Origin of the sequence: Streptomyces sp. NPDC057702 (assembly GCF_042799315.1) — a bacterium.
Lineage (GTDB): Bacteria > Actinomycetota > Actinomycetes > Streptomycetales > Streptomycetaceae > Streptomyces.
The window spans coordinates 228,276-285,946 of sequence record NZ_JBHVJC010000002.1 but is presented as its reverse complement, the minus strand read 5'-3'; the positions used below and the strand labels follow the sequence as shown (position 1 = coordinate 285,946).

Sequence of the window (57,671 nt, the reverse complement as noted above, 5' to 3'; positions counted from 1 at the left end):
GTACGGCATGTCCACCACCATGCGCCACTTCCTGGCCGGCCAGCTCGCCGCGCTGCGCGAACTGACCCTGCTGTACGCCCCGAACATCAACTCCTACAAGCGGTTCCGGCCCGGCTCCTTCGCGCCCACCGCCGTCGCCTGGGGCCCGGACAACCGCTCCTGCGCGCTGCGCGTCATCGGCCACGGCGCCGGCCACCGGCTGGAGAACCGGCTGCCCGGCGGCGACGTCAACCCCTACCTCGCCGTCGCCGGCATGATCGCCGCCGGCCTGCACGGCATCGACCAGCGGCTGGAGCTGCCCGACCCCGTCACGGGCAACGCGTACACGAGCGAGGCCGCCCGTGTGCCCACGACCCTGCGCGAGGCCGCCGACCTGTGGGAGAACAGCGCGCTCGCCCGGGCCGCCTTCGGCGACGAGGTGGTCGAGCACTACCTGCACATGGCGCACGTCGAACAGCGGGCGTACGACACCGCCGTCACGGACTGGGAGCGCTTCCGCTCCTTCGAACGGATGTGAGGAGGCCCCCGTTGGCCCAGGTGCGGTTCCCGACCGAACACCAGGTTCTCAACCCCGCCACCGAGGAGGTGGTGGCGACCGTTACCGCCACCACCCCGGAACAGGTCGCCGGCGCCGTCGCCTCGGCCGCCGAGGCCCAACGCGGCTGGGCCGCCCTGGCCCCCGGCGACCGGGCCAGGGCGTTGCGCGCCTTCGCCCAGACCGTCGACCAGCACATCGAGGAGCTGGCCCGGATCGAGGTGCGCGAGGCCGGCCACCCGATCGGCAACGCCCGCTGGGAGGCCGGCAACGTCCGCGACCTGCTCGACTACGCGGCCGGCGGGGTCGAGCGACTGACGGGACACCAGATCCCGGTGCCCGGCGGCCTGGACGTCACCTTCGCCGAACCGCTGGGCGTGGTGGCCGTCATCGTGCCGTGGAACTTCCCGTTGCCCATCGCCGCCTGGGGCCTGGCCCCGGCCTTGGCCGCCGGCAACGCCGTCCTCCTCAAGCCTGCCGAGGCCACCCCGCTCAGCGCGCTGCGGTTGGCCGAACTCGGCCGGGAGGCCGGCCTGCCGCCCGACCTGTTCCAGGTGCTGCCCGGCGCCGGACCCGTGGTGGGCACCGCGCTGGTGGACCACCCGGACGTCGCCAAGGTCGTCTTCACCGGCTCCTCCGCCGTCGGCCGGCAGATCATGGCCCGCTGCGCCCCCCAGGTCAAACGGCTCACCCTGGAACTGGGCGGCAAGAGCCCCAACATCGTCTTCGCCGACGCCGACCTCGAACGCGCCGCCCGCACCGCGCCCGCCTCCTTCCTCGACAACAGCGGCCAGGACTGCTGCGCCCGGGGCCGTGTCCTGGTCCAGCGCTCCGTCTACGACCGCTTCCTGGCCCTGCTCGAACCCGCCGTCCAGGACTTCGTGGTCGGCGACCCGGCCGACCCCGCCACCCAGATGGGCCCGCTGATCTCGGCGGCCCACCGCGAACGCGTACGGTCCTTCGTCGCCGAGGACGCCCCGGCCGTCATCCGGGGCAAGGCCCCCACGGGCCGGGGCTTCTGGTACCCGGCCACCGTCGTCGAGGCGGCTGCCGACAGCCGGATCGCCACCGAGGAGGTCTTCGGCCCGGTCGCGGTCGTCATCCCCTTCGAGGACGAGGCCGACGCCGTACGGCTGGCCAACGCCACCGACTACGGCCTGGCCGGCTCGGTGTGGACCCGCGACGTGGGCCGCGCCGTGCGGGTGGCCCGCGCCGTCACGGCCGGCAACCTCTCGGTCAACTCCCACAGCAGCGTCCGCTACTGGACCCCCTTCGGTGGCTTCAAGCACTCCGGGCTCGGCCGCGAGCTGGGCCCGGGCGCGCTGGCGGCCTTCACCGAGACCAAGAACGTCTTCATCAGTACCGAGGAGGACTGACGTGAGCGACACCCCGGCCGAGCGGCCCTCGCCCGGCACGAGCGCCCCCGTGTGCCGCCGCCTGGTGGGCCGTACGGCGGTGATCACCGGCGCGGGCAGCGGCATCGGCCTGGCCACCGCCCGCCGACTGGCCGGCGAGGGCGCGCGCGTGGTGTGCGCCGACATCGACGAGCGGGCGGGCAAGGCTGTGGCCCAGGAGGTCGGCGGCCTGTTCGTCGAGGTCGACGTCACCGACCAGGACCAGGTGGAGGCCGCCTTCCAGACCGCGTACGACACCTACGGCTCGGTGGACGTCGCCTTCAACAACGCGGGCATCTCACCGCCTGAGGACGACTCCATCCTCACCACCGACCTGGCCGCCTGGCAGCGGGTCCAGCAGGTCAACCTCACCTCGGTCTACCTGTGCTGCAAGGCCGCCCTGCCCTACATGCGGGCCCAGGGCCGGGGCTCGATCATCAACACCGCCTCCTTCGTGGCCGTCATGGGCGCGGCCACCTCGCAGATCAGCTACACCGCCTCCAAGGGCGGCGTGCTGGCGATGTCACGCGAGTTGGGCGTGCAGTTCGCGCGCGAGGGCATCCGGGTCAACGCGCTGTGCCCGGGGCCGGTGAACACCCCCCTGCTCAAGGAGCTGTTCGCCAAGGACCCCGAGCGCGCCGCCCGCCGCCTGGTGCACGTGCCCGTCGGCCGCTTCGCCGAGCCCGAGGAGATCGCCGCCGCCGTCGCCTTCCTCGCCAGCGACGACGCCTCCTTCGTCAACGCCGCCGAGTTCCTGGTGGACGGCGGCATCGCCGGCGCGTACGTCACCCCGCTCTAGACCGCGCCCCGCCCCGGTCGAACCGGCCGGGGCGGGGGCGCGACCCCGCGCCAGCGGCCCGGCCCGGCCGACAACCGCCCGCCACCGCACCGCTGTCCCGCACCGGGGCGTGGCCATAGGGTGACGGGGTGAGCATGACGACACCTCCGGGCTGGTACCCCGACCCCGACCACCAGGGCCCCGGGCCCGCCCCCGAGCGCTGGTGGGACGGGGCCAGGTGGACCGACGCGCGCCGCGCCGCGTCCTCGGTGCACGACGCGCAGACCATGCTGTCCGCGCCGATGACCTTCGCCCCCGGGCCCCCACCGCCGGGCACCGCCCCCTACAACCCGCCGCCGGGCACCGCCCCCTACGGCGCGCCCCCGGCGCAGCCACCCGGCTACCCGCCGGCCACCGGCGCCCCCTACGGCACCCCCGCCCCGGGCTACCCCGGCGGGCCCGGGCCTGGGCAGCCCGGCGGGCGGAGCCGCCGAGGCGTGATCATCGGCGTGATGGGCGCCGTCGTGGTCGCCGCGATCGTCGCCGGTGTGCTGGTCCTCCAGAACGGCGACGACGACGGGGACGGCGACCAGGCCCGACCGACACCCTCGGCCGGCGTGCCGACACCCGGCGCCGGTCAGGGCGGCACGGGGGGCGACGGCCCCTCGACCGCGCCGAGCGCGCCCAGCGCCGGCGGGCGGATGGCCACCGACCCGGCGAACGGCATCAGCGTGCCGGTCCTCGACCAGTGGACGGCCAACCCACCGCAGGCGGACGGCCTCGGCATCACCACCTCGCCCTACCCGTGCCCCAACGACGCGGCCACGCGCTGCGTGCGCGGCGGCGTGTTCAGCTTCGGTTCGACCGGCAAGGGCTACCGGGCCAGCACGGCCGAGGGCATCGCCCGGGAGGACATCGCGCGCAACGCCCAGGACTCCTACGGCAGCGGCCAGCGCGGCAAGCCGGCCGCATACGGCGGGCTCAACGGCCACCAGGAACTGAAGGCCGAGGCGGTGACCGTCGCGGGCCAACCCGGCTACCTGGTGCGGTGGAAGGCGGACACCAAGAAGGGCGACGACGGCTACGTGCAGTCCGTCGTCTTCCCCGAGCCCGGCCGGAGCGCGAGCGAGGCGCGGATGGTCGTCGTGCGCCTCGGCTTCGACGTCAGCTCCTCGGCTCCGCCGCTGTCGGCCATGGACGAGATCGTCGGCGGCATCCGACCGGCGACGGGCGACGGCGAAGGCGTGTGACCCGCCGGGCGCGGGCCCGGCCCCGGTCGCCGCGCCCGCCCCGGTGGCCGCGTGGCGGCCGGGCTCAGCACGCGGTGGCGCGGCCGGACCGGCCCCGGGGCTCGCCCGGCCGCCCTCCCACCGCACGTGCGGCAGCCGCTAGAGGAACGTTTTGCCCTCGCCCCGGTACGTCGGCACCACGTCCACCACCCGCTCACCGTCGACCAACTGCACCGCGTCGAAGCGCTCGCACAACTCCCCGGCCTTGGCGTGCCGGAACCACACCTTGTCCCCGATCAGCAGGTCGTCAGCCGCCGCGCCCACCAGCGGGGTCTGCACCTCACCGGGGCCTTCGAGCGGGTGGAAGCGCAGCCCGCGCGGCAGGTACGGGACCGGCAGCCGATCCGCCCCGGCCGCCCCGGAAGCCGGATAGCCACCGCCGAGGACCGTCACCACACCCACCCCGGGCCGACGCACCACCGGCAGCGCGAACAGCGCGGCCGGGTGGCCACGGAAGGACGAGTAGTGGTCGAAGAGCCGGGGCACATACAGGCCCGAGCCAGCGGCCAGTTCCGTCACCGCCTCCTCCGCCGCGGTGTGCTGGAGGCTGCCGGTGCCGCCACCGTTCACGAACTCCAGGTCGGCGATGCGCCGCACGGCCCGCACCGCCGCCGCCCGCCGCGCGGACAGCTCGCGCCGCGCGGTGGACTGCAACAGCCGGATCGCCCGCGACCGCACCGGATGCCCGGGCACCGCGTCCCCCACGCCCGCGATGTGCCCCTCGTACGCCATCAGCCCCACCAGCCGAAAACCCGGCCGGTCCACGACCAGGCGGGCCAGTGCGGCCAGTTGGTCCGGGGCGTGCAGGGGCGAGCGCAGCGCCCCCAACCGCAGCGCTCCGCCCATCAGCCGCAGCGAGGTGTCCAACTCCAGGCAGACTCGCACCTCTTCGGTACCCGTCCGTACGGCGTCGATCGCATCGAGCTGAGCCGGGTCGTCCAGGGTGACGGTCACGGCGGCGGCCAGTTCCGGATCGCCGGTCAGCGCGGCGTATCCGGCCCGGTCCGCGGACGGGTAGGCCAGCAGCACGTCGCGTACGCCGGACCGGGCCAGCCACAGCGACTCGGCCAGCGTGAAGCTGAGGACGCCCGCGAAGCCGTCCTGGCGCAGCACGCGCTCCAACAGCGCGCGACAGCGCACCGACTTGGTCGCGACGCGGATCGGCTTGCCCCGGGCGCGCTGCGCCATGTCGCGCGCGTTGGTGTCGAACGCCCGCAGGTCGACCACCGCGAGCGGCGCGTCCAGATGGGCGGTCGCCCGGTCGAGGCGGACCCGGTCGGAGCTCGGATACGACATGGGGGCAGCTTGCCAGAGGTCATTACCAGTGGGTAGTCGGGCACCCGGTGCGAACGGTGCCCGACGCACCGTAGAGTGTCGCGCACGCCATGACCGGCAGGTCAGCGGCGTGCTGTCCACATACGAACCGGCCTGTCCCGAAAGGCGATCGGGTGGCTCGGCCGGAGCGGGTGTCGAAGGGTGCGAGGGGGTGCAGGTGGGCGCCGACGCGGAGCACGCACGCGCCTCTCGCCCCCTCCCGTCCACCTCGCCCGCGGCCCGGCCCGGCCCGCCGCCGGTCACCGGTCCGCTCGTGGCCCCTCCGCGACCCCCGAGGCCCCCCGGGCGCCCTCCCGCAGCACGGCTCGCCAGCGGCCCGCCCGTGGCGCCACCACCCGCCACCCCGCCGGCCCCGCCCGCGCCGTCGGCCCGTCGCCCGCCGGCTCCGGCCGCCGCCAGCCCCGCACCGACCGTTCCCGTGCCGCCGCCCGCGCGAGCCGCCACCGTGCCGGCCGCCGCGCCGCCACCCGTCGCCGCGCCGTCCGCGCCCGTACCGCCCGCCGCGCCGCGCCCCCGTGCCCCGAGGCCGCCCGCCCCCCGTACCGCCCTGCCCAGGGAGCCGGGCGCACGCGGGGAGACCCGGTCGCGGGCCGGCCACACGGGCCCGCCCCGGCCGCCCGCCCCGCCCCGTCCCGGCGACCGCCTCGACGGGCCGACGGCGCCCGCCCCCGCGATCGAGCCCGAGGCGACACCCGTGCCCGCCCCCGAGCCAGCCCCCGCTACCCCGACCGCGCCCGAAGCGTCCCAGGCGACGTTCCCCACAGCCCGGTCCGAGCCGGGCCGCGCGGTCACGGAACCCGCCGCCCCGGTTCCGCCGCGCCCGACCCGCTGGCCCGACGCCGGCGTCCCGCCCCGGCCGACCACGCCCCCCCGACCGACCGGCGCGCCCACCCCGACGCCACAGTCGCCGGTCACCGAGCCCGCCCCGGCGCCGCCGACCGCCGGCGCGACCGCCGAGTCGACCGCCGGCTACGACCCCGTCGCCGGCCTCGCCGCCGACCTGCGCGCCCACGGCATGACCCTCATGGGCGCCGGCCCCCGCCCCGCCCGCCGCGAACGCGGGCTGACCCGCCTGGTGACCTCCGTGGTGTGCGCCGTGCTCGGTGTCGGCCTGCTGGTCGGCGCGGTGTTAGGGAGCCTGCTGCGCGAGGACGGCGGCCGGCCCCGCCCGGTCGACGCCTTCCCCCACGCCCGCACGCTGTGGCGCACCGTCCCCGTGGACACGCTCTTCCCCCGCACCCTGACCGGCCCCGGCGCGGGCCCCGGGGGCGCCGACCGGACCTGGACCCGGATCGCCGTCGCCCCCGACGGCCGCTGCGCGGACGCCTTCGACCCGCTGCTGGCCACCGCGCTGTCCCCGGTGGGCTGCGAGCGGCTGCTGCGCGCCACGTACACCGATGCCACCAGCACCAGCGTCACCACCGTCGGCCTGCTCATCACGCGTTCCGACGCGGCCGGCATGCGCGCCCTGCGGAACCGGTTCGCCGGTGAACGGCTCGGCGGGCGTGCTGACCTGCTACCCAAGCCGTACGCGGCCACGGGCACACCGGCCGCCGCCTTCGGCGACGCGCAACGGGCGAGCTGGCGCGTCAGCGTCTCGGCCGACCTCCCGGTGATCGTCTACGCGGTGAGCGGCTTCGCCGACGGACGCAGCATCGACCGGCCCGAACCCGCGGACCGGGCCACGGCCCGTGGGGCGACCACCGACCCGGCCCAGGCGGGCCTGGGCCACGACGCGAAGGGCGTCGCGGCCGGCGTCGAACGCGCCTTCCGCGCCGCCGCGGCCACCGCCAGGAAGGCCCCGTGATGCGCGCGCGACGCGGCGACCCCACCCCCCGGCCCGACGCGCCCGCGGGCCCGCGTCGACCTCGTACGGCCGGCGCCGTACGCCGCCCGCTGGCGCGCACCCTGGCCGTGTCCGGCGCGCTCGCCTGCCTCACGGTGCTCCCGCCCGCCCCCGCCGGAGCCGACGGCATCCGCTCCCAGGAGTGGGCGCTGGACGCCATCCACGCGCCGCTCGCCTGGCAGACGACCAAGGGCGCCGGCGTCACGGTCGCCGTGCTGGACACCGGGGTGGACGCCGAACACCCCGACCTCCAGGGCCAGGTGCTGCCGGGCAAGGACATGATCGGGTTCGGCGCGCGGCGCGGCGACGTCTCCTGGGCCCGTCACGGCACCGCGATGGCCGGCATCATCGCGGGGCGCGGCCACGGTGCGGGGGGCGGCGACGGCGTGGTCGGCGTCGCTCCCGGCGTGAGCATCCTTCCGGTGCGGGTCATCCTCGAAGAGGGCGACCCGGCGCGCAAACGGGCCCGCGCCGCGCGCGGCGCGGCGCTGGCCGACGGCATCCGCTGGGCCGCCGACCACGGCGCCGACGTCATCAACCTCTCACTCGGCGACGACAGCGAGTCCGCCCACCCCGAGCGGCGCGAGGACGCGGCGGTGCAGTACGCGCTGCGCAAGGGCGTCGTGGTCGTCGCCTCGGCCGGCAACGGCGGCGGCGAGGGCGACCGCGTCTCCTACCCCGCCGCGTACCCCGGCGTGATCGCCGTGACCGCCGTGGACCGCTACGGCAGCCGTGCCGCCTTCTCCACCCGCCGCTGGTACGCCACGATCTGCGCCCCCGGCGTGGACGTCGTCATCGCCGACCCCAACCGCCGCTACTACCAGGGCTGGGGCACCAGCGCGGCCTCCGCGTTCGTCTCCGGTGCCGCCGCGCTGGTCAGGTCCGCCCATCCGGACCTGAGCCCGGTGCAGGTCAAGCGGCTGCTGACGGAGACGGCCCAGGACCGGCCGGAGGGGGGCCGCAACGACGAACTCGGCGCGGGCATGGTCGACGTCGCCGCCGCGATCGAGGCCGGCGGCGCCCTGGAGGCCCGCGCGCAGCTTCCCTCGCCCGCCGCGTACCCCGACCGTTACTTCGGCCACGGGCCGCTGCCCGAGCGGGCGGCCGGCGGACAGGGCGGCGGCCCGAGCACACTCGCCCTGAGCGCCGGCCTGGCGGGGGCGGCACTGGTTCTCGCGGCGGTGGCCCTGTGGCGCGAGCGCCGGGTTCGCGCGCCGGGCCGGCGCCCACCGACGGGCTGACCCCGCCAGGGCGCCCGCCGGCCCGCCTCCCGCGCGGGGCGCGCCGGCAGGGCCGCCAGCGTCGGCGTGACCACCCGACACCTCGCCCTCCTGGCCAGCTCACCGCCCCGTACACCGCCCGGGTAGCCTCGACGCGTGGCCCTCAAGAACATCCCAGACCCCGGCTTCTCCGACGACGACGGCTCCGCCGACGAACGACTGAGCGCGGCGCTCGCCGCGTGGGCCAGCGACCCGGCCGCCGAGTCGCGGGTGCTGAGCGCCCTGGTCGGGGCGCGGCTGCTGGTGCCGGTGGTCGCGGTGCTCGGGGAGGTGGAGGAGGCGCCGACGGCGGACGGCGGCGTGCTGCGCCGCGAGAAGACCAGCGACATGGCCGTGCCCACGCTGCGGGCCCCCGACGGCCGGCGCGCGCTGCCGGCCTTCACCTCCACCGAGGCGCTGGCCCGCTGGCGCCCCGACGCCAGGCCGGTGGCCGTGCCCCTGCACCAGGCGCTCCAGGCCGCCGCGCACGAGCGGGCCGACACCCTGGTGCTCGACCTCGCCGGCCCGGTGACCTTCCCGCTGACCGGCCCGGCGCTGCTGGCCCTGGCGGAGGGCCGCACCAGCACCGATCCGCTGACCGACCCGGCCGTCGCCCAGGCCCTGCGCGCCGTGCTGGCCACCGAGGCCGGCGTGGTGCGGGCCCACCTGGCGCCGGCGCCCGACGCCGAGGCCGACGCCACCCTGGCCCTGACGCTGGCCGCCGACGCCCCCGCCCACGAGGTCGCCCAGCGCCTCGCCAAGGCCCTCGCCGCCGACGAGGTGCTCCGGGCCCGACTCGTACGGGGCCTGCGACTGGCCCTGCTGCCGGCCCACGCGAGCCTTCCGGGCGAACCCCTCTACGTCGCCGGGTAGCGCCCCCGCGCGGGCCGCCGGCCACCCCTCCCCGGCCCCCACGCGTCCGCCCGTGGCGCGCGGGCCGGATTCCGCCTGCTCGTCAGCGGGCGAAATGTCCCATAACGCCCCACAATGCAACAGGAGCAGTGCACGATCATCCACACAAGGAGAGCGTCATGGAGACGAGACTGGAGACGGTGGAGACGCGGACGGTCATCTCGGAGTTCACCGGAACCCTGCTGCTGGTGTTCTTCGCGGTCGGCTCCGCCGTCCTCGCCGCCGACTACATCGGCACCGTCGGCATCGCGCTCGCCTTCGGCTTCACCCTGCTCGCCCTGGCCTACGCGCTCGGCCCGATCTCCGGCTGTCACATCAACCCGGCCGTGACGCTGGGGATGCTGGTGGCCGGCCGCATCTCGCCGCGTACCGCGATCGAGTACTGGATCGCCCAGCTGCTGGGCGGCATCGCGGGCGCGGCCATCCTGTTCCTGCTGGCCAAGCAGGTGCCGGGGCTCAAGACCAGCGGCGCGTTCGGCAGCAACGGCTACGGCGACCGCTCGGCCGTGCACATCAACACCGGCGGCGCCTTCCTCGCCGAGGTGATGCTGACCTTCCTGCTGGTCTTCGTGGTGCTCGCGGTGACACACAAGGTGGCCGTCGTCGGCTTCGACGGACTGCCGATCGGCCTCTCGCTGGCCGTCATCCACCTGGTGGGCATCCCGCTCACGGGCACCTCGGTGAACCCGGCCCGCAGCTTCGGCCCCGCCATCTTCGCCGGCACCGACGCCCTGGAGCAGCTGTGGCTCTTCCTGGTGGCCCCGCTGATCGGCGGCGCGCTGGCCGCCGTCTGCCACCAGTTCACGCATCCGCGCGCGGGTGACCTGCTGAACCGGGAGAAGTCCGAGATCTGACCCCGGGCCCGGCCCCGTCGGCCCGCGCCCGGCCCGCCGCGTGTCGGCCCGGCGCGGGCCCGACGCGCGGCGGGCCGCTCCGGTCGCGAGCGCGACGACCGCCCGCGTACGGCCCTGGCCGCGACTCAGCCGCCGAACACCGGCCCCGTGAACTTCTCGCCCGGCCCCTGGCCCGGCTCGTCCGCGATCACCGACGCCTCGCGGAACGCGAGCTGGAGCGACTTGAGGCCGTCGCGCAGCGGGGCGGCGTGGTAGGAACCGACCTCGGTGGCGCTCGCGGTGACCAGGCCCGCCAGCGCGGTGATCAGCTTGCGCGCCTCGTCCAGGTCCTTGTGCTCGGGGGCGTCCTCGGCGAGCCCGAGGTTGACCGCGGCGGCGCTCATCAGGTGCACCGCGACCGTCGTGATCACCTCGACCGCGGGCACGTCCGCGATGTCGCGCGTCATCGTGTCGAAGTCCGGGCTCGCGCCCTGGTCCTGGTCGGGCTGCGGGGCGTCGGCGTCGCTCATGGCTCTCTCGTCTGTCGAAGTCGGTGGGGTGCCCGGCGCGGTGGGCGTGGGCCGGGCGTCGGGCGGGCTCCCCTGGTGGACCCACCGGCGCGCCCGCGTGCGAAGCGCCCGCGCGGCCCGACCCGCGCGCCACGGCGGGCGTGCGCGCCAGGGTCGGTCGGCGGTCCTCACGCATCGTACGAGAGGAGCCCCGGTGTGCCACGCGCCCGCCGCCCGGCACCGGCGCCGGAGCGGTGTGGCGGGGCGCGGGGCGCGCGGCGGCCCGCCGGTGCGACCCGGAGGCCGCAGGTCAGTGGCGGTACCGGTGGCGGTCGGGGGCGCCGTCGACGGGAGTGGTGTAGCCTGGGAAGCGACCGGCTGGGCATAGGTGTGCCCGGCCCACAAGTGGAGGCTCCGACTCTCCCACCTTGCTGGCCCCCGAGGCCGGCGGGTCCCGGTCCGGCAGGGCCCGTCGTTCCGTACGGACGACGTGGATCTGCCTGATGCGCCCCGCGGTGACTCCGCAGCGGTGCTCCCGGAAAGTGAGGAGCCCGCCTGTGTCCCGTTCGGGGCGTTTTATGCGTCTCGGCACGGTGGTCACACCGAAAACTGACGTTACACGGCTGTCCGCCAGGCGGCCGTGTGGTGCAACTGAGGAGGCCCCATCAGCGCCGAGCCCCGCATCAACGACCGGATTCGCGTCCCCGAGGTGCGACTCGTCGGTCCCAGCGGCGAGCAAGTTGGCATCGTCCCGCTTGCCAAGGCCCTGGAGCTTGCGCAGGAGTACGACCTGGACCTGGTCGAGGTCGCGGCGAACGCCCGTCCGCCGGTCTGCAAGCTCATGGACTACGGAAAGTTCAAGTACGAGTCGGCCATGAAGGCCCGTGAGGCGCGCAAGAACCAGGCGCACACGGTCATCAAGGAGATGAAGCTCCGGCCGAAGATCGACCCGCACGACTATGACACCAAGAAGGGTCACGTCGTCCGGTTCCTCAAGCAGGGCGACAAGGTCAAGATCACGATCATGTTCCGTGGTCGTGAGCAGTCCCGGCCGGAGCTCGGCTACCGACTGCTCCAGCGGCTCGCGGAGGACGTCCAGGACCTCGGCTTCGTCGAGTCGAACCCGAAGCAGGACGGCCGGAACATGATCATGGTTCTCGGTCCGCACAAGAAGAAGACCGAGGCCATGGCCGAAGCCCGCGAGGCGCAGGCCGCCCGCAAGGCGGAGCGGCAGGGCGTCACCGCGGACGCGCCCGAGCAGCAGTCCGCCGAGGAGCCGGCCGAGGCCTGATCGTGGCGGCCTGAACGTGAGGCCGCCGCACCGGGGCCCCGCCCCGGAACCCCAACTGAACGAGCTGACGCTTCCGCCTGCCCGCGAGGGCCGGCGAAGCGCCCGACGAGGAGAGAACGGCGACATGCCGAAGAACAAGACGCACAGTGGTGCCAGCAAGCGCTTCAAGATCACCGGCTCCGGCAAGGTGCTCCGTCAGCGCGCCGGTCGCCGCCACCTTCTCGAGCACAAGCCGTCCACGCTGACGCGCCGCCTCGCAGGAACCGTCGAGCTGGCCCCGGGCGACGCCAAGAAGGTCAAGAAGCTTCTCGGCAAGTGACGCCCGGCCCCGCCACGGCGGGGCGAGCGTCCAACGATCGGGACCCATTCGTTTCCGGGCCGCGTGAGGTATCCGCGGCCCCGTACAAGGAGTAAATCAAGTGGCACGCGTCAAGCGGGCAGTCAACGCCCACAAGAAGCGCCGGGCGATCCTGGAGCAGGCCAGCGGCTACCGGGGCCAGCGCTCGCGCCTGTACCGGAAGGCGAAGGAGCAGGTCACCCACTCCCTCGTCTACAACTACAACGACCGCAAGAAGCGCAAGGGCGACTTCCGGCAGCTGTGGATCCAGCGCATCAACGCCGCCGCCCGCGCCAACGGCATGACGTACAACCGCTTCATCCAGGGTCTGAAGGCCGCCAACGTCGAGGTGGACCGCAAGATCCTGGCGGAGCTCGCGGTCAACGACGCGAACGCGTTCGCGACGCTCGTCGAGGTGGCCCAGAAGGCGCTGCCCAGCGACGTCAACGCCCCGAAGGCCGCCTGAGCGGTTTTTCGCGGCCCCGGGTCCCAGGACCCGCCCCACATCGGACCCGCAGGCGGCGACCGCCTGCGGGTCCGATGTTTCCCGACCCGCGCCGGCCGCGCGCCGGCCCGTGCTGCACCCCCCGCACCGGAAGCGAGAACCCCTACATGGCGGCCCCCGAGCTGACCTCCCCGCGATCGCCCCGCGTCCTGGCCGCCCGCCGGCTGGCCCGCCGCAACGCGCGGGCCAAGGAGCGCAGGTTCCTCGCCGAGGGCCCGCAGGCGGTGCGCGAGGCGGTGCTGCGCCACCGCGGCGCGGCGGGCACGGGTGAGGAGGGCACGCTGGTCGAGGTGTTCGCCACCGCCGAGGCCGCCGAGCGGCACGCCGACATCGTCGAGGCCGCCCGCGCCGCCGCCGTCCCGGTGTACACCGCCAGCGACGCCGTCGTCGCCGAGATCTCGCAGACGGTCACCCCGCAGGGTCTGGTCGGCGTCTGCCGGTTCCTGGACTCGCCGCTGTCCGAGGTGCTGGCCGCCCGGCCCCGGCTGGTCGCCGTGCTCGCGCACGTCCGCGACCCCGGCAACGCCGGCACGGTGCTGCGCTGCGCGGACGCCGCCGGCGCCGACGCCGTCATCCTCACCGACGCCTCCGTCGACCTGTACAACCCCAAGTCCGTACGGGCGTCGGTCGGTTCGCTCTTCCACCTGCCCGTGACCGTCGGCGTGCCCATCGAGCGCGTGGTCAGCGGGCTGCACGAGGCGGGCGTACGCGTGCTGGCCGCGGACGGGGCGGGGGAGCGGGACCTGGACGCCGAGCTGGACGCCGGGCGCATGAGCGGCCCCACGGCGTGGGTCTTCGGCAACGAGGCGTGGGGGCTGCCCGAGCCGACGCGGGCCCTGGCCGACGAGGTCGTCCGGGTGCCCATCCACGGCAAGGCCGAGAGCCTGAACCTCGCGACCGCCGCCGCCGTGTGCCTGTACGCCTCCGCGCGCGCCCAGCGCGCCCGCCCGTAGCGACGGAGGGGCTCCGCTGCGTCACCTCGACCTAGTAGGGTTGCGCCCCTGGGGCCCGAGAGGGGGTGCGGGGATGAACGTCAGGGTTTCCGGCGCGGCGACCACCTCGTATGCGCCGGGGCAGTGCCTGCCCGGCGAGGTCGACGCCTGGACGAGCGAGGTGTCCGACCTCGGACTGCACCCCGACGATCTGCCCGACGGCCTCGTGGTCGCCGACGAGCGCGGCCAGGTGACCTGCTTCAACGCCGCGGCGGCCCGCATCACGGCCACCGTGGCCACCGAGGCGATCGGCCGCCCGCTGGACCAGGTGCTGCCCCTGGAGGACCTTGAGGGGCGCCGCTGGTGGGCGCTGACCGACCCCTACGGCGGCCTGGCCACCCGGGGCGGCCAGCCGGAGCGCAACCTGCTGCTGCCCGGCGGGCGCGAGGTCCTGGTGGCCGCCCGGTACGTGCGCGTGCGCCCCACCGGTCCGGTGCGCCGGCTGGTGGTCACCCTGCGCGGCACCGAGGCCAGGCGACGCACCGAGCGCAGCCACGCGGAGCTGATCGCCACCGTCGCCCACGAGCTGCGCTCGCCGCTCACCTCGGTCAAGGGGTTCACGGCCACGCTGCTGGCGAAGTGGGAGAGGTTCACCGACGACCAGAAGCGGCTGATGCTGGAGACGGTGGACGCCGACGCGAACCGGGTCACGCGGCTGATAGCCGAGCTGTTGGACATCTCCCGCATCGACTCCGGGCGGCTGGAGGTGCGCCGCCAGTGTGTGGACATCGCCGCCGCCGTCCGCCGTCACGTGCGGGCGCACACCACCGCGGGGCAGCGCCCCGACCTCTTCCTCATCAAGGTCGTGGAGCCGCTGCCCGATCTGTGGGCCGACCCCGACAAGGTCGACCAGGTGCTGGGCAATCTGCTGGAAAACGCGGTGCGGCACGGCGAGGGAACCGTCACTATCGAGGTCACCCCCACGCTCGTCGCCGCCCAGCCAGAAGGGTCCGCCGTGGACGCCGCCGCCCAGCCGAGTACCGCCGTCACCGTCAGCGACGAGGGCTGTGGCATTCCCGAGGAGTCGATGGGCCGCGTCTTCACCCGCTTCTGGCGTGGCAGCAAGCGCGGCGGCACCGGGCTCGGGCTCTACATCGTCAAGGGCATCGTCGAGGCGCACGGCGGGACGATCACCGTCGGTCGTTCCCGGGCCGGCGGCGCCGAGTTCCGATTTACCCTGCCCGTAGGGGCCCCGGCGCATCTGGCCTGACCACGGTCGGGTAGTGCGGCGGCGACCCTACGGGCTCTGTCGAGTACGGACGCCCCGTAGACTCGACCTTTGGCACCTTTGGCACCACCATCGTCGGCCAAGCCACGCGTGCCCGGCAGCCGGACGAGTTCGAGGCGCCGAGGCGGGGCGAAGCCAGCAGCCAATCGGAAGCACGGGAAGAGATGTCGGCACCCAACAAGTCCTATGACCCGGTAGAGGTCGAGGCACTGAAACCGGAAGAGATCGCCCGGATGCGGGACGAGGCACTGGCCGCGTTCGCCGCGGCCGGGGACCTCACGGCCCTGCACGAGGCGAAGGTCGCGCACACCGGCGACCGCTCGCCGCTGGCTCTGGCCAACCGCGAGATCGGCGCCCTGCCCCCGCACGCCAAGGCGGACGCGGGCAAGCGCGTGGGCGGGGCGCGGGGCGAGGTCTCGCGCGCGCTCAAGACGCGGCAGGCGGAGTTGGAGGCGGAGCGCGACGCGCGCGTGCTGGTCGAGGAGGCGGTGGACGTCACGCTGCCCACCGACCGCTTGACGCCCGGCGCCCGGCACCCGCTGACCACCCTCTCCGAGCGCATCGAGGACGTCTTCGTGGCCATGGGCTACGAGGTGGCCGAGGGGCCCGAGGTGGAGGCCGAGTGGTTCAACTTCGACGCGCTCAACTTCACCCCCGACCACCCGGCCCGCGCGATGCAGGACACCTTCTTCGTGCGCTCCGCCGAGGGCGCCGAGGCCGAGACGGAGTCCGGCATCGTGCTGCGTACGCACACCTCGCCGGTCCAGGTGCGCTCGATGCTCGACCGCGAGCCGCCCATCTACGTCGTCTGCCCCGGGCGGGTCTACCGCACCGACGAGCTCGACGCGACCCACACCCCCGTCTTCCACCAGGTGGAGCTGCTGGCCATCGACGAGGGGCTGACGATGGCCGACCTCAAGGGCACGCTGGACCACATGGTCAGCGCCCTTTTCGGGGAGGGTGTGCACACCCGGTTGCGGCCGAACTACTTCCCGTTCACCGAGCCGTCCGCCGAGATGGACATGCAGTGCTACGTGTGCCACGGCGAATCGGTCGGCAACCCGGACCGCCCCTGCCGTACCTGCTCCTCCGAGGGCTGGATCGAGCTGGGCGGCTGCGGCATGGTCAACCCGCGCGTGCTGGTCGCCTGCGGCATCGACCCGGAGCGCTACAGCGGCTTCGCCTTCGGGTTCGGCATCGAGCGGATGCTGATGTTCCGCCACAACGTCGAGGACATGCGAGACATGGTCGAGGGTGACGTGCGCTTCACTCGGCCGTTCGGGACGGAGATCTGATGCGAATCCCGCTTTCCTGGCTGCGGGAGTACGTGGACCTGCCAGCCGGCGAGACCGGCCGCGACGTGCAGGCCAAGCTCGTCGCCGCCGGCCTTGAGGTGGAGACCGTCGAGCAGCTCGGCACCGGCCTCACCGGCCCGCTGGTCGTCGGCAAGGTGCTGGCCTTCGAGGTGCTCGACGGCTTCAAGAAGCCCATCCGCTACTGCCAGGTCGACGTCGGCCAGGCCAACGGCACGGGCGAGCCGCAGAACATCATCTGCGGCGCGAGCAACTTCGCCGTCGGCGACAAGGTCGTCGTCGTGCTCCCCGGTGCCGAACTGCCCGGCGGCTTCAAGATCGCCGCGCGCAAGACCTACGGCCACGTCTCCGAGGGCATGATCTGCTCCGCCAGCGAACTGGGCGTCTCCGACGACCACGACGGCATCATCGTGCTCCCGCCCGAGCACGAGGTGGGCACCGACGCCGTCGCGCTGCTGGAGCTGGTGGACGAGGTACTGGACATCGCGGTCACCCCCGACCGCGGCTACTGTCTCTCGCTGCGCGGCGTCGCCCGCGAGACCGCCACCGCCTACGGGCTGCCGCTGCGCGACCCGGCCCTGCTGGACGTGCCCGCGCCCAACAGCTACGGCTACCAGGTCAGCGTGGCCGACCCGGCCGGCTGCGACCGCTTCACCGCCCGCACCGTCGTCGGCCTCTCGCCCGAGGCCCGCTCGCCGATCTGGCTCCAGCGCCGCCTCCAGAAGGCCGGCATGCGCCCCATCTCGCTGACCGTGGACGTCACCAACTACGTGATGCTCGAACTCGGCCAGCCGCTGCACGCCTACGACCGCTCCCGGGTCAACGGCACCATCGGCGTCCGCCGGGCCGTGCCGGGCGAGAAGCTCACCACGCTGGAGGGCGTGGCGCGCGTCCTGGACGCCGAGGACCTGGTGATCACCGACGACAGCGGGCCCATCGGCCTGGCCGGTGTCATGGGCGGCGCCAACACCGAGATCGCCGACGTCGCGCAGGAGACGGCGGACGGCGAGGCCGCCGGCACCACCGACGTGGTGATCGAGGCCGCGCACTTCGACGCCGTCTCCATCGCCCGTACGGCCCGCCGCCACAAGATCTCCTCCGAGGCGTCCCGGCGCTTCGAGCGGGGCGTGGACCCGGAGGCCGCCGCCGCCGCGGCGCAGCGCGCGGTGGACCTTCTCGTGCTCCTCGCGGGTGGCACGGCCGAGGCCGGTGTCACCGAGGTGACCACGCCGAGCGGACCGCGCACCATCACCCTGCGGGCCGACCACCCGGACCGGGTCGCCGGCGTCGACTACGGCCGCGAGGTGGTCGTCCGACGTCTCCAGCAGGTCGGCTGTGACGTCTACGGCCAGGACGAACTGGTGGTCACCGTCCCCAGCTGGCGGCCCGACCTGGCGGCCCCCAACGACCTGGCCGAAGAGGTCATCCGGCTGGAGGGATACGCCAACCTGCCCGCCACGCTGCCCCAGCCGCCGGCCGGGCGTGGCCTGACCGAGCGCCAGCGGCTGCACCGTCGGGTCGGTCGCGCGCTGGCCGGGGCCGGCTACACCGAGGCGCCGAACTACCCGTTCACCAGCGAGGAGGTCCTGGACCAGCTCGGGCTGGACGCGGACGACCCCCGACGCGCCACGGTCCGTCTGGCCAACCCGCTCTCCGACGCCGAGCCGGTGCTGCGCACCACGCTGCTGCCCGGCCTGTTGGGCGCGCTGCGCCGCAACGACGGCCGGGGCGAGCACGACCTCGCGCTCTTCGAGACCGGCCTGGTCTTCCGCGCGGCGGCCACTCCCGACGAGGTCGCTGTCGCCGGCGTGCGCCTGCCGGTGGACCGCCGGCCCACCGACGCCGAGATCGCCGCGCTCAACACGGCCCTGCCGCGCCAACCGCGTCGCGTCGCGGTCGTACTGGCCGGCGCACGTGAGCACGCGGGCTGGTGGGGCAAGGGCCGCGAGGCGAACTGGAGCGACGTCATCGAGGCCGGCCGCGTGGTCGCCCGACAGGCGGGCGTCGAGCTGATCGTCCGCCAGGACCAGCAGGCCCCCTGGCACCCCGGCCGCTGCGCCGCACTGCTGGCCGTCGTGGACGGGCAGGAGGTCCTGGTCGGCAACGCGGGCGAGCTGCACCCCCGGGTGATCAAGGCGCTCGGCCTGCCGGAGCGCACCAGCGCCATGGAGATCGAGCTCGACCGCCTGGAGAACGCGGCACCCGGGCCGGTGCGGGCGCCGCGCGTGTCCACCTTCCCGGTGGCCACGCGTGACGTCGCCCTGATCGTGGACGCCTCGGTGCCCGCCGCCGACGTGGAGGCGGCGCTCCGCGCGGGCGCCGGTGACCTCCTCGAATCGGTGCGCCTGTTCGACCAGTTCACCGGGGAGCAGCTGGAGGCGGGCAAGAAGTCGCTGGCGTACGCGCTGCGGCTGCGGGCCGGTGACCGGACGCTGACCGCCGACGAGGCGTCGGCGGCCCGGGACGCGGCGGTCGCCACGGCGCTGGAGCGCACCGGGGCGGTGCTGCGCGGCGCCTGATCCGCGGCGGAACCGGCGCCGAGCGCGCCCACGCACGCCAAGGGCGTGCCTCGCACACCACGTGTGGGGCACGCCCTTCGTGTGTCACCGGGCGCGCGCTGGGCACACCGCCGGCTTTGGGGCGTACGCGGGGGCGAGCGCGCCGGCCCGGTCGCTGTCTCGTACGACCGGCGTGGGTCGGGTGGTGCGGGAGTGTTCGGCCCTCGGGCGCGTGTGCACCCCGGTCATGCGGGATTCGGGCCCCGCTCACCCGAAGGAGTGAGAAGCGGACCTTCGCCGGTCAACGCTGTGTCGATGGTCGCCACAATCGTCCCGGTCGCGCTTCTCCATGGCACACGAAGGTCAAGGGGCCGCCCGACCGCCTCAATGGGCTGCTAGGGGGGCCGGTGGATGATCGGAACCAAGGCGGGGGGCGCGGCGCGACCGGCGCCCGTACGGGGTTCGCGATGGCTGGTGCCCGCACTGCCCGGCCTGTGGGTGCTCGCCGTGCTGGCCTGGGAGTCGGCCGCCCCGCCCGGGGTGCGGCTCGAACCGCTGCTGGCCGCCGCCCCCGCGGTGGCGCTCGCCCTGGGCGGCCAGTGTCAGCGGGTGCTGCTCAGTGGTGGGTGCGCGTTGGCCGCCCTGGTGCCGATGTCGCGGTGCGGGCCACGGGACACCGTCAACGTGACCCTGGGCACGTGCTTCTCGCTTCTCGTCGTGGTCGTCGCCTGCGGGCTGGTCAACCGGCGCCGGCAGCGTCTGGTGCGCGAGCTCGACCGCGCCCGTACGGTGGCCGTCGCCGCGCAGCAGACCGTGTTGCGCCCGCTGCCGCGCACGCTGTCCCAACTCGCCCTGGCTGGTGGGCAGTTGTCTGCCAGTCGGGGCGCGGCCGTCGGGGGCGACCTCTACGAGGTGCTGGCCACCCCGTACGGCGTGCGGATCGTGGTCGGCGATGTGCGCGGGCACGGTCTGGCCGCGATCGACACGGTCTCCGCCGTACTCGGCAGCTTCCGCGAGGCGGCCCACGACGAGCCCGAACTGGTGGGAGTCCTCCGCCGGTTGGAGCGCACGCTGCGACGGCATCTGCGGGAGCGGGCGGCGTCCGAGGCCGCCGCCGACCGGGCGGCGGCCGGGCACCAGGTCGCCGAGGACTTCGTGACGGTGCTGCTGCTCGAAGTGCGGCCCTCGGGTGAGGTGATGGCTCTCAACTGCGGCCATCCGTGGCCGTTTCTGCTGGTGGGCCAGGGGTTGGGGCACCCGGTGGGCCCCGGCTGGGTGGGTCCGTACGAGGCCGGGCAGCCGGCGTTGGCGCACCGCGCCTCGCTGCCGCGCGTGCGGCAACTGGCGCCGGGCGAGGCCATGCCGCCGCTCGGCCTGTTCCCGCTGCCCGCGCGGCCGGCGCCCACCCGCTGTGTCCTGCTGCTGCCGGGGGAGGCGCTGGTGCTCTACACCGACGGCGCCGAGGACGCCAGGAACGCGGCGGGCGACTTCTTCCCGCTGACCCGGGAGCTGACGGAGGCCGCGCGCGGCGGTCCGGTGCACCCGCAGGCCGTCGTCGACCGGGTCCAGGGCGCACTGCTGCGGCACACCGGTGGTCGACTCGGCGACGACGCCGCGCTCCTGGTCCTGCGCAACGACCGCAGCCGGGTGCCCGCCCAACTCCCGCAGCCGGTGCCGGCGGGTGACGTACAGCTCTCCTAGGGCCCGCCTGGTGGTTGGTCCGGTGGTGGGGCGTGGTGAGTCGAGGGCGGGAGCGGGTCGCGCCCTCACCGTCGCTGACGGGCGGCGGTGGCCGACGGCGCAAGCGTCGGCAGGTGATCGGCGGGGTGCGGTGGTGGTCGCGTACCGGCGCTCCGTGGCGTGACGTGCCGAAACGGTGGGGACTGGACCGTGGCGGAGGGCGCGCGAGCCTCCGCCCGCTGAGAGCCGCAGTGGACAGAGCGCGTTCCCCGCGAACGGTCCGCCAGGTCCCGTGCGGACGGGGCACCCGGGCGGTCCTCCCGGAACAGGCCGATCGGAGGGCCAACCGCACATGGCACGGACGGGCCGGCGGCAGATCGCCGGCCTTCGGCCGCGACTCCCACGAGATCTCCCACGTGGTCGAGCGCTGTTTCCGGAATTTACGTGAGACTGCTAATTCCGTTGCGTGTATGGGCGACACGGAATCCGGCTCGCCACGAGTTCACGGTAGCTCAATGAAGTCGTGATCTACTGAAATGAGCGGGTCGGGCACAGGTGTAGATCTGAATGGTTTCGAATGGTCCCGGCCCGTTGGAGCGAGGAGACGATTTCTCGGCATTTCAGAACGAGTGGACAGGTGAATTGTGGAGACAATCGCAGTTATCGGATTCGGAGACATGGGCGAGCAGATGGTGCCGCACCTGCTGGGCGCTGGGCATGCCGTGCGGGTGTACGACGTCGACGCCGCAAGGCTGCGCAGCGCCGAGGAGGCTGGAGCCGACGTGTGCGGTACAGCGGCTGACGCGGCACGAGGTGCCGGAATTACGCTGGGCCTTGTCATGTCGGACGACATCCCGTCCGCGTACTTCGGGGGCGACGGCATTCTCGCCGGAGCACGGCCTGGTTCCTTCGTGCTGGTGTGTTCCACGACCACACCGGCGATCCTGGATTCCGTGGCGGCGGCGGCTCCCGAGGGAGTGACCATCGTCGATACCCCCATCGTCGGTGGCGTCAAATACGCACGCGACCGCGGCATCACTTTTCTGGTCGGTGCGACGCAGAACGCGTTCGCGTCCGTGCGCCCGGCACTGGAAGTCCTCGGACACGTCAAGTACGTCGGTGCGTTCGGCTCCGGAGTGGCCTACAAGCTCATCACGAACGTGGCGATCATGGCTGCCGAGGCAGGGCTCCGCGAAGCGTTGGACCTGGCTGATCTGCTCGGTAAGGACTACGGGACGGCGCTGGAACTGATGTCGGTCGGCCCGATGGCTCCCGTTGTCGCACGAGCACTGGACACGACGAACCCCCGGCCGCTGCGCCGGTCGGCCGAAGACGACGACACGCTCCTGTCCTCCGTGGAGGACCCGCCCAGCCAGCTGCCGATCTCGTACGCCGGCGCCGCCCGGCTGTGGGAGGCGGTCAACGCGGTGGACGGCTTCGAACCCGACTTCGTCGACCTCACCCGCGAAGTCACCGCTCGCCCGCGGTTCCAGAACCGCCAGAACTCCCCCAGCTCTTCCCTTCCCCGGCGGCTACCTGGCCGTCGGGCGAGAAAGGACGCCTCGTGACGCTTCCCACCAACGCCCCCAAGACCGCCCCCGAATCCATTCGCGACCCGAGAACCGATCACCTGCTCACCCCGGACAACTGTGTCGTCACGATGATCGACTACCAGGAGGGGCAGTACGCGACCGTGGGCTCGACGAGCCGTGCGGAAATCGATCTGGGGGCGGTGACGCTGGCGAAGCTCGCCCGCGCGTACGAGATCCCCGTCGTTCTGAGCACGGTCGCCGTCGGGATGGGGGTCAACGAGAGTACGGTTCCCGTGCTGACGCGAGAGCTGCCCGGGAGCGTGGAGATCGATCGTACGGGCGTGAACTCCTGGGAGGACCCCGACTTCCGGGCGGCCATCGAAGCCTCGGGGCGCAAGAAGGTTGTCATCGCCGGGCTCTGGACCGAGGTCTGCCTCACCTACCCCACCCTCGACATGCTGCTGGAGGGCTACGAGGTGTACCCCGTGATCGATGCGGTCGGGGGTGTCTCGGCGGTCACTCACGCGACGGCGATCCAGCGCATGGTCCAGGCCGGCGCCAAGCCCATCACCTCACTCGCGTTCGGATGCGAGCTCATGCGTAACTGGGCCCGGCCCGACGCTGACCGCTACCGCGCGGTCATCAACGACTACTTCGGCCGAAAGCGCGAGATCGGTTCACCCAGCGGCGACCTGTTCGCCCGCTGAAGAACGCGCCGCCCCGGGCATGGCGGCGGGACGAGAACGCCGTCACGCGCCCTGGCGGACAGCGGGGACTCGGCCACGGGGCGGACGGGGACCGCCGGCCAGGGGCCTCTCGACCCCTCTGCGGCTGACCGGCCGGCCGGTCCGTCCGTGCCGTCTCCGGTTGGCCTTCTCATCGGCCCGCGCCCGCCCGCGCCGGCGTGTCGGAGTCCAGACCCTCGTCGCGGGCACCTCGGCGTACCCGGACGGCCTTCTGGTGGTCGCCGCGTGTCGGTGCGCGCACGTCCGAGGCGGGTCGGAGGGCGCGGGCCGGACAAGGGGGTGCGCTGGTGGCTGGCCGGCGCCGGCGCGTGCCACCGTTGGGCGGGTTCGGACGCGGGCCGGGGCGCGGGTGGGCGGGACCGGGGCAACGGCCGTGGCCCGCGCGGCGGTTCACACCCCGTGTGCGCGCGGCCCCCGTACGCTGAACTGACCGAAGGCACCGGAGGCCACCGGGAGGCCGGCATGGAGCCCAACACCCTGCTCGACGCCGTACTGGACGAGGCGGGCATCTCGCACGCGGCGCTGGCCGCGCACGTGAACGAGGCGGGTCGGGCGCGGGGCATGGAGCTGCGCTACGAACACACTGCCGTGGCCCGCTGGTTGAAGGGGCAGCGCCCCCGGGGGCAGGTCCCCGACCTCATCTGCGAGGTGCTCGGCGAACGGCTGCACCGCGCGCTCACCCTGGACTCCATCGGGCTGGGGACCCCCGGCGGCACCCGTACGGCCGGCACGCCGCTGTCCGGCTTCGTGGAGCGTGCCACCGCGCTGTGGCGCTCGGACGAGCAGCAGCGCCCGCACGTCGTCCAGGCGCCGGCGGTCACCGGCACGCCCGCCGTCATCCCGGTGTGGGAGTGGGAGAACCCGCCGGAGGACTCGGACGTCTCGCGGGAGGGGCTGACCCGGGTGAGCCTGCGCGACATCGCCATGCTCCGCTCGGCTCGCGCCCACTACGAGCAGATGTACCGCAAGGCGGGCGGCGTCGCGACCCGCGCCCGCGTCGTCGGCTTCCTCATCTCCGAGGCGGCGCCGCTGCTGCGGGGCAGCTACCCGGACGCCACGGGTCGCCAACTGCACCGGGCCACCGGCGGGCTCGTGGCGGTCGCGGGGATCTGCGCGTACGACTCCGACGCGCACGGGCTCGCCCAGCGCTACTTCCACCAGGCCCTGCGGCTGGCCAAGGCCAGCGGCGACCGGGGCCTGGGCGCCTACGTCATCGCCCTGCTGGTCAACCAGTCGCTGTTCATGCGCGAGCACCGGCAGGCGGTCGCGTTCGCCGAGTCGGCGCTGCGCGCCGCCGGTCCCCGGATCACCCCGGCCCTCACCGCCGATCTGTACGCCATGCAGGCCAAGGCGTACGCCCGGCTCGGCGACGGCGCGGGGGCGCTGTCCTGCATCCGGCGCGCGGAGAGCGCCGCCGAGCGCATCCGCCCCGGGCAGGAACCCGACGAGACCGGCTACGTACAGCCGGGCTTGGTGAACGTGCAGGTCGCCGAGGCGCTGTTGAACCTCGGAGATCTGGACGCCGCCCGCGAACACGCCACCGCCGCGGTGGACACCCCCGCGCACGACCGGGGCCGCGTGCACCGGCTGGCGATGCTCACGCATATCGAGCTGCGTCAGGGTGACGCGGACCGGGCGGGGGCGACCGCGGTGGAAATGGCGCAGCGGGCGCGTGGAATGGAATCGCAGCGCTTACGGGACCGGCTCCGCGCGGTGCGCGAGCATCTCGTCGAGAGCGGATGCGCCGCGACCTCCGAGGCCGCCGAACTGATCGACGGGGCACTGCGCGTTCCGCTGTGAGTCAGGTGGGGCTGCTCCCGCCGAGTCGCTGCCCCCTACCCGGCGGAAGGTGGCTGACCGTGCGATGGAAGAACCTCAGCGAGCAGACGGTGTACGAGAACCGTTGGTTCCGCGTCAATCTGGCGGACGTCGAACTCCCCGATGGGCACCACCTCGACCACTACCTCATCCGGTTGCGGCCCGTCGCCGTGGCCACGGTGGTCAATGAGGCGAACGAGGTGCTGCTGCTGTGGCGGCACCGGTTCATCACGGACAACTGGGGCTGGGAGCTGGCCGCGGGCGTGGTCGAGGACGGCGAGTCCGTCGCCGTCGCCGCGGCCCGTGAGATGGAGGAGGAGACGGGTTGGCGGCCCGGCCCTCTGCGACACCTGCTCTCCGTCGAGCCGTCCAACGGTCTGACGGACGCCCGGCACCACATCTACTGGGCCGAGGACGCCGCGTACGTGGGCCCTCCCGAGGACGCCTTCGAGTCCGAGCGGCGCGCGTGGGTGCCGCTCAAGCTCGTTCCCGAGATCGTGGCCAGGGGCGAGGTGCCGGCCGCCAACATGGCGGCGGCGCTCCTGCTGTTGCACCACATCCGACTCGGGTGAGCTGACCTGGGCCCGGCCGCGCACGCGCGGCCGGGCCGAACCCGCCGCTCTCAGTGCCCGGCGGCCTGCCAGAGGGCGACGGCCAGCGCGCACACCCCTGTGAGCGCGGCCAGGGAGCGCAGCGGCCATCGGCCGTGCTCCAACACCCGTACGCGTTCGGTCACCTCCGTCACGTCACGGTCGTGCTGTGCGCCGCGCTGGGCCAGTAGCGCGATCTGTCCGTCGATGCGGGCGACCCCGACGTCGACGGTCCGGCGGATTTCCGCGAGCTCCGCGGCTCCCACGTTTGGCTCGGGCTCGGTGCTCACGCCTGATCCCCTTCCACATGAATGTCCGTATGGGTGTCTGTACGATTACCGACCCATCGAGCGAACCACGGTTGCGCGCCGTACGGGAGCGTGTGCGGGGGGTGCGTGTGGGTTGGTCGTGCACACCCCGTGTGAATGACACTCCGTCACCAACCGTCCGAGCGCGTCGGGTGCCGATCCTTGCGGTACCTGGGTTGTACTCACCGACCGCCCCCGGTGACGGCTGCGTACCGTGACGGTGACGTGCGGGTGACGAGGGCGCCGCAGCAGGCCGCGCACGGGGCGCTCCGGGCCGCGCCGGCGGGCCGTGGGGGCGGGAGGGGGCGCGTGGCGGCGGGGCTGTGGGGCCGCTCCGTTTGGGGTCCGCCGCGCGCGGGCGCGGCGGACCCGGCACCGGTGCTCCTATCCGAAGCGGAAGCGCTGGTTGGTCGACTGCTGGCACTGGTACTGGATGAGCGGCGCGCCGACGTTCGGGTCCGCGCCCTGGACGTCAAGGCACTTGCCGGGTGCGAAGGTGCGCAGGTACACGGTGTTGCCGGGACCGTCGACGACCCTGAATCTCTGGTTGTCCTGCCCCGGGCGGTGGCAGGTGAACTGGATGATCTGCGCCTTGTTCTGGTCGCTCCGGTTCGCCACGTCCAGACACTTGTTGTCGGCGAACGTACGGATCTCGTAGCGCCCGCCGCCGACCGAGACGAAGGTGAACCGCTGGTTGGCGTCCGGGCCGCAGGGGCGCTGCACGGCCCGCGCACCGTTCTCCCGGTCGCTGTTGATGCCCTTGATCGCGATGCACTGACCGACGTCGGGGTCGCCGCCGAAGGTCTTGATCCGGGTCGGGCCGGACGGCGGGGCGAACCCCTGTGAGGCGTGCCCCACGCTCGGCACGCTCCCGGCGATCACGGCCGCCGTCGCGGCGGCGACGGACAGCCAGCGCGAGCTCCTGATGTGAACGCGCATGTCACCTTCCCCTGTCGAGTGATCTGACCTGACGCCCCAGGGTCGGCCTCCGGCGGGTGCGGCGCGGACGAAAGCGGCGACTCTCATCCGTTCGGTCACGCGCGTGGCAGCGGGCCGCGCGGCGCCCGCGGGCCGCGTCTCCCGGCGCCCGCCCCGAGAAGCCGGCGCCCGCGTTCGCCGGTCACCCGCGCCCCGGCAGGACGCCCGGCGACCGGGACCGCGTCCGTTCCTGGGCGACGACCGGCCCGGCTACCGCGTGCTGGCGCTTGTGGCCCTTCGCGCGCGGTACGCCGCCCGCCGCCTGGTGCCGGGACACCTGTCGCGGGTCGTCGTCCATGGCGGCGCCGGGGCGGGCGAGGGGGTGGCCGGCGGGCTCGCGCGGTGGTCGTCGGGCGGGCTCACACCGTGTCCCGGGGGTGCGGGAGCAGCTTGGACAGCGCGGCGTTGGCGCCGGCCTGGAAGCGGCTGGTGGCCTCCAGCTCCTCCATGATCTCGGCGATGTGGCGACGGCAGGTGCGCACCGACATGCCCAGCCGACGGGCCACCATCTCGTCCTTGTAGCCCTCCGCCATCAGGCGCACGATCGACCGCTTGAGGTCGTCGGTCACCGGGTCGGACTCGACACTGCCCAGGTGGAAGGGGGTCGCCGCGCGCCACAGGTGCTCGAAGACCGAGCACAGGAAGGCGACCAGGGTCGGCTCGCGCACGATGGCGGCCCCGGGTTCGCGCCCGGCGGGCTTGTGCTCGGGCAGGAAGACGACCTCCCGGTCGTAGATGATCATCCGGTCGATGACCTCCTCGCTGGTGCGCACCTCGCCGCCGTGCTCGATCAGTTCGCGGACGAAGGCCCGGGTGGCCAGATCGGTGCGCGCCGAGTGCTGGTACACGGTGCGCATGCGGACCCCCCGGTCGAGTATCCCGAGGGAGACCTTGCGGGCCGCGGTGAGGATGTGGGCGGGACGGGCGCCGCCCGGCTGCACGGTGAGCACCTCGCCGCGACAGCGCTCGCTGAGCTCGTCGAGGAGCGACTGCACGGTGGCCACGTCCGAGACGACGTCGAACGCCTCCATGCGATTGCGTTCGCGACGGCCGTCGTAGTAGGAGGGGGTGAGCGAGAGCATCTGGGCCCGCACCTCGGTCACCGCGTGCTGCAGGTCGCGGATCTGGTTCTCGGCCGACCCGACCAGCTCCACGGCCGCGGCGTCGGGGCTGACCGGCACCAGCAGTTCGGCGTTGCCAGGGGTGGGGTGCAGGAGACGCAGCAGGCTCAGCACCCGCTCGACGCGCGCCGCCTCCTCGGTCGGGACGCGGAGGCGCTCGGCGATCTCGCGGCGACTGAAGCGACCGAGCTGCACCGCCAGCCGGTAGGCCGCCACGCTCACGTCGTCCAGCTCCGCGAATGGCGGGTCGGAACCGATGGTTGCCGACATCCCCGAGCTTCCCCCCTCTTCCGTGCAGGTGTTGCCTCGCAACTTTAAGTCATCGGGATTTTCTTGGAAATGCTTCGAAGCCTTGGACGCCGCGTTGTCGTGGCCCGCCGCGCGCGTACCGCTCGCCGTGGCCTGTTCCGGGTGTGCCAGGGCAGCGTCAAAGCGTCCTCCCGGAGGAAAAAGGAAACTGTCCCGCGCTAATCTTATGACCGTCAAGGTCTGTCGGTGCTTGGCGCCTTGTGCCGCACGGTGTATGGCTGGCCTTGGCTCCTGCCCCGGTTCCGAGCGGAGGAATGAACGTGAGTGGCACCCCTTCGACCAACCCAACGACTCCGATGAGCTCGCAGACGACTCGCCGTGACCCCATCTGGGCCGGCTGAGCCGGAGTCTGAGCACGTCAGGACGGTACCGCTGACGAGAGAAGAAGATCGCGGAGCGATCTGACCGCGGGCCCTCGCCTCCCTTGGCGGGGGCCCGTCGGCATGGTGGCGGGTTACTCGGCAGTTGCCCCTAAGGCTTCACGCAAGGTGACCTCGGGGGCGACGTCGCGACCGTTACGGGGTGTAATGCCAAGGCGTTCGGTGAGAGGGGTGTACGCGAGACGATATGGCCGGGGAAATCGGAAGGCTTATCCCGGCGATCCGTTCGCGGATGGCGGCGGAAATTCTCTTTCGGTGTGTCGATTATGTGTTCGCCATATAGCAGATAAGCGGCGGCCGCTCCACGTCCCGCGACGGGGCATGTGGCTTCCTGACGGAAAGGGGCGCACCGGTTCCCGGTCGGTCCCGTGTCACGGGAATGCGCGCACGGCGATCTCTCGGTGAATGCGTCACGGCGGGTCCTCGGCGGGTGGCCGATTGCGCGGGTCCGTGTGTGCGCCTCTGGTGCGACGGGCTCGGGAATTCCGCGGGGAGGGGTGATGTGCCGACCGCCCTCGCCGGCCGCGCGGGGTGCGAAGGCGGGGCGGCGCGTCCGCGCACCCGGTAACGGAGACGGCGCGCGATGCGGGGCGCGGAGCCGGCGTCGGGCGCGGTCGGGTGCGGGTGGGCGGCCGTCGGGCGAGGCGTGGTGACCGAACGTGGGCGTGCGGGGCCAGGGGCGCGCGAGTGGCCCTTGATCGGTGCGTGCCGGGGTGGGGCCGGTGCCGCGCCCCGGGCGCCGCGCCCGAACGTCGGTCCGGGCGTGAGGCCGCTGGCCGGGGCCGGGACGGTCGACGGTGACCCGGTCGCCAACCGGTGGGCGCCGCACGGGCTCGATAGGGGGGGTGGCAGGGGTGTGCGCCGGGCGGCCCCGGTGGTGGCCGCCCGCCGGGCGCCGGCTCGACGGTGCGGGGCGGCGCGGTCCGCGACAAGTGGCTCCCGACCGGCGGGAGTTGTCGTCCGCGAATGCGGGTGAGGCACCGCATTCCGTGGCCATGGAGTGTCCACGGACAAGATCTGCCGGGGCCCGGGGACGCGCGTCGGATTCGCGGCAGTGGCTGTCGGGGTCGCGCGTACGGATTCAGGGGGTGACTTCGGCAGTGGCCGCGTATTCAGGTCGTCGTTTGATCGAGACCTGATCGAAATTTGAGAGTCGCCGATCCGGATTCCCCATATCCCTTGTCATGGCGCTCACCTCGGGTGGCGGCCGCTTCTCGTGAATCGCCGTGACGGCACTGGGTGCGCGGTCGCGAGCGCGTCGCGCGACCGCCTGTGTCCGTCCATCAACTGTCCGTGGAATATGCCCCTCCGTGCGGTGGTGGTGCCTTCACGGTGTCGGTTCGGTCACGCACGGACACGACCGGCCCGCCGGTGGGCCGGTCGGGCGCCGCGCGCCACGACACCGGCCATCAGTGCTCACCGCACCGCCGTGACCAGGGCCGTCCGTGCCACCGCCCCGGTCGAGCCCGGTCAGCCGTCGCCCGCCTCACCCGTGCCGGGCAGGGGTTCCCCCCTTGGAGACCCGGTGGCCCCGACACGAGGCGCGGTCAACGGCGCGCGACGGGGCGGGAAACTCTCCTACGCGCGCCCCTCGCACTCCCATGCGTCCACCCGTCCACTGGGTGCCCGGATGGTGGACGCCGCGCGGCGCCGTTTCCCCTCCCGACGCCCCTGGTGTCGCGGTGCCGGCCCGTCGACGGGGCCGTGCGGCGCCTGTTCGGTAGGGGGCGCGCACCGTGGAGATGAGGGGTGCGGCGCCCTTGGCCGGCACTCGCGCCCGTGCGATCGTGAGGAACGATCGCGCCCCGCCTCGCCGGGCGCGACGTCGGACGGTGGATCGGCCCGGGTGAACGAGCGCCCGCGCACGGCGGGGTGAGCGCCGGCGAGGTGCTGGCCGACCGGGGATCGCACGGCCGTCCGGCGGCGTGAAGGGAGGGGAACGCGATGGCTGGCCCGCGACAGGAAGCAGCACCCGACGAACGCGGCGCCCGGGCGTCCGGAGCCGCCCCCCACGACGACCCGGCCCCGTTCGTACCGCACGCACCCGCCGCACCGCGTACCCCCGCCCTGGCCGGCCCCGGCAGCCCGAGCCGCCACCCCGTCGCCACCGACCAGCGGGCCCGGCGCGGCCTCCCACCCCACGACCCGCCCCGCCCCGCGTCGGGCGCCCCCCGCCGCCCGACGCGCCCGCCGGGTCCGCACGCGCGCCGGACGTGGGCACCCCACCCCGTGCGCGCATCGCGCCCCCGGCGCCGTACGCCGTCGGCCGCACCGCGCCCGTCGAGCGCTCGCGCGCCACGGCCGGATTCCGTGCCGCGCCTGGTCGTGGCGTCGCTCTCGCGCTCCGCGCCACGACCGGTCCCGCCGCCGCCCGTGGCGCCCGGTCCACGAGTCGGCGGGGACGGCCGCTCGGCGCGCGCCGACCACCTCCCGCACTCGCCGTCCGCCGTCCGTCGGACGGTCGTGGCGCCGGCCGGCCGGCTCATACCCGGGGCGCGGCCACCGCACGTGACCCGCGCCGTTCCGTTGTCCGTCGTGACAGGCCCGTGGGCGCTCGCCGCGCGGCGGACCGTGGCCCGCCTGTCGGCGCCGCCCTCCTGACGCGGGCGACGGCCGCGCCCGACCGTCGCGCGCCTCGTCGTGTTCGGCCGCACCACGCGCGCCGGGAGCGGCCTCACACGCAGTTGTTGCCGTGCAACTAATGGACACCGGAGGGCGCCTGAGCGCTCCGTAGACTGAACCCGTTCGCGGGAACGACTCCACGCGACGTGCGGGCGCACCTCCCGGCAGTCCTGGTAGCAGGCGCGTCAAAAGCTATGAATTCACGGGGACTTGGGGTAGCCATGGCTTTGATCGATCGGAGTAGGGAACTCACCACGCTCGATGGCGCGATCGCCGGATGTCTGTCGGGAAACGCCAGGATCGTGTTCGTCGAAGGGCCGGCGGGCTGCGGCAAGACCGAGCTGATCGAGTGCGTCGCCGAGCGGGCCCAGCGGCTCGGCGCCACGCTGCTGCGCGCGGTCGGCTCGCCCCGGGAGCGCATGGTTCCCCTCGGCGGCCTTCGACAACTGATCGCCAGCGCCCCGACCGGGGCCCTGCCGCACACCGCCCCCGTCGGACCCGCCGACCTGGTGCGGGTGGAGGCCATGCAGGAGTTCTGCGCGGCGCTGCACCAACTCAGCACCACCACACCCGTGGTCGTCTGCGTGGACGACCTGCAGCACGTCGACGATCCGACCCTCCAGTACCTCCTGTACGCCGCGCGCCGTACGCGCTCCGCGCGCGTTCTCCTCGTCCTGGCCGAATCCCTCCACGAGCACACCAGCGACCCCGTCTTCAGTACCGAGATGCTGCGTCTGCCGCACTTCGAGCGGCTGCGCCTGGAGCGGCTGGACCGGGCGGGGGTAGCCGAACTGGCCGCCACTTACCAGGGGTTGCCGTCACAGGAGACGTTCGTCGACGGCCTGTACGCGATCAGCGGCGGCAACCCGCTGCTGCTGCGCGCGCTGGCCGAGGAGCATCGGGCGACCCCCTCGGCCCGCCGCCCCGCGCTCCCGGAGCCCGAGAACGGCGGTCCGTTCACCCAGGCGGTGCTCACCTGCCTGCACCGGGGCGGGCAGGGCACCATGCGACTGGCCGAAGTGCTGGCCGTGCTCGGTGAGATGGGCACGGTGGAGTCGGTGGGGCGGCTGCTGGGCGTGGGCGCGGCGACGGCCTCGCAGGGCGTGTACGCGCTCAACGCCGCCGGCATCGCCGACGGCTGCGGATTCCGGCACCCCTGCGTACGGGCAGCCGTCCTGCACGCCATGGACCCGGGCGCGCGGGCCGCGCTGCACCGGGACGCGGCGCGGCTGCTGCACAGCGTCGGCGCGCCCAGCCCGATCGTGGCCGCGCACCTGCTGGCGGCCGGGGACGCCGGCGAGCGCTGGGGGGTCGCGGCGCTGCGGGACGCGGCCGAACAGGCGCTGGCCGATGACGACGTGACACAGGCCGTGGCCTGTCTGACGCTGGCCCACCAGGCGTGCGGTGACGACCAGCGCAGGAGCGCCATCAAGATCAGGCTGGCCGCGATCACCTGGCGGATCGACCCGTACGCCGCCGAGGAACACACGGCCGAGCCCCTGGCGGCGTCGCGCGCGGGTCGGCTCGTGGAGGCGCACCTGCCCGCGCTGGCCCGACTCCTGGTCACCCAGGGGCGGGTGGACGCGGCGGCCGAGGTCCTGGAGCGGCTGGCCGACGCGCGCGGTGAGGGGAGCGCGCCGGTCTCCGACGCGATCCGTGGGAACCTGCTGGGCGCGCAGTTCGGCCAGGCGACACCGGCCGGGGCGCGGGCGGTGGTCGCGGTGGCCAAGGACACCGACGGCGCGCCGACAGTCACCGAGGGCGCGGCGACCCGGCCCGTGGCCGGCATGTGGGCCGTGCCCGTGGCGGCCGAGGGGGAGCCGGCGGCGGCTGCCGCCGAGCGGTTCCTGCAGACCGCCGTGCTGACCGACACCACCATCGAGCCCATCGGCCAGGCGCTGCGCACCCTGGTGCACGGCGACCGCCCGGACCGGGCGCTGCCCTGGTGCCAGTCCTTCATCGAGGAGGCCGACCGACGTGGCGCGCCGGGCTGGAAGGCCGCCTTCGCCCAGGCCCAGGCCGTGATCATGGTCAGGCAGGGCAATCTGCGCGCCGCCGAGGAGTGTGCCACCACGGCGCTGGACTGCCTGCCTGAGAAGAACGGCAGCGTCTTCGCCTGCGCGCCCCGTGCCGTGCTGATCTACACGGCCACCGCGCAGGGCCGGCACGGCGCGGCGGCCCGCCAGCTCAACCACCCGGTGCCCGACGGCCTGTTCCGCACCGTGTACGCGCTGGGCTACCTGCGCTCCCGGGGCTTCTACCACCTGGCGACGAACTGCTTCCACGCCGCGCTCAGCGACTTCCTCGAAGTCGGCCGGCTCGCCCGGCGCTGGGGTCTTGACCGGGCGGTCGTGGTGCCCTGGCGTACGGACGCGGCCGAGGCGCTGATCCAGCTCGGCGACCGGCAGCAGGCCGAGCAACTGGTCGCCGAGCAGCTCGCGACGGGCGACGCGCGCAACGCCCGGGTGCGCGGGGTGGCGCTGCGGGTGCGGGCGGCGGTGGCCGAGGTCGGCCAGCGGCCCCGGCTGCTGGCCGAGGCCGTGGACGAACTGCGCAAGTACGGCGACCGGTTCGAGCTCTCCCGGGCGCTGTCCGATCTGGGGCAGGCCTTTCAGGCCGTGGGGGAGCCGGCGCGGGCCAGCATGGTCACGCGCCGGGCCTGGCACCTGGCCAAGGAGTGCGGCATCGAGTCCGCGCGGGAGCGCCCGGTGCCCGGCCATCCCACCCGGGCCGTCCCCGAGCGGGAGGACCCGCTGTGGTCGGCGGACCCGGACGTGGACGCCAAGCTCAGCGACTCGGAGAAGCGGGTGGCCGTGCTCGCCGCGTACGGCTACACCAACCGGGAGATCGCGCTCAAGCTCTACGTCACCGTGAGCACGGTCGAGCAGCACCTCACCCGCGTCTACCGCAAGCTCAACATCACCCGCCGCCAGGAGCTGCCGATGAACCTCCAGCTCAGCATGGCCGAGATCGCCTGAGCCGCGCGGATGCCCCCTGGGCACCGTCCGGGGACGCGGCGAGGGGCCGCCCCGTCGGTGGGGCGGCCCCTCGGCCGGTGCCGTGCCGGCTCTCCGCACGCCCTGGTGGGGGAGCGGTCGGCCCGGGTCAGGAGTAGGTGTAGAAGCCCGAGCCGCTCTTGCGGCCCAGGCGACCCGCGTCGACCATGCGCTGGAGCAGCGGGGGAGCGGCGTACAGCGGCTCCTTGTACTCCTCGTACATGGAGTCGGCCACCGAGGCGACGGTGTCCAGGCCGATCAGGTCGCTGAGCTTGAGCGGGCCCATCGGGTGGGCGCAGCCCATCTCCATGCCGTCGTCGATGTCCTCACGGCTGGCGATGCCGGACTCGAACATCCTGATCGCGGACAGCAGATACGGGATGAGCAGGGCGTTGACCACGAACCCGGAGCGGTCCTGGGCCCGGATGGCGTGCTTGCCGAGCACGCCCTGCACCACGGCCTCGGCGCGCTTGATGGTCTCCTCGCCGGTGGTCAGCGCCGGGATGACCTCGACCAGGCGCTGCACCGGCGCCGGGTTGAAGAAGTGGATGCCGATGACCTGGTCGGGGCGGGAGGTGGCCACCGCCAGCTTGACCAGCGGGATGGAGGAGGTGTTGGAGGCCAGGATGGCGTCCGGGCGGGTCACCACCTGGTCGAGTACACGGAAGATCTCCGTCTTGACCTGCTCGTTCTCCACGACGGCCTCGATGACGAGATCGCGGTCGGCGAACTCCCCGAGGTCGGTGGTGAAGCTGAGCCTGGCCAGCGCCGCGTCGCGCTCGTCGGGGGTGAGCTTGCCGCGTTCGGCGGCCTTGCCGAGCGAGTTGGTCAGCCGGGTACGGCCCAACTCCAGGGCCTCGCCGGTGGTCTCGGCCACCATGACGTCCAGGCCGGAACGAGCACACACCTCCGCGATGCCCGCGCCCATCTGGCCGCAGCCCACCACTCCGACGCGTTCGATGTCGGTCACATCGTGCCTTTCGCTGATCTTCTTCGGCCGGCGGCGGACGTCCACCCCTGGCTTGTGGCACGGAGGGCTTCGCTGACCGCCTAGGCCACGACGTTACTCCGCGCCCTCCCGCTCACGGGGGGCCGGGGCGGGCATGCTGACCATGGAGTGATGTGACGCACGCGACAGTTAAGGGGATGGCAGATGGGGCGCTGGGAAGGGATGGGCCGCCGCGGCTTCGCCGTCGGGGCCGCCGGAGCCGTGTCCGGGCTGCTGGCCGGCGGCCCCGCGCTGGCCGCCGGCCACGCCGCGCGCGAGGGCGGGACGGCCCCGGGCCGTGAGCCGGCCGGGCCGCCGGCGGTGGGGCGGCCGGAGCTGCGCGCGATGTGGCTGGCCACCGTGGTCAACCGGGACTGGCCCTCGAAGCCGGGGCTGCCCGTGCGGCAGCAGCGGGCCGAGCTGACCGGGTTGCTCGACGCGGCCGTGCGGCGGCGGCTGAACGCCGTGATCCTCCAGGTGCGGCCCACCGCCGACGCGCTGTGGCCCTCGCCGTACGAGCCGTGGAGCGCGTACCTGACCGGGACGCAGGGCCGCGACCCGGGGTGGGACCCGCTGGGGTTCGCGGTGCGCGAGGCGCACCGGCGCGGTCTGGAACTGCACGCCTGGTGCAATCCGTACCGCGTGGCCCACCACACCGACCCGTCCCGCCTGGTCGCCACGCATCCGGCGCGGGTGCACCCGGAGTGGGTGGTTCCGTACGGTGGGAAGCTCTACTACAACCCGGGTCTGCCCGAGGTGCGGCACTTCGTGCAGGACGCGATGTTCGACGCGCTCACCCGCTACGCCGTCGACGGGCTGCACTGGGACGACTACTTCTACCCGTACCCGGTGGCCGGCCAGGTCTTCGACGACGACGCGGCCTTCGCGCGGTACGGGGCGGGGTTTCCGGACCGGGCCGCGTGGCGCCGGAACAACATCGACCTGCTGGTGCGCGAGACCTCCGAGCGGGTGCGGGCCCTGCGGCGGCGGGTGCGCTTCGGGGTCAGCCCGTTCGGCGTCTGGCGCAACAGGGCCAGCGACCCGCTGGGCTCCGACACCCGGGCCGGCGTGCAGACCTACGACGACCTGTACGCCGACACCCGGCGCTGGGTGCTGGAGGGCTGGCTGGACTCCATCGTCCCGCAGGTCTACTGGCACATTGGCTTCCCCGCGGCCGACTACGCCACGCTCGTCGCGTGGTGGGCGCGCACGGTGCGCGGCACGGGGGTGCGGCTGTACGTCGGCGAGGCCCTGTACAAGGCGGGCGACCCGGCCCAGCCCGCGCCCTGGCGGGACGTCGCCGAGCTCTCCCGCCATCTGACGCTGGCACGGGAGTACCCGCAGGTCGCGGGGCACGCCTACTTCTCGGCGAAGGAGGTCGCCACCGACCCCTTCGGCGCGATGGCCCGCGTCGTCGCCGACCACTACCGCACCCGGGTGCGGCCTCCGCGCTGAGCGGCGCCCCGGTCGCGCGCCCGCCGCCCCGGGCCCCGGGCGCGCACCACCCGCCGAGCCGGGCGCGGGCGGACCCGCCGCCCGGCCCGCTCTCGGTTCCGGCCCGGGGCGCGCTGGCGTACGGGGTCAGGTGGGGGGTTCGTCCTCGTGCCGGACGACCGTGTCGGGGCCCGGCGACATCAGGGTCTCGTGGCCGTCCTCGAAGCGCACGCGGTACGGAGGCGTACCGCTGGAGCCGAGGACCTCGACGACTTCCGCGACGCGATCGTGCTGCCCCACGATCCTGCCGTGGACCAGCAGTCGGTCACCTACGCTCGCTCGCATCTGCGCTGGCCTCCTGTCCGGAAAGTTCCAAAGGTGCCAATGGTTCGTGTTCGTCAGTGTAGGACCGCCCGCGCCCGGGGGCGCCCCGTCCGGGGTGGCGCGGGGGCCCGCGCGGCTGGTCGCTAGCGGGCCCGCTGCGTGACGCCGATGCACACCAGGACGCCGACCGCCGCCAGCGGGGCGGCCAGGGTGAGGTGCTCGCCCAGCAGGAGGACCGACCAGATCAGGGTCAGCAGCGGCTGCGCGAGCTGGAGCTGGCTGGCGCGGGCCACGCCGATGGCGGCCATGCCGCGATACCACACGTACATCCCGATGAACTGCGAACCCATCGACACCCACACCATGCCCGCCACGACCTTGCCGGTCAGCTCCACCGGCTCGGTGGCCAGGGCGAACGCCGCGGCCGGCAGCGTCAGCGGCAGGCAGCACACCAGGGCCCAGCCGATCACCTGCCAGCCGGGCAGCTCACGGGTCAGCGTGGCGCCCTCGGTGTAGCCCGCCGCGCACACCACCAGCGCGCCGAAGAGGTAGAGGTCCGCGCCGCTGGGCGCGCCACCGCTCTGCTGGAGCGCGAACGCGATCACCACCACGGCGCCGACCACGGCCGCGATCCAGAACAGCCGCGAGGGCCTGGCCCCGGTGCGCAGGGCCCCGAAGGCGGCGGTGGTCAGCGGCAGCAGGCCCACCACCACGGCCGCGTGGGAGCTGGACGAGGTCTCCAGGGCCAACGTGGTGAGCAACGGAAAGCCGATCACGATGCCGGCCACCACGACCGCGAACCCGGGCCAGTGGCGGCGGGCCGGGAACGGGGCGCGCACCGCGAGCAGGAAGCCGCCGGCGACCAGGGCGGCCAGCACGGACCTGATTGTCGTCGTCGACCAGGGGCCGAGCCCCTCCAGAGCCCAGGCGGTGGCGGGAAAGGTCATCGAGAAGGTGATCACGCCCAGGACGGCGAGCAGCGTCCCGAGCCGTGCGCTCTGGTGTCCCGCGCCGTGCGAGGCGGCCTCCGCGGGGTCGACCGGCCCGGCCCCCTCGGCCCCGGTGGCCGCGAGCTCGGCGGTGACCGGCCCGGCCTCGGTGTCGGTGGCCGAGCCGGATGCGGTGACGGGGGCGGCGAGCCCGACGCCGGCGCCGCCGACGGGGTCGCGGGAGCCGGACCTGGACAGCGGTCCGCCGGGGGGACCGTCCATCGATACTGCTATCGCGTCACCATGGGTAGCGCTATCTTTTGCTCTCATGTACGAGCGTAACAGCGTGGCAAGCCTGGTCAGCTTTCTGCGGGATGAACTCAATCGCTACTCTCCAGGTGAGAAGCTGCCATCCAGTCGGGCCCTCATCGAGCGACACCGGGTCAGTCCGGTGACCGTCTCGCGCGCGCTGGCCGTGCTGGCCGCCGAGGGGCTGGTGGTGACGCGGCCCGGGGCGGGTGCCTTCCGGGCCGGGCCGCTCGCGCCGGCCGGCGGGCGAGCACGCGTGGGGGACACCTCCTGGCAGGAGGTGGCGCTCAGCGCCGAGGCGGCGGCCGACGCCGTGCCCCGCTCCGTGGACGCCTCGGGCATCCTGGCGACGCTGGCCGCCCCGCCGCCCGACGTGATCGAGCTCAGCGGCGGCTATCTGCACTCCTCGCTGCAACCCGAGCGTGCGCTGGCCGCCGCGCTCGGCCGCGCCGGGCGCCGGCCCGGCGTGTGGGACCGGCCGCCGATCGAGGGTCTGCCCGAGCTGCGCGCCTGGTTCGCCCGCCAGATCAGCGGCGCCACCGGCGGGGTCACCCCGGCCGACGTCCTGATCACCTCCGGCGGTCAGAGCTCGCTGACCACGGCGCTGCGCGCGCTCGCCCCGCCCGGCGCGCCCGTGCTGGTCGAGTCGCCCACCTACCCCGGTCTGCTGGCCGTCGCCCGCGCCTCGGGGGTGCGCCCGGTGCCCGTCCCGACGGATGCCGACGGGGTACGCACCGACCTGCTGGCCGACGCCTTCCGCGCCAGCGGCGCCCGGGTCTTCGTCTGCCAGCCGCTGTTGCAGAACCCGACCGGCACCGTGCTCAGCCAGGAGCGGCGGGCCGAGGTGATCCGGGTGGCGCGGGCGGCGGGGGCGTTCGTCATAGAGGACGACTTCGCCCGCCGGCTGGCCCACGAGGACGCCCCGACCCTGCCGCCCACGCTGGCCGCCGACGACCCGGACGGCACGGTCGTCCACGCCTGTTCGCTCACCAAGGCCACCGCGCCCAGCCTGCGGGTGGGCGCGCTGGCGGCCCGGGGCCCGGTACGCGACCGGCTGCGCGCCATCCAGGTCGTGGACAGCTTCTTCGTGCCGTGGCCGCTCCAGGAGGCGACGCTGGAGTTCGTCGGGTCGCCGGCCTGGCCGCGTCATCTGCGGGCGGTGGCGGTCGAGCTGCGCCGTCGGCGCGAGGCCCTGGTCGCCGCACTGGGGGCCGAGCTGCCCGACCTGCCGCCCGCGCGCGTGCCGCGCGGCGGCTTCCACCTGTGGCTGCCGCTGCCGCCCGGTACCGACGAGTCGGCCGTGGTGCGCGCGGCCCTGCACGCCGGGGTGGCCGTGGCGCCGGGTCGCCCCTCGTACGCGGCCGAGCCGCCCGGCCCCCGGCTGCGGCTGTCCTTCGCGGGCGTGGCCAGCCTGGCCGAACTGACCGAGGGCGTACGGCGGTTGCGGGTCGCGGTGGAGGGCGGGTGACCCCCGAGCACGGGGCTCGCGGCCGATCCGGCTAGCGACACACCAGCTCATGGCCTTCGGGGTCGGCGGTGGGGGCGCCCGGCTGGTGGCAGGTGTTGCCGTCGTCCGGGGGCGGCTCCTGGCAGGCGGTTGGCACGGGCCGTGGGTCTGGTGGCGCCGACCCGTCCACGGGGCCCGCTTCGCCACCGGTGCACGGCGGCGCACGCGCGACGGCCCGCGGCCAAGGCGCGTCCCCCGTGGGCCGGGGCGAGCCCCTGTCGACCGGCCCGGGTCCGCGCGGGCGCCACCGGGCGGGCCCGAAGCCCGGCCGAGCTGGCCCGGCCAGCCTGGGCCGGCAGCGCGGTCCACCGGGCCCGGCCGCCCCGGCCGGCCCCGTGGGGCAGGCCCGGCCACGCCGCCGGGCCCCGTACGACACCGCCCAGCCTCGTGTCTCCCCGGCCCGTCGCCGCTTCGATACGCCGCCGCCCCGGCGGGCGCGGGGCCGGCCGGGGCGGGGGTGTCGGGTGAGCGGGAGGTGAGCGTCGCGCTCGGTGGGTGGCGTCGGGGCGTACACGTCGGGTCGTACGCCCCGGCGCCGTGCGATCCGGTGCACGGGGGCCGGGGCCGGCCGCGTCCGGGGCGCGGGGTGCGTCAGGCGAGGGTGGCCAGCGCCTGGTTGAGCGTCTGCGACGGGCGCATGACGGCGGCGGCCTTGGCCGCGTCGGGCTGGTAGTAGCCGCCGATGTCGACCGGCGAGCCCTGCACGGCGATCAGCTCGGCCACGATCGTCTGCTCCTGCTCGGCCAGCGTGGCGGCGAGCGCGGCGAACGCCTTGGCCAGCTCCGCGTCCTCGGTCTGCCGGGCCAGCTCCTGGGCCCAGTAGAGGGCCAGGTAGAAGTGGCTGCCACGGTTGTCGATGCCACCGAGGCGACGGCTGGGCGACTTGTCCTCGTTGAGGAAGGTCGCCGTGGCGCGGTCCAGGGTGTCGGCGAGGACCTGGGCGCGGGCGTTGCCGGTGGTCTGCGCGAGGTGCTCGAAGCTGACGGCCAGCGCGAGGAACTCGCCCAGGCTGTCCCAGCGCAGGTAGTTCTCCTTGACGAGCTGCTGTACGTGCTTGGGCGCGGAGCCGCCGGCGCCGGTCTCGAACAGGCCGCCACCGTTCATCAGCGGGACGACGGAGAGCATCTTGGCGCTGGTGCCCAGCTCCAGGATCGGGAACAGGTCGGTCAGGTAGTCACGCAGCACGTTGCCGGTGACCGAGATCGTGTTCTCGCCCCGACGGATGCGCTCCAGCGAGAACGCGGTGGCCTCGGCCGGCGACTTGATCTCGATCCGCAGGCCCTGCGTGTCGTGGTCGGCCAGGTAGGTCCGCACCTTGGCGATGAGGTTGGCGTCGTGCGCGCGGCCCTCGTCCAGCCAGAACACGGCCGGGTCGCCGGTGGCGCGGGCGCGGGTGACGGCCAGCTTGACCCAGTCGCGGATCGGGGCGTCCTTGGTCTGGCACATGCGGAAGATGTCGCCGGTGCTGACGACCTGCTCCAGGACGACGTCGCCGTTGCCGTCCAGGACCCGCACCGTGCCGGTGGTGGGGATCTCGAAGGTCTTGTCGTGGCTGCCGTACTCCTCGGCCTTCTGCGCCATCAGGCCGACGTTGGGCACCGAGCCCATCGTCGCCGGGTCGAAGGCGCCGTTGGCGCGGCAGTCGTCGATGACGACCTGGTAGACACCCGCGTAGCTGCTGTCCGGGATGACCGCGAGGGTGTCGGCCTCCTGGCCGTCGGGGCCCCACATGTGACCGGAGGTACGGATCATCGCGGGCATGGAGGCGTCCACGATGACGTCGCTGGGCACGTGCAGGTTGGTGATGCCACGGTCCGAGTCGACCATCGCCAGCTCGGGGCCCTCGGCGAGCTCCGCCTCGAAGGACGCCTTGATCGCCGCGCCCTCGGGCAGCGACTCCAGGCCCTTGAGGATGCCGCCGAGCCCGTCGTTGGGGGTGAGGCCGGCCGCGGCGAGCGTCTGGCCGTGCTCGGCGAACGTCCTGGGGAAGAACGCGCGCACCACGTGACCGAAGATGATCGGGTCGGAGACCTTCATCATCGTGGCCTTCAGGTGCACGGAGAACAGCACGCCCTCCGCCTTGGCGCGGGCGATCTGGGCGGTGAGGAACTCCCGCAGCGGGGCGACGTGCAGCACGGCCGCGTCCACGACCTCGCCGGCCAGCACCGGCACGGACTCGCGCAGCACGGTGGTGCTGCCGTCGTCACCGGAGAGCTCGATGCGCAGCGCGCCGTCCTCGGCGATGACCACGGACTTCTCCGTGGAGCGGAAGTCGTCGCCGTCCAGGTGCGCGACGTTGGTCTTGGAGTCCGCGCTCCAGGCGCCCATGCGGTGCGGGTGCGCCTTGGCGTAGTTCTTGACCGAGGCGGGGGCGCGGCGGTCGGAGTTGCCCTCGCGCAGGACGGGGTTGACCGCGCTGCCCTTGACCTTGTCGTAGCGGGCGCGGGTCTCGCGCTCCTCGTCGGTCTTCGGGTCGTCCGGGTAGTCCGGCAGCGCGTAGCCCTGCTCCTGGAGCTCGGCGACGGCGGCCTTGAGCTGCGGGATCGAGGCCGAGATGTTCGGCAGCTTGATGATGTTGGCACCCGGCGTCTTGGCGAGCTCGCCCAGCTCGGCCAGGGCGTCGTCGATGCGCTGGCTCTCCTGGAGACGCTCGGGGAAGCTCGCGATGATCCGCCCCGCCAGGGAGATGTCACGGCTCTCGACGGCCACTCCGGCGGTGGAGGCGTACGCCTCGATCACCGGCAGGAAGGAGTACGTCGCCAAGGCCGGGGCCTCGTCGGTGTGCGTGTAGATGATGGTCGAGTCAGTCACCGGGTGCTCCGCTCCACGTCTGCAACATTGCTCGACATCAAGATATCTCGTGATCGACCCTCCCTCGACAGGACCCCGCCCACCGTCCGGCCGCACGGGTCGCGGGCGCCGGTCCCGGGCCCGGTCCGGCCGGGACCACGGGGCTCGCCTTCCGGGTCGGCCACACCGTGGAACAGGAAGGGGCCGGCCGGTTCTCCCTGTCTCGTCGGCGAGCGGCCGGTCGTGCTCGTCGTCGACGCACGGGGAGTACCGCCCTGGCCGGTCCGCGCCAGCGGGCGTCGGCCGGTGGCCGCGCCGGGTGTGGGGAAGGGCTCAGCCGCTGACGGCCAGGCGGACGCCGAGAGCGGCGACGACCGTGCCGGTGACGCGGTCCAGCAGCCGCTGTGCCCGCCGCGTCCGCAGCCACCGGTGCAGGACGCGGGCGCAGCCGATCAGCACCGTGGACCACACCAGGGCCAGCCCGATGTGCACGAGCGTGAACAGCAGCCCGAGGGAGAGGTGGTCGCCGCCCGGCGGGATGAACTGGGGCAGCACGGCGACGTAGAAGGCGCCCACCTTCGGGTTCAGCAGGTTGGTGACCATGCCCTGGCGTACGCCGCCGAGCAGCGAGTCCGTGACGTGCGGCGCCGTCGCCTGGGACGGTTCCTCCCGCGCCGCGCCACGGAGGGTGTCGCCGATCATCCGCAGGCCCAGCCACACCAGGTAGCCGGCGCCGGCCCAGCGCAGCAGGTCGTAGGCGATCGCGGAGGCCGTCAGCAGCGCGGTCACCCCGAGCGAGGTGAGCGCGCCCCACACCAGCGTGCCGCTCTGGATGCCGAGGACGACACCCCAGGCCCGCTGGGGGCGACCCAGCAGGCGGGTGCGCAGGATCAGCGCGGTGTCCAGACCGGGGGTGAGCGTCAGGAGCCCCACGACCAAGGCGAAGGACCAGAGCGCGGTACTCGTGGCCATGAGCGGTCAGCGTAGTCGCCGCGCCGCCCGCCCGGTGGGTTCGGGCCCGGCGGGAGGCAGCCGGGACGGGCCGGGGTGGGTGGCCCGGCCCCGGTGCCATGATGCTCCTCGCGGGCGGGACGCCGCCGACGGCGCGCACCGGGTCGGCCGGCCGTGGCCCACTCGCCGACAGAGCCCGGCATACCCGACGAGGGGAAGCACGTGAACGACCAGGAACAGTGGGAGCGGGCCGACCCCGAGGTCTGCCGGCGCGTGCGGGAGAGCTTCGACCGCCAGGGGCTGATGAGCCACCTCGGTGCCCGGATATCCCACATCGGGCCCGGCCGCGTGCACATCACGCTCCCGAGCCGGCCCGAGGTCGCCCAACAGCACGGGTACGTGCACGCCGGCGCCACCAGCGCGGTCGCCGACAGCGCCGGCGGCTACGCCGCCTACACGCTCTTCCCCGAGGACGCCGACATCCTCACCGTCGAGTACAAGATCAACCTGCTCGCTCCCGCCCTCGGCGACCACATCGAGGCGATCGGCACCGTCCTGCGGCCCGGACGCACCCTGACCGTGTGCCAACTGGAGGTCTTCGGCGTCCGGGACGGCCAGCGCCAGCTCGTCGCCAACGGGCAGCAGACGCTGATCCGCGTCACCAGGCGCGGCTAGCGCGCGCGTTCACGTCTCCCGACACCACCGCCCCGGCAGACTCCTCCCGGAGGACGCCGACCCGGGGCCGCGGCCCCCGCGTGCCCGGACGAGTCGGGGCCCGAACAGCGGCTGGCCAACCGGTTGCGGTCGGGCCTTCGCGCGCTGCGGGCGGCGCGCGGCGCGGACCTCGGCTACGGGCGGACCCTGCCCCGCGCGCTGTACGAGGCCGGTCTGGCCGCTGTCGGGGCCGTCGCGTACGTCCCGATCACCTCGCCCGCCCGCGCCGCCCTGAAGGCCGCGACCGTGCGGCACCTCCGCGCGCGGCTGGTGGCGGCCGGACTGGCCACCGACCGGGAGGTCGACGGACACCCGATGAGCGTCACCGCCGGTCGTCTGGGCCTGGCCGCCGCCCCGGTGAGCTCCGCCTGGGGCCGCCGCCCGCGAGCGTCCCCCCGGCGCCGTGCCCGTCGCCGGGGTGGTCAGGCGGCGGGGACGGGGCCGCCGGGACGGAACCGCTCCACCCCGACGATGTGACGCACCTTCAGCGGACGGACGATCACCGCGACCCGCTTCTCACCCGGCATGATCCACTCGAAGCGCTCGCCGCCCAGGTACTTGCGGGCCAGCCGGTCCATCCGGTCGTGCGCCTCCTGGCCCTCGACGAAGCGCGTCACCTCGCCGCTGATCTGCACCCGGTCGAAGGGGTCGACGGCGTCCGCGTGCGAGAGGTAGACGCGGGGGTCGTGGCGCAGGTTCTCCTCCTTCACCCGCCCCACCGAGGTGTTGAACGTCAGCTCCCCCTCGCCCTCCAGGTCCACCCACATCGGGCTGACCTGCGGCGCTCCGTCGGGGAACACGGTGCCGACGTACCAGATGTGCGGAGCCCGCAGCCGGGCGCGAACGGCTTCGTCGAAGATCGCGGTCATCCCGAGAGGCTACCAACGGTGAATCTTTGGCCATCGCCTGGAGTCGTGGGTTCCGGTGGGGTGGGCGGCCCGGCGCCCCGACGTGGCCGAGGGTGGGGGAGGGGCGACGGGTCGGGCGGGGGTGCGCGGCCGGAAGCGCGTGGTGGCGGGCGGAGGCGCGGGCCGGGGTGTGCGGCTTCCTCGGGGGTGGTCCTCAGTCGAGCCGCTCGGCGAGTCCGACGAGAACGCCCTCGGGGCCACGGACGTAGCAGAGCAGGTAGACGTCCTCGTACCGGGAGATCTCGCCCACGAGTTCGGCGCCGTGGGCGCGCAGCCGGGCCAGGGTGTCCTCGATGTCGTCGACGGCGAACATGACGCGCCGCAGGCCCAGCGCGTTGACCGGGGTGTCCGCTGGTGCGGGGCCGGTCGCGCGCGGTGTGTGAAAGCGCGTCAGCTCCACCTTGCCGTGGCCGTCCGGGGTCCGCATCATGGCGATCTCGACGCGCATGCCGTCCAGCCCGACGACGCGGTCCGCCCAGCGCCCCTCGATCGGCGCCCGTCCCTCCAGCTCCATGCCGAGTTCGGTGAAGAACGCCACGGCGGCCTCCAGGTCGTCGACGACGACGCTGATGTTGTCCATGCGCTGGATCGCCATGCTGGGCTCCCTTGTCGCGGGTCCGGTCGCGACGACCGACGTCCGCCCGGTTTTGGGCCGTCGCGCGTACGCCCCGCATCCTCGCCGCTCGCCCGGCGCGGCAAAACATCCGACGCGACACCGTTCCGCCGACCGGACCCCGGCCGTGGCCGACCTCCGCGCGGCCACTTCCCCGATGCGCCTCGTCGGTCGGGCGTCGGGCGGAGCCCCCACCTCTCATTGCATAAAGCTACCTAGCTCCGTATAGTCATGCCATCACGGAGGAGGGGTTCGATGACGGTACGCGTAGCGGTGGCCGGGGCCAGTGGGTATGCGGGCGGGGAGGTCCTGCGGCTGTTGCTCGGGCACCCCGAGGTGGAGATCGGCGCGCTGACCGGCAACAGCAACGCGGGCCAGTCGCTCGGCGCGCTCCAGCCGCATCTGGGGCCGCTGGCCGAGCGGGTGTTGGCGCCGACCGAGGTCGCGCACCTGGTCGGGCACGACGTGGTCTTCCTCGCGCTGCCGCACGGGCAGTCCGCCGAGGTCGCCCGGGAGCTGGGCCCCGAGGTGCTGGTGATCGACTGCGGCGCGGACTTCCGGCTGCGCGAGGCCGCCGACTGGGAGGCGTTCTACGGTTCGCCGCACGCCGGCACCTGGCCCTACGGGCTGCCCGAACTGCCCGGCGCGCGCGAGGCCCTGCGCGGCGGCAAGCGCGTCGCGGTGCCCGGCTGCTACCCGACGGCCGTCTCGCTCGCCCTCTTTCCCGCCTACGCCGCCGGCCTGGTCGAACCGGACGCGGTGATCGTCGCGGCGTCCGGCACCTCCGGCGCGGGCAAGGCCGCCAAGCCGCACCTGCTGGGCAGCGAGGTGATGGGCTCCATGAGCCCGTACGGCGTCGGTGGCGGGCACCGGCACACCCCCGAGATGGTCCAGAACCTGTCGGCCGTCGCGGGGGAGCGGGTCAGCGTCTCCTTCACGCCCACGCTCGCGCCCATGTCGCGCGGCATCCTCGCCACCTGTAGCGCCCGCACCCGGCCGGGCGTCGACGGGGAGGCGGCGCGCGCGGCGTACGACAAGGCGCTGCGGGACGAGCCCTTCGTCCGTCTGCTGCCCGAGGGGCAGTGGCCCGCCACCGCCGCCGTGTACGGGTCCAACACCGCGCTGCTGCAACTCGCCCACGACCCGGCGGCCGGGCGCCTCATCGTGATCGCCGCCATCGACAACCTGACCAAGGGCACCGCCGGCGGCGCCGTCCAGAGCATGAACCTCGCCCTCGGCCTCCCCGAGGAACTGGGCCTGCCGGCCACCGGCCTCGCGCCGTGAACCACCGACCCGCCCACCCCGCCGGACACGCGGCCACCGCCGCCCACCCCCGGCCCACCCATCCCACCGGGCCCCGGCCCGCCGCGTTCCGCCCGCACCACCGCCGCTGGCGCCAGCCGGCACGCCCGGTACCGCAGGCAGCCCCGCGCGCGGCAGTCGCCGCCGCGGTCGCCCCCTTGGAAGCGAACGGAGCAGCACAGTGAGTGTCACGGCAGCACAGGGATTCACCGCGGCGGGCATCGCCGCCGGACTGAAGGACAACGGCACGTCCGACGTGGCCCTGGTCGTCAACCAGGGCCCCCGGCTGGCCGCGGCCGGCGTCTTCACCTCCAACCGGGTCAAGGCCGCTCCCGTCCTGTGGTCCGAGCAGGTCCTGGCGGGCGGCGCGATCTCGGCCGTCGTCCTCAACTCCGGTGGCGCCAACGCCTGCACCGGCCCCCTCGGGTTCCAGGACGCCCACGCCACCGCCGAGAAGGCCGCCGAGGTGCTCGGGCACAGCGCCGGCGAGGTCGCCGTCGCCTCCACCGGCCTGATCGGGGTACGGCTGCCGATGGACAAGCTGCTGCCGGGCGTCGAGCGGGCCGCCGCCGCGCTCACCCCGGACGGCGGCGAGCGGGCGGCCATCGCGATCAAGACCACCGACACCGTGCACAAGACGGCGCACCACCGCGCCCCGGAGGGCTGGACCGTCGGCGGCATGGCCAAGGGCGCGGGCATGCTCGCGCCGGGCCTGGCCACCATGCTCGTCGTCCTGACCACCGACGCCGACCTGGAAGCCGGCGCGCTGGACAAGGCGCTGCGCGAGGCCACCCGGGTCACCTTCGACCGGGTCGACTCCGACGGCTGCATGTCCACCAACGACACGGTGCTGCTGCTGGCCTCCGGCGCCTCGGGCGTCGCACCCGAGCACGCGGCGTTCGCCGAGGCGGTGCGCGTGGTCTGCGACGACCTGGCACGCCAGCTCATCCGGGACGCCGAGGGCGCCTCCAAGGACATCCGTATCGAGGTCGTGGGCGCCGTCTCCGAGGAGGACGCGGTCGAGGTCGGCCGCTCCATCGCCCGGAACAACCTCCTCAAGTGCGCCCTGCACGGCGAGGACCCCAACTGGGGCCGGGTGCTGTCGGCCATCGGCACCACCTCGGCCACCTTCGAGCCCGACCAGCTGAACGTGGCGATCAACGACGTGTGGGTGTGCCGCGAGGGCTCCGTCGGCGAGGACCGGGAGCTGGTGGACATGCGCTTCCGCGAGATCCGCATCACCGCCGACCTCGCGGCCGGTACCGAGTCCGCCGTCATCTGGTCCAACGACCTGACGGCCGACTACGTCCACGAGAACAGCGCGTACTCCTCATGAGTCACACCACCCCCGAACCCGCCCCCCGGCCCGCCGCCCCGCCGCCCGCCGCCGTGTCGGCGCGGCCGGACGTGCCGGCCCAGCCGGGGCAGGCCACGGCCCCCGCGCACCCCGCCACCCGCAAGCACACCGCGCTGCCCAAGGCCCGCACGCTCATCGAGGCGCTGCCGTGGCTGACCCGGCACCACGGCAAGTGCGTCGTCATCAAGTTCGGCGGCAACGCCATGGTCGACGCGGACCTTAAGGCCGCCTTCGCCCAGGACGTCGTCTTCCTGCGGCACGCCGGCCTGCGCCCGGTGGTGGTGCACGGCGGGGGCCCGCAGATCAGCGCCCAACTCGACCGGCTCGGCCTGGAGTCGACGTTCGCGGCCGGCCTGCGGGTCACCACGCCCGAGGCGATGGACGTCGTGCGGATGGTGCTGGCCGGCCAGGTGCAGCGGGAACTGGTCGGCCTGCTCAACCAGCACGGGCCGCTGGCCGTCGGCATGACCGGCGAGGACGCGCACACCATGACGGCCACCAAGCGCTACGCCGAGGTGGACGGGGCACCGGTCGACCTGGGCCGGGTCGGCGAGATCACCCGCATCGAGGTGGGCGCCATCCAGGCCCTCCTCGACGACGGCCGCATCCCGGTGATCTCCTCCATCGCCCGCAGCCAGGACACGGCCGACGGCCCGACCGGCGGCGTCTTCAACGTCAACGCCGACACCGCAGCCGCCGCGCTGGCCGCCGCGCTCGGCGCCGAGACGCTGATGGTGCTCACCGACGTCGAGGGGCTGTACGCGGACTGGCCGCACAGCGACGAGGTGATCAGCCAACTGACCGCCTCCGAACTGGAGAAGCTGCTGCCCGAACTGGCCAGCGGCATGGTGCCCAAGATGGAGGGCTGTCTGCACGCCGTGCGGGGCGGGGTCACCACCGCGCGCGTCATCGACGGCCGGGTACCGCACTCCATCCTGCTGGAGATCTTCACCGACGAGGGCATCGGCACCATGGTCGTGCCGGACGAGGAGCACAGATGAGCAACTCCGTACTGGCCAAGCGCTGGCAGGACGCGCTGATGGACAACTACGGCGCCCCGCGCGTCCCGCTCACCCGCGGCAGCGGCACCCGGGTGTGGGACGCCGAGGGCAGGGAGTACCTGGACTTCGTCGCCGGCATCGCGGTCAACTCGCTCGGGCACGCCCACCCGGCCGTCGTCCGCGCCGTCAGCGAGCAGATCGCCACCCTGGGCCACGTCTCCAACCTGTTCGTCGCCGAACCCCCCGTCGCCCTCGCCGAGCGGCTGCTGCACCTGTACGGCGCCGACCAGGGCGGCCGGGTCTACTTCGGCAACTCGGGCGCGGAGGCCGCCGAGGCCGTCTTCAAGATCGGTCGGCGCACCGGACGCACCCACATGGTCGCCACCGTCGGCGGCTTCCACGGCCGCACCATGGGCGCGCTGGCCCTCACCGGCCAGCCCGCCAAGCAGGAACCGTTCCTCCCGCTGCCCGGCACCGTCACCCACGTGCCCTACGGCGACGCGGACGCCCTGCGCGCGGCCGTCACCACCGACACCGCGCTGGTGATCGTCGAGCCCGTGCAGGGCGAGAACGGCGTGGTCGTGCCGCCGGCCGGCTACCTGGCCGCCGCCCGCGAGATCACCCGCGCCACCGGCACCCTGCTGGCCGTCGACGAGGTGCAGACCGGTATCGGCCGCACCGGCCACTGGTTCGCCAGCCGCGCCCAGGGCGTCCAGGCGGACGTCGTCACCCTGGCCAAGGGGCTCGGCGGCGGCCTGCCCATCGGCGCCACCCTCGCCTTCGGGCCCGCCGCCGACCTGCTCGCCCCCGGCCAGCACGGCTCCACCTTCGGCGGCAACCCGATGGCCTGCGCCGCGGCCCTGGCCGTACTCGACACGATCGAGAGCGAGGGAATACTCGACCACGTCCAGCGCGTCGGGCAGCGGCTGCGCGGGGAAATCGAGGCGCTGGGCCACCCGCACGTCGCCCAGGTCCGTGGCGCGGGCCTGCTGCTGGGTATCGTGCTGCACGAGCCGCTGGCGCAGCGGGTGCAGCAGGCGGCTCAGGACGCCGGGCTGCTGGTGAACGCGGTCGCGCCGGATGTGATCCGGCTCGCGCCGCCGCTCATCGTCACGGACGAGGAGATCGACACGTTCCTTGGGGCGCTGCCCGCCGTCCTCGACGGGGTACCCGTGCCGCATGGGGCCAGCGCGCCCGATGGGGACCAACGATCCGGAGACTGACAGACGATGACCGAGGCGCAGGACAACGAGGTGACCGGTGGGGAGCAGGCCCACACCGGGCCGGCCGTGCCGCAGACCCGCACCGCCCGCCACCGCCGGATCGTGGACATCCTGGGCCGACACCCGGTCCGCTCACAGAGCCAGCTCGCCAAGCTGCTCGCCGACGACGGACTGACCGTCACCCAGGCCACGCTCTCCCGCGACCTGGATGAGCTGGGCGCGGTGAAGATCCGGAACACCGGTGGTGAGCTGATCTACGCCGTGCCCAGCGAGGGCGGCGACCGTACGCCACGGGCACCGCTGGGCGAGTCGGCGAGCGAGGGCCGCATGGCCCGGCTCGCGGGCGAGCTGCTCATCTCGGCGGAGGCGTCCGCCAACCTCGTAGTGCTGCGCACCCCGCCGGGCGCGGCCCAGTTCCTCGCCTCGGCCATCGACACGGCCGAGGTGCACGACATCATCGGCACCATCGCGGGCGACGACACGTTGCTGCTCATCAGCCGTGACCCGCACGGCGGGCAGGCGCTGGCCGACCATCTGATGCGGTTGGCCCAGCGCGCCCGCTGACCCCGACAACCCCGCCGCCACCTGCCCGTTCACCCTCCACCACGGGTCCGCCGGGCAGGTGGCGCGGACCCGCTGGTCGTTCTCGACACCCCCGGGGCCGCGCGGTAGCGTGAGGACGCTCACATTCCGGGTCAGCGCGTCGGCCACTCCCTTGGCCGGCGGCGACACGCTGCCCCGCACCCGCCGACGCCCACCACCGAGCCCACACCTGTGCCGTGCACACGTGCGGGGACTGGGGGGAGACATGCCGGAAGGCGTAGCGCCCGCAGCACCGTCCCCGGTCGACCTGATCCGTACACTGCACACGCTCGGCCCCACCGGGACCAACCTGGAGGCCGCCGCCCGGCGGTGGCTTGACCGCCGTGGTCTCACCGGCAGCGGAACGGTCGTCCTGCACCCCTCGCTGGAGTCGGCGCTGGAGGGCCTGCCCCGCACCGGCGCGCACGCGCTGGTCGCCTGCGCCGTCTACCCGCACCTGCACACCCTGGTCTTCGACAACCTGCGCACCTGCCGCATGGTCGACAGCTTCCTCATGCCCACCCACGAGATGGTGCTGGCCGTCTCGGCCACCGCGCCCAGCGAGCCACGCACCGTCGCCACCCACCCCGCCCCGGCCAGCCTGGTGCCGCCCACCTGCCAGGCGCGCCCCGCGCTGAGCAACGCGCAGGCGGCCATCGACTGCGCCGGCGGCGCGGTCGACGCCTGCATCACCACGGCGGTGGCCGCCCGCGCCCACGCGTTGCGGATCGTCCACAACTTCGGCGCGGTGCCGATGGTCTTCACCGTCCACCAGGTCATCGAGGCGGCGCCGTGAGCCTCACCGCGCGCCCCACCGCCACCCCGCCCCCCGCCACGCGGGACCTGGTGCGCACCGTGATCCCGCGGGTGGACGCCTTCCGCGCCCAGCAGCGCGACGACGGCACGATCGCCGCCCCCACCCCGGCCGACGCGAGAGCGCTGCGGGAGCTGACCGACCAGGCCGCGCGCTGGTTCACCGCGCACGGGCGCCGACACCAGGCCCGGGCCCTGCGGGCGGACGTCGCCGACTGGCTGGCCGCCGGGCTCGACACCCCGCCGCACTTCGCGCGCAGCCGGGACGCGCTGGTGGCGCCGGCCGACGGCGCGTGGGCGGCGTTCCTGGCGCCGACGCGGACCACCAACAGCGTGCCGCCGGTGGGCCAGCGCATGGAGTTCTTCCTGGTCCGCCGCGCCGAGCCGCGCTCCCTCGCGACGGTGGCCGCGCGCTACCCGCACCCGGGGAACACCGCGCAGGCCACCGTGCTCCTGGCGGGCAGCGCGGGCTTCGCCCAGGGCAACTGCCTCGTCTTCTTCCCGGAGAACGTGGCCGCCCACGACAAGATCACCACCCAGGCGTACGCGATCTTCACCTTCAGCAAGTTCCGCGCGATCCACCAGACCTACGCGCTGCCCGCCGCCGAGGCCGTCCTCACCCCCGAGTCGGTCCCGCGCGCCTCCAGCGGTCTGGACGCCGACACCTGCTACCAGGCCCGCTCGCTGTGGGGATACCTGCACGACTACTTCCACCACCAGGGCGCCTGGCCGCTGGACCAGCACCTGACACTCAAGACGAACTGGTTCGTGGGACTCCTCGAAGAGACCAAGGTGGACTGCCAGACCGCACTCGCCTGCGCGGCGGGCGGGGTGCCCTACGCCGAGGAGCAGATCGCCATGATCCTGCTGGAGCGCGTGTTCCGCTATCCGCTGGCCGAGGACGCCGTACGCAACTTCGACGCCGGCACCGGGGTCTTCCTCTTCTCCTGGCTGCGTTCGACGGGCGCGCTCACCCCGCGCGGCGAGCGCTTCGCGCTGGAGCGCGAGCGGCTGCTGCCGGCGCTGGGCGAGCTCGTGGCGGCCATCACCGACCTGGAGGCGCGCGTGACCTCCCCCGCGCACTACCGGGAAAAGGCACGGGAGTTCGTGCGGCGCTTCCTGCCCGCCGGCGAGCCGGGCGACCGCTACCGGTTCACCGCCGACCAGCGGGTACTGCGCCGGGCTCGCCGCCAACTCGCCGCCCTCCCCCCGCTTCACTTCGTACCGGGAGAGACATGACGTCCACCGACCGGCACCCGGCCGCGCTGAGCGCGGACCACATGGAGGCGGCCGTCCGCCGCTACTTCCAGGCGTGCAACACCGTGGACCACGACCTGTTCACCCGCTGCCTGGCCGAGGACGTCGTGCACTACCTCGCCCGGGGCATGCACGGGCCCATCGTCGGCATCGCCCCGATGGTCGAGCGCTGGGGCGCCGACGTGGCGGCCCACTCCTCCTCCTGGGTGGTGGACGGCGTCTTCGCCGACGAGCGCACCCGCACCGCCGTCTGCGAGTGGACCGGCTTCAAACCGGGCCTGGGCACCGTCCTGCGCGGCGTGGAGATCTACCGCTTCAACGACGCCGGCCTCATCGACGAGGTGCGCATCTACTACGCCGCGCGCCGCGACGAGAGCACCCCGGCCAACGAACTGGAGGGCTTCCCGTACGCCGAGCGGGGGTTCGCCACGTGAGCGCGGGCCCGCCGGCCCGCTCTCGCGCCTCCGCCGGCGGGACGCTCCCCGCCGGGGCCGCGCACGGGGCGCGGCCGGTCCGCGCGGTCCACGCACGCGCCGTCGCGGTCGGCGAGCCGGGCCCTCGGCCGCTCGCGGACCGCCGGTGCGCCGGCGCCGTCACCACGGCGGGCGGGGGCCGGTGAGCGAGGCCGCGCCCGCGCCGGGCCGGGGCGCGCCCATGGCGGGGCGGCGCGCGGCCTACGGGGCGGGCGCGCGGGCGGCGCTGCCCTTCACCGTGGCCGTCTTCGCCTTCGGCATCTCCTTCGGGGTGCTGGCCAAGGGCTCCGGGTTCTCCGCGCTGGCGGCGACAACCCTGTCCGGGCTGGTGTTCGTGGGCTCCTCCCAGTTCGCGGCCGTCTCGGTGCTGGCCAGCGGGGGCGGCTGGGTGGCCGCCGCCCTCGCGGGCACCCTGCTCAACCTGCGCTACCTCGTGATGGGCTTCGCCATCCTGCCCGCGCTGCGCGGCGGTCGGGCCCGCCGCGCGGTGGAGTCACAGCTGGTCATCGAGGAGTCCTGGGCGATCGCCAGCGACGCCGACGGCCGCTTCGACCGGGTGCGCCTGCTCTCCTCCGGTGCCGTGCTCTGGCTCGGCTGGGTGGCCGGCACCGTGGCCGGGGCGCTCGGCCCGATCACCGCCGTGCACGTCACCCGCTACGGCCTGGACGTCGTCTCACCGGTGCTGTTCTTCCTGCTCCTGGCCCCGCACACGGGGTCCGCCGGTCGGCGGGGCCGGCGGCCGGTGGCCCTGGTGGCGGCTGCCGGCGCCCTGCTGCTGACCGGCGCGGGCCTGCCCGACGCGGCCATCGCCGTGGCCTGCCTGCTCGCGCTCGTGGCGACCTGGCGGGCCCGGTGACCGATCCGACCTGGCTCGTCCTGATCGCCCTGGCGGCCACGACCTTCCTCCTCAAGGGCGCGGGGTCGCTGGTGATGGGGGACCGCGCGCTGCCCGCCTGGTTCCCGCGCTTCGTGGAGTACCTGACGCCGGCCCTGCTCTGCGTGCTGGTCGTCACCCAGCTCCTGGGGCGGCCCGACGGCGACGGCCTGGCCGTCGACGCCCGCGTCACCGGGTTCGCCGCGGCCCTGGTCGCCGGGCGGCTGAAGGCCCCGGTGCCGCTGGTCGTGCTCGTCGCGGCGGCCACCACGGCCGCCGCCCGCGCCCTGACCTGACGCGCCCCCACCCGAGCCCACGGCGGGCGCCACGGGCGACGGCCCCGGCCCGGACACGGAAGCGGCCGACGCGTACGGATGTGACCGGGCCCGTGTGGACGTCACCCGGCTCGGCGGCCCACGCGGGGGCCCGGCCCGCACGCGCACCCGGCGCGAGGAGGCGCGCGCACCCGGCTCGGCCGGAGGGCGAGCGGCCCGGTGGCCTCCCCGGTCGCCCGGAGGCAGGGTGGCGCCGTGGTTCAGCTCGGCTCGGTGTGGGCGCCGGGGGCGGGCAGGCCCATCGTGGCGTAGACCTCGCCCGCCTCGCGCTGATGGCGCTGGGCCGCGCGGGAGTCGCGCTCCCGCAGCAGGGCGCCGGCCAGGTCCAGGGCGCGGGCCAGGCCCGGCCGGTAGCCGGTCTCGCGGTGGACGACCAGGGCGCGCTCCACGGCCGCCCGCGCCTTCTCGTGCTGGCGCGACGCCGCCCGCACGGCGGCCAGTTCCGTCAGGGCCTCGCCCTCGGCTACGCGCAGGCCCGCCTGGCGGGCCACGGTCAGGGCGGTGTGCGCGTGGGGCAGCGCCTCGCGGCAGGTGCCCTGGACCCGGTAGGCGGCGGCGAGCCCGACCCGGGCGGCGACCTCGGCACGGCGACAACCGGCCGTCGTGGCCAGCCGCAGCGCGTGTTCGTGCCGCTCCAGCGCGCCGGCCACGTCGTCCATCGTCAGCAGCGCGGCGCCCAGCGCGTTCAGCGCGTCGGGCTCCACCAGCCGCCGGTGCGTGCGCTGCGTGGTGTGCAGGGCGTCCGAGGCGTGTTTGACCGCCATCCGCGGGTCGCCGGTGTCTCGGCAGAGCACCGCCAGACAGCACAGCACGCCCTCACCGGCGTAGGTGAACGGCAGTCGATCGGCGGCCTCCAGCGCGTCCCGCAGGACGCGGCCGGCCTCCGCCAACCGGCCCAGGCCGTGCAGCGTGGCGCCCAGGCCCCACAGCGGCAGCAGCGCCGCGTGCGGGTCGCTGGAGCACCGGCTCAGCTCGTGCCCCTCGGCGAAGTGCGCGTGCGCCGACCCGAACTGACCCCGGTCCAGGCACGTGAAGCCCAGCAGCGCCAACGCCCAGATCTCCCCGGCCGGCTCCTTGACCGCGTGGTAGACCTCGCGGGCCCGCAGCGCGTGGTGGTACGCGGTGTCGAGCCGTCCTCGTTCCCGGCTGGCGGCGGCGAGCCCGAGGAGCGCCCCGCCCTTCTCGGCCAGCAGCCCGGCGCGCGCGTACAGGCGCTCGGCCCGTTCGCTGTGCCACAGGGCCTTCTCGTGCTGGGCCAGCTCCCAGTGCACGTACCCCAGGCTCCAGTGCATGACCGCCCGGCCGTACCCGTCCTGGTCGGCGTCGGCGGCACGCAACCCGGCGTCGGCGGCGCGCAGCCAGTCCGTGCGCTGCCCGTGCGCCATCAGATAGCCGTGCAGCACCTGGGCGATGCGCCAGGCGACCGGGTACGGGCCGTGCTCGGCGGTGTGCTCGACACAGGCCAGCAGGTTGCCCCGCTCGGTCTCCAACCAGCCGAGCGCCGCCTGCTTGTCGGCGAACGCCAGCGGCGCCGCCAGCGGGTCGTCGGGCGGGGGCGGTGGCTCGGCGAACCACGAGTAGAACGTCCCGTACAGCCGCTGCGCCGCGCTGTCGGCGGTGGCCAGGTACCACGCGAACAGGCGCCCGGTGGCGGCCTCGCGGTCCCGCGCCTCGCCGCGCGACGCCTTGTCCCGGCCGTGCAGCCGCAGCAGTTCGTGCAGGTGGAAGCGGCCGGGACGGAAGGACTCCAACAGGCTCCGGGCGCACAGCCGATCCAGCCGCCGGGCCGCCTCCCGCTCCGGTAGCCCGGCCAGCACGGCCGCGGCCCGGGTGGAGAACTCGGCACCGGGCATCAGGCCAAGGAGGCGGAACAGCCGCCGGTCCGGCTCGGGCAGCGCCTGGTAGGACAGGTCGAAGGGGCCCGCCACCGCCGTCGCCCACTCCTCGCCCGTGGACAGCTCCGCCAGCCGGTCGCCCTCGCGCAGGTCCTCGGCCAGATCCGCCAGGGTGCGCCCACGGCTGCCCAGCAGGTTGGCGGCGGCGATCCGGACGGCCAGCGGCAGGTGTCCGCACAACCGGGTGATCTCGGCGGCGGCCTCGGGCTCCGCGCGCACCCGCTCCGCGCCGACGACGCGGGCCAGCAGCGCCAGCGACTCCTCCTCCTGGAAGGCCCCCAGGTCGATGTGGTGCGCGTCGTGGAAGGCGGTGAGGCCGCGCAGGTCGTTGCGGCTGGTGACCACGACACAGCAGGTGGGGGAGGCCGGCAGCAGGGGCCGTACCTGTTCGAGCGCGGCGGCGTCGTCGAGCAGGATCAGGGTCCGCTTGCCGGCCAGCAGCGACCGGTACAGGGCCGCCTTCTCGTCCTGCCCCTCCGGCAGGTGCCCGATCGGCACCCCCAGGGCGCGCAGCAACTGGCCCAGCGCCTCCTCGGGCGCCAGCGGCGCGCCCGGCGCGTAGCCGCGCAGGCTCACGTAGAGCTGCCCGTCGGGAAAGCGGTCGGCCACCCGGTGCATCCAGTGCACGGCCAGCGACGTCTTGCCGACGCCGGCCATGCCCGAGACGGAGGAGATCACCAGCGTCCGCTCGGCCGCCTGGGAGCGCACGGCGAGCTGCGCGTCCAGCTCCCGCAGCCGCTCCACCCGCCCCGTGAACCCGGCCACGTCCAGCGGCAGTTGACGCGGCACGGGAGCCGCCCCGACGGGAGCCGGCGGCGCGGCGGCGGCGGGCGGACCGGTGGCGGGGGCGGCCGGCGCGGGCTCCGCCGTCGCCGGCGGGGGCGCGGGTGCTGTCGTGGGTGTGTCGAGGTGCAGGGTCGGGTCCGCGTTCAGCACCCGCTGGTGGAGCTCCTGGAGCGCGCGCCCCGGCTGGATGCCCAACTCGACGTCCAGTACCCGGCGTACGTCGCGGTAGGCGCCGAGCGCGTCGGCCTGCCGCCCCGCCCGGTAGAGCGCCAGGACGAGCTGGCAGCGGGGCCGTTCGCGCAGCGGATGCTCCTCGACGAGGGTGCCGAGTTCGTCGATGGCCTCCTCGTCGCGGCCGAGCCCGAGCAGCGC

47 protein-coding genes and 1 pseudogene (2 of these 48 cut by a window edge) are annotated in these 57,671 nt (G+C 74.3%); 35 read left to right on the top strand and 13 right to left on the bottom strand.

Translation table 11 applies throughout. From position 1 onward, the window contains the following. The 4 genes from ACFVFR_RS02655 to ACFVFR_RS02640 form a co-directional block, all read left to right on the top strand. Positions 1–517: the 3' portion of a glutamine synthetase family protein gene (locus tag ACFVFR_RS02655; RefSeq protein ID WP_383697373.1), read on the top strand. The gene continues 851 nt to the left of window position 1, outside the view; only the last 517 of its 1,368 coding nucleotides appear in the window; the start codon falls outside the window, past its left edge; its stop codon occupies positions 515–517. 20 nt (positions 518–537) lie between these two features. Further along, on the top strand, positions 538–1,911 hold the full coding sequence (locus ACFVFR_RS02650) for an aldehyde dehydrogenase family protein (RefSeq protein ID WP_383697413.1): 1,374 nt from the start codon (positions 538–540) through the stop codon (positions 1,909–1,911). Position 1,912: 1 nt separating this feature from the next. Beyond that, positions 1,913–2,728, top strand: a complete 816-nt coding sequence (locus ACFVFR_RS02645) for a 3-oxoacyl-ACP reductase (protein ID WP_383697371.1) — start codon at positions 1,913–1,915, stop codon at positions 2,726–2,728. A 134-nt stretch (positions 2,729–2,862) separates the two neighbouring features. Then, positions 2,863–3,957 (top strand): DUF2510 domain-containing protein, encoded by a 1,095-nt coding sequence (locus tag ACFVFR_RS02640; protein ID WP_383697369.1) that lies wholly within the window; start codon positions 2,863–2,865, stop codon positions 3,955–3,957. Between the two features lie 138 nt (positions 3,958–4,095). Here ACFVFR_RS02640 and ACFVFR_RS02635 read toward each other — a convergent pair whose 3' ends face one another. Further along, a complete protein-coding gene (locus ACFVFR_RS02635; RefSeq protein ID WP_383697367.1) occupies positions 4,096–5,292 on the bottom strand; it encodes an alanine racemase in 1,197 nt (398 codons plus the stop codon). 733 nt (positions 5,293–6,025) lie between these two features. Between ACFVFR_RS02635 and ACFVFR_RS02630 the strand changes: the two genes are divergently transcribed. The 4 genes from ACFVFR_RS02630 to ACFVFR_RS02615 all read left to right on the top strand — a co-directional run bounded on the left by ACFVFR_RS02630 (position 6,026) and on the right by ACFVFR_RS02615 (position 10,202). After that, a complete protein-coding gene (locus tag ACFVFR_RS02630; protein ID WP_383697365.1) occupies positions 6,026–7,138 on the top strand; it encodes a hypothetical protein in 1,113 nt (370 codons plus the stop codon). Next, complete coding sequence (gene mycP / locus ACFVFR_RS02625; RefSeq protein WP_383697363.1) at positions 7,138–8,418, top strand: type VII secretion-associated serine protease mycosin; 1,281 nt, start codon at positions 7,138–7,140, stop codon at positions 8,416–8,418. Before ACFVFR_RS02630 ends, mycP begins: the two co-directional genes overlap by 1 nt. 135 nt (positions 8,419–8,553) lie before the next feature. Continuing rightward, positions 8,554–9,309, top strand: coding sequence for an SseB family protein (locus ACFVFR_RS02620; RefSeq protein ID WP_383697361.1), 756 nt, complete (start codon positions 8,554–8,556; stop codon positions 9,307–9,309). A gap of 158 nt (positions 9,310–9,467) precedes the next feature. Beyond that, positions 9,468–10,202: an MIP family channel protein gene (locus tag ACFVFR_RS02615; protein ID WP_383697359.1), complete on the top strand. Its 735-nt coding sequence runs from the start codon at positions 9,468–9,470 to the stop codon at positions 10,200–10,202. Between the two features lie 125 nt (positions 10,203–10,327). Here the strand turns inward: ACFVFR_RS02615 and ACFVFR_RS02610 are convergent, their stop codons facing one another. Next, the gene (locus ACFVFR_RS02610; RefSeq protein ID WP_383697357.1) at positions 10,328–10,711 is read right to left on the bottom strand and encodes a DUF1844 domain-containing protein; all 384 of its coding nucleotides are present in this window, start codon (positions 10,709–10,711) and stop codon (positions 10,328–10,330) included. A 643-nt stretch (positions 10,712–11,354) separates the two neighbouring features. Here ACFVFR_RS02610 and infC point away from each other — a divergent pair. The 12 genes from infC to ACFVFR_RS02550 all read left to right on the top strand — a co-directional run bounded on the left by infC (position 11,355) and on the right by ACFVFR_RS02550 (position 25,202). Then, on the top strand, positions 11,355–11,981 hold the full coding sequence (gene infC / locus ACFVFR_RS02605; protein ID WP_383697411.1) for a translation initiation factor IF-3: 627 nt from the start codon (positions 11,355–11,357) through the stop codon (positions 11,979–11,981). A 124-nt stretch (positions 11,982–12,105) separates the two neighbouring features. Then, entirely contained in the window at positions 12,106–12,300 is a 195-nt protein-coding gene (rpmI, locus tag ACFVFR_RS02600; RefSeq protein ID WP_383697355.1) for a 50S ribosomal protein L35, read from the top strand. Between the two features lie 100 nt (positions 12,301–12,400). Then, on the top strand, positions 12,401–12,784 hold the full coding sequence (gene rplT / locus ACFVFR_RS02595) for a 50S ribosomal protein L20 (RefSeq protein WP_349993904.1): 384 nt from the start codon (positions 12,401–12,403) through the stop codon (positions 12,782–12,784). Between the two features lie 146 nt (positions 12,785–12,930). Next, positions 12,931–13,776, top strand: coding sequence for a TrmH family RNA methyltransferase (locus tag ACFVFR_RS02590; RefSeq protein ID WP_383697354.1), 846 nt, complete (start codon positions 12,931–12,933; stop codon positions 13,774–13,776). A 73-nt stretch (positions 13,777–13,849) separates the two neighbouring features. Next, positions 13,850–15,025, top strand: coding sequence for an ATP-binding protein (locus tag ACFVFR_RS02585; RefSeq protein WP_383697353.1), 1,176 nt, complete (start codon positions 13,850–13,852; stop codon positions 15,023–15,025). A gap of 182 nt (positions 15,026–15,207) precedes the next feature. Further along, positions 15,208–16,338, top strand: a complete 1,131-nt coding sequence (gene pheS, locus ACFVFR_RS02580) for a phenylalanine--tRNA ligase subunit alpha (RefSeq protein WP_383697351.1) — start codon at positions 15,208–15,210, stop codon at positions 16,336–16,338. Continuing rightward, complete coding sequence (gene pheT, locus ACFVFR_RS02575) at positions 16,338–18,875, top strand: phenylalanine--tRNA ligase subunit beta (RefSeq protein WP_383697349.1); 2,538 nt, start codon at positions 16,338–16,340, stop codon at positions 18,873–18,875. Before pheS ends, pheT begins: the two co-directional genes overlap by 1 nt. A 390-nt stretch (positions 18,876–19,265) precedes the next feature. After that, positions 19,266–20,555 carry a PP2C family protein-serine/threonine phosphatase gene (locus ACFVFR_RS02570; RefSeq protein ID WP_383697348.1) on the top strand — a complete coding sequence of 430 codons (1,290 nt, stop codon included), beginning with the start codon at positions 19,266–19,268 and terminating at the stop codon, positions 20,553–20,555. A gap of 623 nt (positions 20,556–21,178) precedes the next feature. After that, positions 21,179–22,102, top strand: a complete 924-nt coding sequence (locus tag ACFVFR_RS02565; protein WP_383697346.1) for an NAD(P)-dependent oxidoreductase — start codon at positions 21,179–21,181, stop codon at positions 22,100–22,102. After that, the gene (locus tag ACFVFR_RS02560; protein ID WP_383697344.1) at positions 22,099–22,773 is read left to right on the top strand and encodes an isochorismatase family protein; all 675 of its coding nucleotides are present in this window, start codon (positions 22,099–22,101) and stop codon (positions 22,771–22,773) included. Before ACFVFR_RS02565 ends, ACFVFR_RS02560 begins: the two co-directional genes overlap by 4 nt. 501 nt (positions 22,774–23,274) lie before the next feature. Further along, positions 23,275–24,612 (top strand): transcriptional regulator, encoded by a 1,338-nt coding sequence (locus ACFVFR_RS02555; protein WP_383697342.1) that lies wholly within the window; start codon positions 23,275–23,277, stop codon positions 24,610–24,612. A gap of 59 nt (positions 24,613–24,671) precedes the next feature. Beyond that, positions 24,672–25,202, top strand: coding sequence for an NUDIX hydrolase (locus tag ACFVFR_RS02550; RefSeq protein ID WP_383697339.1), 531 nt, complete (start codon positions 24,672–24,674; stop codon positions 25,200–25,202). Positions 25,203–25,252: 50 nt separating this feature from the next. Here the strand turns inward: ACFVFR_RS02550 and ACFVFR_RS02545 are convergent, their stop codons facing one another. The 3 genes from ACFVFR_RS02545 to ACFVFR_RS02535 form a co-directional block, all read right to left on the bottom strand. Next, the gene (locus ACFVFR_RS02545) at positions 25,253–25,510 is read right to left on the bottom strand and encodes a hypothetical protein (protein WP_383697336.1); all 258 of its coding nucleotides are present in this window, start codon (positions 25,508–25,510) and stop codon (positions 25,253–25,255) included. A 402-nt stretch (positions 25,511–25,912) separates the two neighbouring features. After that, positions 25,913–26,467 carry an RICIN domain-containing protein gene (locus ACFVFR_RS02540; protein WP_383697333.1) on the bottom strand — a complete coding sequence of 185 codons (555 nt, stop codon included), beginning with the start codon at positions 26,465–26,467 and terminating at the stop codon, positions 25,913–25,915. A gap of 398 nt (positions 26,468–26,865) precedes the next feature. After that, positions 26,866–27,897, bottom strand: coding sequence for a LuxR C-terminal-related transcriptional regulator (locus ACFVFR_RS02535; protein ID WP_383697330.1), 1,032 nt, complete (start codon positions 27,895–27,897; stop codon positions 26,866–26,868). A 3,262-nt stretch (positions 27,898–31,159) separates the two neighbouring features. Between ACFVFR_RS02535 and ACFVFR_RS02530 the strand changes: the two genes are divergently transcribed. Continuing rightward, positions 31,160–33,916, top strand: a complete 2,757-nt coding sequence (locus ACFVFR_RS02530) for an AAA family ATPase (protein WP_383697327.1) — start codon at positions 31,160–31,162, stop codon at positions 33,914–33,916. Between the two features lie 127 nt (positions 33,917–34,043). Here the strand turns inward: ACFVFR_RS02530 and ACFVFR_RS02525 are convergent, their stop codons facing one another. Continuing rightward, on the bottom strand, positions 34,044–34,904 hold the full coding sequence (locus tag ACFVFR_RS02525) for a 3-hydroxybutyryl-CoA dehydrogenase (RefSeq protein WP_383697324.1): 861 nt from the start codon (positions 34,902–34,904) through the stop codon (positions 34,044–34,046). A 183-nt stretch (positions 34,905–35,087) separates the two neighbouring features. On the opposite strand from ACFVFR_RS02525, the gene ACFVFR_RS02520 reads away from it, so the two are divergent. Beyond that, complete coding sequence (locus ACFVFR_RS02520; protein ID WP_383697322.1) at positions 35,088–36,377, top strand: glycoside hydrolase family 10 protein; 1,290 nt, start codon at positions 35,088–35,090, stop codon at positions 36,375–36,377. A gap of 126 nt (positions 36,378–36,503) precedes the next feature. Here ACFVFR_RS02520 and ACFVFR_RS02515 read toward each other — a convergent pair whose 3' ends face one another. Further along, entirely contained in the window at positions 36,504–36,701 is a 198-nt protein-coding gene (locus tag ACFVFR_RS02515) for a DUF1918 domain-containing protein (protein WP_383697319.1), read from the bottom strand. Positions 36,702–36,823: 122 nt separating this feature from the next. Then, positions 36,824–37,891 carry a DMT family transporter gene (locus ACFVFR_RS02510; protein ID WP_383697317.1) on the bottom strand — a complete coding sequence of 356 codons (1,068 nt, stop codon included), beginning with the start codon at positions 37,889–37,891 and terminating at the stop codon, positions 36,824–36,826. 46 nt (positions 37,892–37,937) lie between these two features. Here ACFVFR_RS02510 and ACFVFR_RS02505 point away from each other — a divergent pair, with 46 nt between their 5' ends. Further along, a complete protein-coding gene (locus ACFVFR_RS02505) occupies positions 37,938–39,386 on the top strand; it encodes a PLP-dependent aminotransferase family protein (protein WP_383697314.1) in 1,449 nt (482 codons plus the stop codon). Positions 39,387–40,016: 630 nt separating this feature from the next. Here ACFVFR_RS02505 and ACFVFR_RS02500 read toward each other — a convergent pair. Continuing rightward, the gene (locus tag ACFVFR_RS02500) at positions 40,017–42,236 is read right to left on the bottom strand and encodes an NADP-dependent isocitrate dehydrogenase (RefSeq protein WP_383697311.1); all 2,220 of its coding nucleotides are present in this window, start codon (positions 42,234–42,236) and stop codon (positions 40,017–40,019) included. A gap of 312 nt (positions 42,237–42,548) precedes the next feature. Beyond that, entirely contained in the window at positions 42,549–43,187 is a 639-nt protein-coding gene (locus ACFVFR_RS02495; RefSeq protein WP_383697308.1) for a LysE family translocator, read from the bottom strand. Between the two features lie 282 nt (positions 43,188–43,469). On the opposite strand from ACFVFR_RS02495, the gene ACFVFR_RS02490 reads away from it, so the two are divergent. Beyond that, positions 43,470–43,841 carry a PaaI family thioesterase gene (locus ACFVFR_RS02490; protein ID WP_383697410.1) on the top strand — a complete coding sequence of 124 codons (372 nt, stop codon included), beginning with the start codon at positions 43,470–43,472 and terminating at the stop codon, positions 43,839–43,841. A 19-nt stretch (positions 43,842–43,860) separates the two neighbouring features. Next, positions 43,861–44,357: pseudogene (locus ACFVFR_RS02485) on the top strand (hypothetical protein); the annotation flags it as partial. Here the strand turns inward: ACFVFR_RS02485 and ACFVFR_RS02480 are convergent. Together ACFVFR_RS02480 and ACFVFR_RS02475 are read right to left on the bottom strand one after the other, a co-directional pair. Beyond that, a complete protein-coding gene (locus ACFVFR_RS02480; RefSeq protein WP_383697305.1) occupies positions 44,303–44,749 on the bottom strand; it encodes a TIGR03618 family F420-dependent PPOX class oxidoreductase in 447 nt (148 codons plus the stop codon). The pseudogene ACFVFR_RS02485 and the gene ACFVFR_RS02480 overlap by 55 nt on opposite strands. Before the next feature lie 193 nt (positions 44,750–44,942). Then, complete coding sequence (locus ACFVFR_RS02475; protein WP_383697302.1) at positions 44,943–45,383, bottom strand: VOC family protein; 441 nt, start codon at positions 45,381–45,383, stop codon at positions 44,943–44,945. Positions 45,384–45,656: 273 nt separating this feature from the next. Between ACFVFR_RS02475 and argC the strand changes: the two genes are divergently transcribed. The 10 genes from argC (at position 45,657) to ACFVFR_RS02425 (ending at position 54,579) form a co-directional block, all read left to right on the top strand. Continuing rightward, positions 45,657–46,685 (top strand): N-acetyl-gamma-glutamyl-phosphate reductase, encoded by a 1,029-nt coding sequence (gene argC, locus ACFVFR_RS02470; protein ID WP_383697299.1) that lies wholly within the window; start codon positions 45,657–45,659, stop codon positions 46,683–46,685. Between the two features lie 199 nt (positions 46,686–46,884). Further along, positions 46,885–48,039: a bifunctional glutamate N-acetyltransferase/amino-acid acetyltransferase ArgJ gene (gene argJ / locus ACFVFR_RS02465; RefSeq protein WP_383697296.1), complete on the top strand. Its 1,155-nt coding sequence runs from the start codon at positions 46,885–46,887 to the stop codon at positions 48,037–48,039. Continuing rightward, on the top strand, positions 48,036–49,061 hold the full coding sequence (argB, locus tag ACFVFR_RS02460) for an acetylglutamate kinase (protein ID WP_383697293.1): 1,026 nt from the start codon (positions 48,036–48,038) through the stop codon (positions 49,059–49,061). The genes argJ and argB overlap by 4 nt, the downstream gene beginning before the upstream one ends. After that, on the top strand, positions 49,058–50,284 hold the full coding sequence (locus ACFVFR_RS02455) for an acetylornithine transaminase (RefSeq protein WP_383697291.1): 1,227 nt from the start codon (positions 49,058–49,060) through the stop codon (positions 50,282–50,284). Before argB ends, ACFVFR_RS02455 begins: the two co-directional genes overlap by 4 nt. Positions 50,285–50,290: 6 nt before the next feature. After that, positions 50,291–50,848: an arginine repressor gene (locus ACFVFR_RS02450; protein WP_383697288.1), complete on the top strand. Its 558-nt coding sequence runs from the start codon at positions 50,291–50,293 to the stop codon at positions 50,846–50,848. Between the two features lie 244 nt (positions 50,849–51,092). After that, positions 51,093–51,662, top strand: a complete 570-nt coding sequence (locus ACFVFR_RS02445) for a bacilysin biosynthesis protein BacA (RefSeq protein WP_383697285.1) — start codon at positions 51,093–51,095, stop codon at positions 51,660–51,662. Next, positions 51,659–52,918 carry a DUF6421 family protein gene (locus ACFVFR_RS02440; RefSeq protein ID WP_383697282.1) on the top strand — a complete coding sequence of 420 codons (1,260 nt, stop codon included), beginning with the start codon at positions 51,659–51,661 and terminating at the stop codon, positions 52,916–52,918. Before ACFVFR_RS02445 ends, ACFVFR_RS02440 begins: the two co-directional genes overlap by 4 nt. Further along, the gene (locus ACFVFR_RS02435; protein ID WP_383697279.1) at positions 52,915–53,370 is read left to right on the top strand and encodes a nuclear transport factor 2 family protein; all 456 of its coding nucleotides are present in this window, start codon (positions 52,915–52,917) and stop codon (positions 53,368–53,370) included. Before ACFVFR_RS02440 ends, ACFVFR_RS02435 begins: the two co-directional genes overlap by 4 nt. 181 nt (positions 53,371–53,551) lie before the next feature. Then, a complete protein-coding gene (locus tag ACFVFR_RS02430) occupies positions 53,552–54,265 on the top strand; it encodes an AzlC family ABC transporter permease (protein WP_383697276.1) in 714 nt (237 codons plus the stop codon). Then, positions 54,262–54,579 (top strand): AzlD domain-containing protein, encoded by a 318-nt coding sequence (locus ACFVFR_RS02425; RefSeq protein ID WP_383697273.1) that lies wholly within the window; start codon positions 54,262–54,264, stop codon positions 54,577–54,579. The genes ACFVFR_RS02430 and ACFVFR_RS02425 overlap by 4 nt, the downstream gene beginning before the upstream one ends. 239 nt (positions 54,580–54,818) lie before the next feature. Here the strand turns inward: ACFVFR_RS02425 and ACFVFR_RS02420 are convergent, their stop codons facing one another. Next, positions 54,819–57,671 carry the 3' portion of a BTAD domain-containing putative transcriptional regulator gene (locus ACFVFR_RS02420; protein WP_383697271.1) on the bottom strand. 570 nt of this gene lie beyond the right edge of the window, so the window shows 2,853 of its 3,423 coding nt (coding positions 571–3,423); the start codon falls outside the window, past its right edge; the stop codon is at positions 54,819–54,821.

Coding starts and splice junctions, on each gene's coding strand:
- ACFVFR_RS02640 (WP_383697369.1), top strand. CDS start 2,863: ATGACGACACCTCCGGGCTGGTACCCCGACCCCGACCACCAGGGCCCC.
- ACFVFR_RS02635 (WP_383697367.1), bottom strand. CDS start 5,292: ATGTCGTATCCGAGCTCCGACCGGGTCCGCCTCGACCGGGCGACCGCC.
- mycP (WP_383697363.1), top strand. CDS start 7,138: ATGCGCGCGCGACGCGGCGACCCCACCCCCCGGCCCGACGCGCCCGCG.
- ACFVFR_RS02615 (WP_383697359.1), top strand. CDS start 9,468: ATGGAGACGAGACTGGAGACGGTGGAGACGCGGACGGTCATCTCGGAG.
- ACFVFR_RS02610 (WP_383697357.1), bottom strand. CDS start 10,711: ATGAGCGACGCCGACGCCCCGCAGCCCGACCAGGACCAGGGCGCGAGC.
- rpmI (WP_383697355.1), top strand. CDS start 12,106: ATGCCGAAGAACAAGACGCACAGTGGTGCCAGCAAGCGCTTCAAGATC.
- ACFVFR_RS02590 (WP_383697354.1), top strand. CDS start 12,931: ATGGCGGCCCCCGAGCTGACCTCCCCGCGATCGCCCCGCGTCCTGGCC.
- ACFVFR_RS02585 (WP_383697353.1), top strand. CDS start 13,850: ATGAACGTCAGGGTTTCCGGCGCGGCGACCACCTCGTATGCGCCGGGG.
- pheS (WP_383697351.1), top strand. CDS start 15,208: ATGTCGGCACCCAACAAGTCCTATGACCCGGTAGAGGTCGAGGCACTG.
- pheT (WP_383697349.1), top strand. CDS start 16,338: ATGCGAATCCCGCTTTCCTGGCTGCGGGAGTACGTGGACCTGCCAGCC.
- ACFVFR_RS02570 (WP_383697348.1), top strand. CDS start 19,266: ATGATCGGAACCAAGGCGGGGGGCGCGGCGCGACCGGCGCCCGTACGG.
- ACFVFR_RS02555 (WP_383697342.1), top strand. CDS start 23,275: ATGGAGCCCAACACCCTGCTCGACGCCGTACTGGACGAGGCGGGCATC.
- ACFVFR_RS02540 (WP_383697333.1), bottom strand. CDS start 26,467: ATGCGCGTTCACATCAGGAGCTCGCGCTGGCTGTCCGTCGCCGCCGCG.
- ACFVFR_RS02535 (WP_383697330.1), bottom strand. CDS start 27,897: ATGTCGGCAACCATCGGTTCCGACCCGCCATTCGCGGAGCTGGACGAC.
- ACFVFR_RS02530 (WP_383697327.1), top strand. CDS start 31,160: ATGGCTTTGATCGATCGGAGTAGGGAACTCACCACGCTCGATGGCGCG.
- ACFVFR_RS02520 (WP_383697322.1), top strand. CDS start 35,088: ATGGGGCGCTGGGAAGGGATGGGCCGCCGCGGCTTCGCCGTCGGGGCC.
- ACFVFR_RS02515 (WP_383697319.1), bottom strand. CDS start 36,701: ATGCGAGCGAGCGTAGGTGACCGACTGCTGGTCCACGGCAGGATCGTG.
- ACFVFR_RS02510 (WP_383697317.1), bottom strand. CDS start 37,891: ATGGACGGTCCCCCCGGCGGACCGCTGTCCAGGTCCGGCTCCCGCGAC.
- ACFVFR_RS02505 (WP_383697314.1), top strand. CDS start 37,938: ATGTACGAGCGTAACAGCGTGGCAAGCCTGGTCAGCTTTCTGCGGGAT.
- ACFVFR_RS02495 (WP_383697308.1), bottom strand. CDS start 43,187: ATGGCCACGAGTACCGCGCTCTGGTCCTTCGCCTTGGTCGTGGGGCTC.
- ACFVFR_RS02490 (WP_383697410.1), top strand. CDS start 43,470: ATGAGCCACCTCGGTGCCCGGATATCCCACATCGGGCCCGGCCGCGTG.
- ACFVFR_RS02480 (WP_383697305.1), bottom strand. CDS start 44,749: ATGACCGCGATCTTCGACGAAGCCGTTCGCGCCCGGCTGCGGGCTCCG.
- ACFVFR_RS02475 (WP_383697302.1), bottom strand. CDS start 45,383: ATGGCGATCCAGCGCATGGACAACATCAGCGTCGTCGTCGACGACCTG.
- argC (WP_383697299.1), top strand. CDS start 45,657: ATGACGGTACGCGTAGCGGTGGCCGGGGCCAGTGGGTATGCGGGCGGG.
- argB (WP_383697293.1), top strand. CDS start 48,036: ATGAGTCACACCACCCCCGAACCCGCCCCCCGGCCCGCCGCCCCGCCG.
- ACFVFR_RS02455 (WP_383697291.1), top strand. CDS start 49,058: ATGAGCAACTCCGTACTGGCCAAGCGCTGGCAGGACGCGCTGATGGAC.
- ACFVFR_RS02450 (WP_383697288.1), top strand. CDS start 50,291: ATGACCGAGGCGCAGGACAACGAGGTGACCGGTGGGGAGCAGGCCCAC.
- ACFVFR_RS02445 (WP_383697285.1), top strand. CDS start 51,093: ATGCCGGAAGGCGTAGCGCCCGCAGCACCGTCCCCGGTCGACCTGATC.
- ACFVFR_RS02435 (WP_383697279.1), top strand. CDS start 52,915: ATGACGTCCACCGACCGGCACCCGGCCGCGCTGAGCGCGGACCACATG.